Origin of the sequence: Agrobacterium sp. LMR679 (assembly GCF_027157905.1) — a bacterium.
GTDB classification, from domain to species: Bacteria; Pseudomonadota; Alphaproteobacteria; order Rhizobiales; family Rhizobiaceae; genus Agrobacterium; species Agrobacterium leguminum.
The window spans coordinates 1,610,445-1,666,544 of the sequence record NZ_JAPVOJ010000002.1; the positions used below are offsets into that span (position 1 = coordinate 1,610,445).

The 56,100-nt window shown below is 59.3% G+C and carries 60 protein-coding genes, 1 tRNA gene and 1 pseudogene (2 of these 62 running past the window's edge); 34 read left to right on the forward strand and 28 right to left on the reverse strand.

The window, feature by feature from the left end:
* From cheB to O3W47_RS18500, 8 genes are all read left to right on the forward strand, one after another.
* Positions 1–106, forward strand: partial view of a protein-glutamate O-methylesterase CheB gene (gene cheB / locus O3W47_RS18465; protein ID WP_003522763.1) — the final stretch only. It extends 950 nt beyond the left edge of the window; 106 of the gene's 1,056 nt are visible here — the last part of the coding sequence; its start codon lies beyond the left edge, outside the window; the stop codon is at positions 104–106.
* Positions 106–495 (forward strand): chemotaxis response regulator CheY2, encoded by a 390-nt coding sequence (cheY2, locus tag O3W47_RS18470; RefSeq protein ID WP_003503467.1) that lies wholly within the window; start codon positions 106–108, stop codon positions 493–495. The genes cheB and cheY2 overlap by 1 nt, the downstream gene beginning before the upstream one ends.
* Positions 492–1,037, forward strand: coding sequence for a chemoreceptor glutamine deamidase CheD (gene cheD / locus O3W47_RS18475; RefSeq protein ID WP_003522762.1), 546 nt, complete (start codon positions 492–494; stop codon positions 1,035–1,037). The genes cheY2 and cheD overlap by 4 nt, the downstream gene beginning before the upstream one ends.
* Positions 1,038–1,051: 14 nt before the next feature.
* Positions 1,052–1,435, forward strand: a complete 384-nt coding sequence (gene cheT, locus O3W47_RS18480) for a chemotaxis protein CheT (RefSeq protein ID WP_003522761.1) — start codon at positions 1,052–1,054, stop codon at positions 1,433–1,435.
* A 129-nt stretch (positions 1,436–1,564) separates the two neighbouring features.
* The gene (fliF, locus tag O3W47_RS18485; RefSeq protein WP_269314345.1) at positions 1,565–3,247 is read left to right on the forward strand and encodes a flagellar basal-body MS-ring/collar protein FliF; all 1,683 of its coding nucleotides are present in this window, start codon (positions 1,565–1,567) and stop codon (positions 3,245–3,247) included.
* Positions 3,248–3,617: 370 nt separating this feature from the next.
* Positions 3,618–4,349 carry a transcriptional regulator VisN gene (gene visN / locus O3W47_RS18490; protein WP_035262791.1) on the forward strand — a complete coding sequence of 244 codons (732 nt, stop codon included), beginning with the start codon at positions 3,618–3,620 and terminating at the stop codon, positions 4,347–4,349.
* Positions 4,350–4,402: 53 nt separating this feature from the next.
* Positions 4,403–5,104 (forward strand): transcriptional regulator VisR, encoded by a 702-nt coding sequence (gene visR / locus O3W47_RS18495; RefSeq protein ID WP_003522758.1) that lies wholly within the window; start codon positions 4,403–4,405, stop codon positions 5,102–5,104.
* A 143-nt stretch (positions 5,105–5,247) separates the two neighbouring features.
* Positions 5,248–7,095: a methyl-accepting chemotaxis protein gene (locus tag O3W47_RS18500; protein ID WP_269314346.1), complete on the forward strand. Its 1,848-nt coding sequence runs from the start codon at positions 5,248–5,250 to the stop codon at positions 7,093–7,095.
* A gap of 55 nt (positions 7,096–7,150) precedes the next feature.
* Here the strand turns inward: O3W47_RS18500 and O3W47_RS18505 are convergent, their stop codons facing one another.
* Positions 7,151–10,660 (reverse strand): PAS domain-containing hybrid sensor histidine kinase/response regulator, encoded by a 3,510-nt coding sequence (locus tag O3W47_RS18505; RefSeq protein WP_269314347.1) that lies wholly within the window; start codon positions 10,658–10,660, stop codon positions 7,151–7,153.
* Between the two features lie 219 nt (positions 10,661–10,879).
* Here O3W47_RS18505 and mscL point away from each other — a divergent pair, with 219 nt between their 5' ends.
* From mscL to galE, 3 genes are all read left to right on the forward strand, one after another.
* Positions 10,880–11,308, forward strand: a complete 429-nt coding sequence (mscL, locus tag O3W47_RS18510) for a large conductance mechanosensitive channel protein MscL (protein ID WP_003522754.1) — start codon at positions 10,880–10,882, stop codon at positions 11,306–11,308.
* Between the two features lie 154 nt (positions 11,309–11,462).
* Positions 11,463–12,629, forward strand: a complete 1,167-nt coding sequence (locus O3W47_RS18515) for a pyridoxal phosphate-dependent aminotransferase (protein ID WP_269314348.1) — start codon at positions 11,463–11,465, stop codon at positions 12,627–12,629.
* A gap of 327 nt (positions 12,630–12,956) precedes the next feature.
* Complete coding sequence (gene galE / locus O3W47_RS18520) at positions 12,957–13,988, forward strand: UDP-glucose 4-epimerase GalE (protein ID WP_269314349.1); 1,032 nt, start codon at positions 12,957–12,959, stop codon at positions 13,986–13,988.
* A 12-nt stretch (positions 13,989–14,000) separates the two neighbouring features.
* Here the strand turns inward: galE and O3W47_RS18525 are convergent, their stop codons facing one another.
* From O3W47_RS18525 to O3W47_RS18570, 10 genes are all read right to left on the reverse strand, one after another.
* Positions 14,001–14,834: a DUF6030 family protein gene (locus tag O3W47_RS18525; RefSeq protein WP_269314350.1), complete on the reverse strand. Its 834-nt coding sequence runs from the start codon at positions 14,832–14,834 to the stop codon at positions 14,001–14,003.
* A gap of 150 nt (positions 14,835–14,984) precedes the next feature.
* Positions 14,985–15,212, reverse strand: a complete 228-nt coding sequence (gene yacG, locus O3W47_RS18530) for a DNA gyrase inhibitor YacG (protein WP_065654468.1) — start codon at positions 15,210–15,212, stop codon at positions 14,985–14,987.
* A gap of 3 nt (positions 15,213–15,215) precedes the next feature.
* Positions 15,216–15,839, reverse strand: a complete 624-nt coding sequence (locus tag O3W47_RS18535) for a Maf-like protein (RefSeq protein WP_020010410.1) — start codon at positions 15,837–15,839, stop codon at positions 15,216–15,218.
* A gap of 33 nt (positions 15,840–15,872) precedes the next feature.
* On the reverse strand, positions 15,873–16,091 hold the full coding sequence (gene infA, locus O3W47_RS18540) for a translation initiation factor IF-1 (RefSeq protein ID WP_003503453.1): 219 nt from the start codon (positions 16,089–16,091) through the stop codon (positions 15,873–15,875).
* A gap of 143 nt (positions 16,092–16,234) precedes the next feature.
* Positions 16,235–16,723, reverse strand: a complete 489-nt coding sequence (locus tag O3W47_RS18545; protein WP_003503450.1) for an arsenate-mycothiol transferase ArsC — start codon at positions 16,721–16,723, stop codon at positions 16,235–16,237.
* A 2-nt stretch (positions 16,724–16,725) separates the two neighbouring features.
* Entirely contained in the window at positions 16,726–17,199 is a 474-nt protein-coding gene (locus O3W47_RS18550; RefSeq protein WP_080817879.1) for a UPF0262 family protein, read from the reverse strand.
* Between the two features lie 3 nt (positions 17,200–17,202).
* Positions 17,203–18,501, reverse strand: a complete 1,299-nt coding sequence (hisD, locus tag O3W47_RS18555; RefSeq protein WP_269314351.1) for a histidinol dehydrogenase — start codon at positions 18,499–18,501, stop codon at positions 17,203–17,205.
* Between the two features lie 133 nt (positions 18,502–18,634).
* Positions 18,635–19,075 carry a DUF2948 family protein gene (locus O3W47_RS18560; protein ID WP_004432481.1) on the reverse strand — a complete coding sequence of 147 codons (441 nt, stop codon included), beginning with the start codon at positions 19,073–19,075 and terminating at the stop codon, positions 18,635–18,637.
* A gap of 114 nt (positions 19,076–19,189) precedes the next feature.
* A complete protein-coding gene (gene murA, locus O3W47_RS18565; protein WP_269314352.1) occupies positions 19,190–20,482 on the reverse strand; it encodes a UDP-N-acetylglucosamine 1-carboxyvinyltransferase in 1,293 nt (430 codons plus the stop codon).
* Between the two features lie 103 nt (positions 20,483–20,585).
* The gene (locus tag O3W47_RS18570; RefSeq protein WP_004432485.1) at positions 20,586–20,852 is read right to left on the reverse strand and encodes a hypothetical protein; all 267 of its coding nucleotides are present in this window, start codon (positions 20,850–20,852) and stop codon (positions 20,586–20,588) included.
* Positions 20,853–21,007: 155 nt separating this feature from the next.
* Here O3W47_RS18570 and O3W47_RS18575 point away from each other — a divergent pair.
* Positions 21,008–21,082: transfer RNA gene (locus tag O3W47_RS18575), tRNA-Thr, on the forward strand.
* 187 nt (positions 21,083–21,269) lie between these two features.
* On the opposite strand, the gene O3W47_RS18580 is transcribed toward O3W47_RS18575, so the two are convergent.
* The 13 genes and pseudogenes from O3W47_RS18580 to flgB form a co-directional block, all read right to left on the reverse strand.
* A complete protein-coding gene (locus tag O3W47_RS18580; protein ID WP_080817870.1) occupies positions 21,270–22,211 on the reverse strand; it encodes a flagellin N-terminal helical domain-containing protein in 942 nt (313 codons plus the stop codon).
* 240 nt (positions 22,212–22,451) lie between these two features.
* Positions 22,452–23,414, reverse strand: coding sequence for a flagellin N-terminal helical domain-containing protein (locus O3W47_RS18585; protein ID WP_080817867.1), 963 nt, complete (start codon positions 23,412–23,414; stop codon positions 22,452–22,454).
* Positions 23,415–23,820: 406 nt separating this feature from the next.
* A complete protein-coding gene (locus O3W47_RS18590) occupies positions 23,821–24,741 on the reverse strand; it encodes a flagellin N-terminal helical domain-containing protein (RefSeq protein ID WP_127756372.1) in 921 nt (306 codons plus the stop codon).
* Between the two features lie 372 nt (positions 24,742–25,113).
* Complete coding sequence (gene fliP / locus O3W47_RS18595; RefSeq protein WP_059760555.1) at positions 25,114–25,851, reverse strand: flagellar type III secretion system pore protein FliP; 738 nt, start codon at positions 25,849–25,851, stop codon at positions 25,114–25,116.
* A complete protein-coding gene (locus O3W47_RS18600) occupies positions 25,848–26,348 on the reverse strand; it encodes a flagellar basal body-associated FliL family protein (RefSeq protein ID WP_035259607.1) in 501 nt (166 codons plus the stop codon). Before O3W47_RS18600 ends, fliP begins: the two co-directional genes overlap by 4 nt.
* A 28-nt stretch (positions 26,349–26,376) precedes the next feature.
* Positions 26,377–27,096 (reverse strand): flagellar basal body L-ring protein FlgH, encoded by a 720-nt coding sequence (gene flgH / locus O3W47_RS18605; RefSeq protein ID WP_078051262.1) that lies wholly within the window; start codon positions 27,094–27,096, stop codon positions 26,377–26,379.
* Positions 27,093–27,629 (reverse strand): MotE family protein, encoded by a 537-nt coding sequence (locus O3W47_RS18610; RefSeq protein WP_004432496.1) that lies wholly within the window; start codon positions 27,627–27,629, stop codon positions 27,093–27,095. The genes flgH and O3W47_RS18610 overlap by 4 nt, the downstream gene beginning before the upstream one ends.
* Positions 27,626–28,681, reverse strand: a pseudogene (locus tag O3W47_RS18615) (flagellar basal body P-ring protein FlgI); the annotation flags it as partial. The pseudogene O3W47_RS18615 and the gene O3W47_RS18610, both read right to left, overlap by 4 nt.
* Positions 28,682–28,743: 62 nt before the next feature.
* Complete coding sequence (flgA, locus tag O3W47_RS18620) at positions 28,744–29,232, reverse strand: flagellar basal body P-ring formation chaperone FlgA (protein WP_059760559.1); 489 nt, start codon at positions 29,230–29,232, stop codon at positions 28,744–28,746.
* A 20-nt stretch (positions 29,233–29,252) separates the two neighbouring features.
* Positions 29,253–30,041: a flagellar basal-body rod protein FlgG gene (gene flgG, locus O3W47_RS18625; RefSeq protein ID WP_004432499.1), complete on the reverse strand. Its 789-nt coding sequence runs from the start codon at positions 30,039–30,041 to the stop codon at positions 29,253–29,255.
* Between the two features lie 18 nt (positions 30,042–30,059).
* Positions 30,060–30,395: a flagellar hook-basal body complex protein FliE gene (locus O3W47_RS18630; protein WP_080817849.1), complete on the reverse strand. Its 336-nt coding sequence runs from the start codon at positions 30,393–30,395 to the stop codon at positions 30,060–30,062.
* Positions 30,392–30,811, reverse strand: a complete 420-nt coding sequence (gene flgC, locus O3W47_RS18635; RefSeq protein WP_004432501.1) for a flagellar basal body rod protein FlgC — start codon at positions 30,809–30,811, stop codon at positions 30,392–30,394. Before flgC ends, O3W47_RS18630 begins: the two co-directional genes overlap by 4 nt.
* A 3-nt stretch (positions 30,812–30,814) precedes the next feature.
* Complete coding sequence (flgB, locus tag O3W47_RS18640) at positions 30,815–31,207, reverse strand: flagellar basal body rod protein FlgB (RefSeq protein WP_004432502.1); 393 nt, start codon at positions 31,205–31,207, stop codon at positions 30,815–30,817.
* Positions 31,208–31,515: 308 nt separating this feature from the next.
* Here flgB and O3W47_RS18645 point away from each other — a divergent pair, with 308 nt between their 5' ends.
* Complete coding sequence (locus tag O3W47_RS18645) at positions 31,516–32,166, forward strand: LysE family translocator (protein ID WP_127756371.1); 651 nt, start codon at positions 31,516–31,518, stop codon at positions 32,164–32,166.
* A 116-nt stretch (positions 32,167–32,282) separates the two neighbouring features.
* On the opposite strand, the gene O3W47_RS18650 is transcribed toward O3W47_RS18645, so the two are convergent.
* Genes O3W47_RS18650 through O3W47_RS18665 form a run of 4 tightly spaced genes read right to left on the reverse strand, consistent with a single transcriptional unit; the run spans position 32,283 to position 35,783 of the window.
* Entirely contained in the window at positions 32,283–32,807 is a 525-nt protein-coding gene (locus O3W47_RS18650) for a hypothetical protein (RefSeq protein WP_400156017.1), read from the reverse strand.
* A 42-nt stretch (positions 32,808–32,849) separates the two neighbouring features.
* Positions 32,850–34,256: a flagellar protein export ATPase FliI gene (fliI, locus tag O3W47_RS18655; RefSeq protein ID WP_269314354.1), complete on the reverse strand. Its 1,407-nt coding sequence runs from the start codon at positions 34,254–34,256 to the stop codon at positions 32,850–32,852.
* An 11-nt stretch (positions 34,257–34,267) separates the two neighbouring features.
* Entirely contained in the window at positions 34,268–35,002 is a 735-nt protein-coding gene (flgF, locus tag O3W47_RS18660) for a flagellar basal-body rod protein FlgF (protein WP_004432506.1), read from the reverse strand.
* 1 nt (position 35,003) lies between these two features.
* Positions 35,004–35,783, reverse strand: coding sequence for a DUF1217 domain-containing protein (locus tag O3W47_RS18665; protein ID WP_004432508.1), 780 nt, complete (start codon positions 35,781–35,783; stop codon positions 35,004–35,006).
* A 186-nt stretch (positions 35,784–35,969) separates the two neighbouring features.
* Between O3W47_RS18665 and motA the strand changes: the two genes are divergently transcribed.
* From motA to flhA, 21 genes are all read left to right on the forward strand, one after another.
* Positions 35,970–36,842, forward strand: coding sequence for a flagellar motor stator protein MotA (motA, locus tag O3W47_RS18670; protein WP_004432509.1), 873 nt, complete (start codon positions 35,970–35,972; stop codon positions 36,840–36,842).
* Positions 36,839–37,798 (forward strand): FliM/FliN family flagellar motor switch protein, encoded by a 960-nt coding sequence (locus O3W47_RS18675; protein WP_170985773.1) that lies wholly within the window; start codon positions 36,839–36,841, stop codon positions 37,796–37,798. The genes motA and O3W47_RS18675 overlap by 4 nt, the downstream gene beginning before the upstream one ends.
* 64 nt (positions 37,799–37,862) lie before the next feature.
* Entirely contained in the window at positions 37,863–38,402 is a 540-nt protein-coding gene (fliN, locus tag O3W47_RS18680; protein WP_035263929.1) for a flagellar motor switch protein FliN, read from the forward strand.
* 27 nt (positions 38,403–38,429) lie between these two features.
* Complete coding sequence (gene fliG, locus O3W47_RS18685; protein ID WP_020811423.1) at positions 38,430–39,473, forward strand: flagellar motor switch protein FliG; 1,044 nt, start codon at positions 38,430–38,432, stop codon at positions 39,471–39,473.
* A gap of 128 nt (positions 39,474–39,601) precedes the next feature.
* Positions 39,602–40,684 carry a flagellar biosynthesis protein FlhB gene (gene flhB, locus O3W47_RS18690; RefSeq protein ID WP_269314355.1) on the forward strand — a complete coding sequence of 361 codons (1,083 nt, stop codon included), beginning with the start codon at positions 39,602–39,604 and terminating at the stop codon, positions 40,682–40,684.
* Between the two features lie 5 nt (positions 40,685–40,689).
* Positions 40,690–41,127, forward strand: a complete 438-nt coding sequence (locus O3W47_RS18695; protein WP_080817838.1) for a hypothetical protein — start codon at positions 40,690–40,692, stop codon at positions 41,125–41,127.
* A 308-nt stretch (positions 41,128–41,435) separates the two neighbouring features.
* Complete coding sequence (locus O3W47_RS18700) at positions 41,436–42,728, forward strand: flagellin N-terminal helical domain-containing protein (RefSeq protein WP_269314356.1); 1,293 nt, start codon at positions 41,436–41,438, stop codon at positions 42,726–42,728.
* Between the two features lie 313 nt (positions 42,729–43,041).
* Positions 43,042–43,698 carry a hypothetical protein gene (locus O3W47_RS18705; RefSeq protein WP_269314357.1) on the forward strand — a complete coding sequence of 219 codons (657 nt, stop codon included), beginning with the start codon at positions 43,042–43,044 and terminating at the stop codon, positions 43,696–43,698.
* Positions 43,695–45,002, forward strand: a complete 1,308-nt coding sequence (locus tag O3W47_RS18710; protein WP_269314358.1) for a MotB family protein — start codon at positions 43,695–43,697, stop codon at positions 45,000–45,002. The genes O3W47_RS18705 and O3W47_RS18710 overlap by 4 nt, the downstream gene beginning before the upstream one ends.
* The gene (motC, locus tag O3W47_RS18715) at positions 44,999–46,276 is read left to right on the forward strand and encodes a chemotaxis protein MotC (RefSeq protein ID WP_269314359.1); all 1,278 of its coding nucleotides are present in this window, start codon (positions 44,999–45,001) and stop codon (positions 46,274–46,276) included. Before O3W47_RS18710 ends, motC begins: the two co-directional genes overlap by 4 nt.
* On the forward strand, positions 46,273–47,634 hold the full coding sequence (gene fliK, locus O3W47_RS18720) for a flagellar hook-length control protein FliK (RefSeq protein WP_269314360.1): 1,362 nt from the start codon (positions 46,273–46,275) through the stop codon (positions 47,632–47,634). The genes motC and fliK overlap by 4 nt, the downstream gene beginning before the upstream one ends.
* Positions 47,582–48,148, forward strand: a complete 567-nt coding sequence (locus tag O3W47_RS18725) for a lytic transglycosylase domain-containing protein (protein WP_059760571.1) — start codon at positions 47,582–47,584, stop codon at positions 48,146–48,148. The genes fliK and O3W47_RS18725 overlap by 53 nt, the downstream gene beginning before the upstream one ends.
* A gap of 282 nt (positions 48,149–48,430) precedes the next feature.
* Positions 48,431–49,102: a response regulator transcription factor gene (locus tag O3W47_RS18730; RefSeq protein ID WP_004432529.1), complete on the forward strand. Its 672-nt coding sequence runs from the start codon at positions 48,431–48,433 to the stop codon at positions 49,100–49,102.
* A 105-nt stretch (positions 49,103–49,207) separates the two neighbouring features.
* Entirely contained in the window at positions 49,208–50,503 is a 1,296-nt protein-coding gene (locus tag O3W47_RS18735) for a flagellar hook protein FlgE (protein ID WP_127756363.1), read from the forward strand.
* Between the two features lie 22 nt (positions 50,504–50,525).
* A complete protein-coding gene (gene flgK / locus O3W47_RS18740) occupies positions 50,526–52,004 on the forward strand; it encodes a flagellar hook-associated protein FlgK (protein ID WP_065654447.1) in 1,479 nt (492 codons plus the stop codon).
* A gap of 3 nt (positions 52,005–52,007) precedes the next feature.
* On the forward strand, positions 52,008–53,111 hold the full coding sequence (locus O3W47_RS18745; protein ID WP_137002900.1) for a flagellar hook-associated family protein: 1,104 nt from the start codon (positions 52,008–52,010) through the stop codon (positions 53,109–53,111).
* Positions 53,112–53,145: 34 nt separating this feature from the next.
* Entirely contained in the window at positions 53,146–53,490 is a 345-nt protein-coding gene (gene flaF / locus O3W47_RS18750; RefSeq protein WP_004432537.1) for a flagellar biosynthesis regulator FlaF, read from the forward strand.
* Positions 53,487–53,936 carry a flagellar biosynthesis repressor FlbT gene (gene flbT, locus O3W47_RS18755; RefSeq protein WP_004432543.1) on the forward strand — a complete coding sequence of 150 codons (450 nt, stop codon included), beginning with the start codon at positions 53,487–53,489 and terminating at the stop codon, positions 53,934–53,936. Before flaF ends, flbT begins: the two co-directional genes overlap by 4 nt.
* Positions 53,927–54,397: a flagellar hook assembly protein FlgD gene (flgD, locus tag O3W47_RS18760; RefSeq protein WP_269314361.1), complete on the forward strand. Its 471-nt coding sequence runs from the start codon at positions 53,927–53,929 to the stop codon at positions 54,395–54,397. The genes flbT and flgD overlap by 10 nt, the downstream gene beginning before the upstream one ends.
* 48 nt (positions 54,398–54,445) lie before the next feature.
* Positions 54,446–54,712 (forward strand): flagellar biosynthesis protein FliQ, encoded by a 267-nt coding sequence (fliQ, locus tag O3W47_RS18765; RefSeq protein ID WP_003503352.1) that lies wholly within the window; start codon positions 54,446–54,448, stop codon positions 54,710–54,712.
* 157 nt (positions 54,713–54,869) lie between these two features.
* A protein-coding gene (gene flhA, locus O3W47_RS18770; protein ID WP_004432552.1) for a flagellar biosynthesis protein FlhA crosses the window boundary here: on the forward strand, positions 54,870–56,100 show its 5' portion. The gene runs 857 nt beyond the window's last position; only the first 1,231 of its 2,088 coding nucleotides appear in the window; its start codon is at positions 54,870–54,872; its stop codon lies off the right edge, out of view.

Consider the following 56,100-nt stretch of genomic DNA (forward strand, 5'->3'; position numbering starts at 1 on the left):
CCGCGTGGCCTATGAACTTGGCGCCGTGGAACAGCAACTCCCGCTGGCCTCCATCGGCGAAGAAATCCTGAAACTAACCACTGCCCGCAAAGAAGGTGCTGACTAATGTCTCTCGCAGAAAAGATCAAAGTTCTGATCGTCGACGATCAGGTGACCAGCCGGCTGCTCCTCAGCGATGCGCTGACACAGCTCGGCTTCAAGCAGATCACCGCCGCCGGTGACGGCGAGCAGGGAATGAAGATCATGGAGCAGCAGCCCCATCATCTCGTCATTTCCGATTTCAACATGCCGAAGATGGACGGTCTCGGTTTCCTGCACGCCGTCAGGGCCAACCCGACCACCAAGAAGGCCGCCTTCATCATCCTCACCGCGCAGGGCGACCGCGCGCTGGTGCAGAAGGCAGCCCAGCTCGGCGCCAACAACGTGCTGGCCAAGCCCTTCACGATCGACAAAATGCGTGCTGCCATCGAGGCGGTTTTCGGATCGCTGAAATGATTGAAGCTGCGGCCAAGCGCGTACATATCATTCAGGGCGAGTACAAGGTCGTCAGCGATCCCGACGTGGTGCTGACGACGATACTCGGTTCGTGCGTGGCCGCCTGTCTGAGAGACCCCGTTGCCGGCTTAGGAGGCATGAATCACTTCCTGCTGCCGGGAACGGGCAATGTGACCGGCGGAGATGCCACGCGTTACGGCGTGCATCTCATGGAGCTCCTGATCAACGGGCTCCTGAAGCAGGGGGCGCGGCGCGACCGGCTGGAAGCGAAGGTTTTCGGCGGCGCAAAGACGATCGCCAGTTTCTCCAACGTCGGCGAGCAGAATGCCATCTTCGCCATGCAGTTTCTGAAGGATGAAGGTATTCCGGTCTTAAGCTCCTCCACAGGCGGGGACCACGGCCGAAAGATCGAGTTCTGGCCGGTCTCCGGGCGCGCGCGTCAGCACCCGCTCAGCGGCGCGGAAACCCAGAAGACGGTTGCCATGGAAACGCGTCCGGTGCCGGCCCCCAAGCCAGTCGCCAACGACATCGAATTTTTCTAGTCACGGAGTTTCCAATGCAGCTTGCAGAGCACACCGCCGCCACTCCGTTCGAAGAAGCCCTGCCGGACGTTCTGATGCGCGTGGTATCGGAACTGCACGACGTCGCCTATCTCATCGAGCGCATCGAGCCGCAATTGCTTGAAGTGACCAGCGGTCAATTGTCCAGTGAAGGCGTCAAGCTGCTGCAGGGCATCGACCTTGCCGTCCAGAAAACCCGCGGCCTTGCGGAGTTCATCGATACCATCACCGGTTCCATCCCCGGAAACTGGATCGTGGATGTTTCCACCGCGCTTAGCCTTGTCAAGCTGGCCGAAATGCAGAAGGCGCTGGGCGCTGCCTTCCGCCATGGCCATTCCCAGCCGCTGGACAAGGCTTCCGGCGACTTCGACCTGTTCTAGACCATATTCCCGCCGACGTTCCTTTCCCTGCTGAATGCGGAGAAAGGCAACGCTCGCGCAAGCTTCGCACCCTATTGTCACGACGGGGCCAAAAGGTCTCGGACTCTATGAATGACGGTGCGGAACAGAATGAATCTGTTAAATCAAATCCCTCAGGTCTTGAAGAATGTCGCGGCGCTGGGGCAGACGCGGCTGCTGATGCTGGGCGGCGTGGGCGTTGTGTCCATGGCCATCATCCTTGCCGCAGCTCTTTACGTGAACCGTCCCGCTTACGAGACCCTCTATGTGGGGCTTGAAAAAAGCGACCTTAACAAGATCAGCATTGCGCTTGCCGAATCGGGTCTGGACTTTCAGGTGGGGACCGATGGTTCCAGCCTTCAGGTTCCCGTCGGCCTCACCAGCAAGGCAAGGCTGCTTCTGGCCGAGCGCGGCCTGCCTGACAGCGCCAATGCCGGTTATGAGCTTTTCGACAATGTCGGCTCTCTCGGCCTGACCTCCTTCATGCAGGAAGTGACGCGCGTTCGCGCCCTTGAGGGCGAGATCGGCCGCTCCATCCAGCAGATTGACGGCATTGCGGCCGCACGCGTCCATATCGTCATGCCTGACGTCGGCAATTTCCGCCGCGGCGAACAGAAGCCCACCGCATCGGTCATGATTCGCGCCAGTGCTTCGGCCGGCCGCAAGGCGTCCGCCTCCATCCGTCACCTCGTCGCCTCGGCCGTTCCCGGCCTTGAAGTCGACGATGTGACCCTGCTTGATTCAACCGGCCAGCTTCTCGCTTCCGGCGACGATGTCACCAATGCCGCCATGAACCGCTCGCTGACGCTGGCGCAGAACGTGCAGCAGGAAATCGAAACCAATATCGACAAGGCGCTGGCGCCTTTCCTCGGCATGGACAATTTCCGCTCCAGCGTCACGGCGCAGCTCAATACCGACAGCCGCCAGATCCAGGAAACCGTCTACGATCCGGAATCGCGCGTCGAGCGCTCCGTGCGCACGGTAAAGGAAGACCAGAAGTCCCAGGAAACGCAGCCGGATACGGCCGCGACCGTGGAGCAGAACGTACCGCAGGCCGCGCCCCAGGGCGGCGGCGGCGGTCCGCAGTCCTCCGACCAGTCGGCCAAGAAGGAAGAGCAGACCAATTACGAGATCAATTCCAAGACGGTAGCCACGGTCAAGAACGGCTACACCGTCGAGAAGATTTCGGTCGCGGTCGTCGTCAACAAGGGCCGGATCGCCAAAATGGTCGGCGAGCCCGCCGATCAGGCGAAGATCGACGCCTATCTTGCCGAAATGCAGAAGATCGTCACTTCGGCCGCGGGCATTTCCTCCGACCGTGGCGACATCGTCTCGCTGACGGCGATGGACTTCCTCGAAACGCAATTGCTGGATGAGGCCGTAACCGGACCCGGCATCATGGAAGTGCTGAGCCGCAATTCCGCCGGCATCATCAACTCGCTCGCCTTTGTCGCTGTCGCCTTCCTTGTCGTCTGGCTCGGTGTACGCCCTCTGGTTCGCACCGTGACCGGCAACGGTGCCGCCGCAGGCCAGCTCAGCCAGGAGGCCGCCGGTCTCGAACTGCCGGATTTCTCTCCCGGCATGGATGCGGGCGCAGGCGGTCTCATGGAAGGTTTCGGGGCGGATTTCGGCTTCGACAGCACCGACGACCTTCTGGCGGGCGGCGATGGCGAGGGCACATTCAACCGCCGGGTTCGCGAAGGACCCGAGCGCAGGCTCTCCCGCATGGTGGAAATCAGCGAGGAAAGAGCCGCCAAAATCCTGCGCAAATGGGCGGTGGAAAAAGCTGCATAATATCGAAAAGGCCGGTTTTACCCGGCCTTTTTTCCGTTTTTGGGCTTTTTGCTATGCTTGGCGGGCGAGCCGTGGCAATCTCGTTTCAGGACAGTGTTTACAAAAAATTCAGCAACGATACAGTTTGCTGGGAATTGGCTGAGAATGCCGTTTATGGATTGAACAGCTTTTCAGTATGTTTTTTTAGCAATAGACGAACAGCGAAATACGTGGAAAGGCTGGTGTCAGGTAATGGCAAATCCCAGTCCGTTCCATAAAATGAAGTGATTCGGTCTCCGGGGGCTTGCCGTCCCATTTTGGTAAGCTTCTCGAATGGAATGATTCCATCCCGAGGTATAATCTCCCACTGGGAGCAAGAGGGCGTAGGCGATTGAAAGTCGATGTTGATATCCGCAGGCTGTCTGCCAAGCCTATGGAGGGCATGGGTAAGCCCTTGCCGCGCGATCAGCTTGCTAAAAACGTCGCAGCCACGGCTGCTGCCGGTAACGTTGCAGGCGCACTGGATCTGCTCGTAACCTACGCTGGCGCCTCGCATTATCTGCTGGCGCGGGATGATCTTCTCGAAGAAACCGGACTGAAATTCATCGTCACCTCCGACTGGCCTTTCGATCTGGTCCGCAGGCTCGGTATCGAGCTGGCCAACAGCCAGAACAGATCGAGCGAAATGGAGAAATGCCTTTCGCTTCTGCAGCCGCGGCTGCTCTTCCTTCCCGACGATGTTTCGGTTCCCTACGGCATAGACCGGCAATATTCGGCGCTGTCTTTCTGTGTAGGACGCATCCGGCTTTCGCTGCTGCTGCTGTTTCCCGAAGAAGCGGTGCCTTCGCCGGAACGGCTGCGCGAAATCGCCCTGCTGACGGGCTATTGCGTCAGCTTCGGCATTGCCAGCGAAGCAAAGACCGTGCGCGATATCGATCTCACGGAGCGCGAGCTCGAATGCCTGTTCTGGATCGCGGAAGGCAAGACGAGCGATGAAATTGCGATGATCCTTGGCATTTCGCGCAATACGATCAATAATTACATTACAAGCGTGATGCGTAAAACCGCGACGAAAACCCGCTCGGAGGCAATTGCCTACGCCGTGCGCAACAACCTCGTATAATGGTCGGACGGATGGTACAGACGAAAGACAATGAGGGTTCAGGTCAGACGGGCATGTTTTACCGTAGCCCTGTCGTGACGAGCCGGTCGGATCTTTTTCCGAAGCTCGTCGCCATGCAGAAGCTGGTCGGCGCACGCAATTTCGTGGTGACGAAGGCTGCCGCTTCCGGTTTCCCCAACAAGAAGAAGCTGACCTGCGAGCTGGAAAACTGGGGCATGAATGCCGCAGAGCAGAGCGCGCAGTTCATCCGCGCCGTCGGCGACATTCTTCTCGATCATATCGAGACGTCGCTCCTGCCGGTCATCTGGCGCAACAAGAATGCCGGCGGCTTTGCCGACCTTCCCGATGTGCCCGCACTTCTGCGCCGCATCGAGAACGATACCTTGCCCTATGCGGGGCTGGCGCTTCCGGTGCGGCTCGGCACCATCGGCAATGGTTATATCGTTTTCTGCGGCACCAACCTCGTTCTCGACAATGAGGTCGTGATCGAACAGCACATCAAATGCTGCGAGATCATGGTGGACATGCTGGCGCTGGACGAGCGCAAGGCGGCACCTTCCGAGGCGCTGAGCGAGAGGGAGATCGCCTGCCTGCAACTGGCGGGGGACGGCCGTATCAGCGAAGAAATCGCGGTCAAGCTCGGGCTTTCCGTGCACACCGTCAACGCCTATCTCGGTTCGGCGACGATCAAGCTCGATTCCGTCAACCGCATCCAGGCGATCGCCAAGGCCATCCGGCTCGGCTATATCCACTGATGGCGGACGGGTTTTCCCGTCCCTCATAAGCCGGCTGGCGCCGGACCGGCTTATGCCCCGCTAAAAGGCGCTATCGACACTTCGCGTTTTTTTAACAGTTGCCTACTAGAACTTTTATAAGTTTGGCTTTGGGGAACTGTTTCATGCACAACCGGCTCTTTAAGTCCGTTGCTGGCAAGGTCGTCGCGTTGACGATCGGCCTGATCACGCTCAGCGTGGCGGCAGTTGGTTTTTCGACCTACATTCGCTTGAAGGACAACATCATCACCACCGCGCTGCGTGATACGCACAGCGCAATGCGCGGCATGGCCATCCTCTATGAGATGAAGGTCGGCGGCGTTGCCCTCGAAATGGTGGATGGCGAGTTGAAGAGCGTCGGTCGCGCCAGCATCGGAACGATGCGTGACAATGATCTCGTCGATCGCACGGCAGCCGGCAACGGCGGTATCTCTACTGTTTTTGAAGCCAAGGCCGGCGAGTTCATTCGCCTGACCACCAATCTGAAGAACGAAAAGGGTGAGAGAGCGGCAGGCACCAAGCTTGCTACCGATCATCCCGCTTTCCCGAAAGTCTCCAAGGGAGAGGCTTATTTTGGCACGGCCACGCTGTTCGGCACCAGCTACATGACCGGTTATATGCCGGTTACGAACAAGACCGGCGCAACCGTCGGCATCCTGTTCGTGGGCGTTCCCATGGATGTCTACGATGCGCAGATATACAGCCTGCGCGATATGATGCTGATCTGCGGCGCGCTCGCCATGCTTGGCGTCGGATTGCTCGCCTATTTCGTCATCAAGCGCACGCTCCAGCCGCTTGGCAAGCTGACCGATGCGGTTAAGTCCCTTTCGGACGGTGATCTCGACACGCCGATCCCCTACGCCACCAATACCAATGAATTTGGCAACATCGCCCGCGCGCTGGTGATTTTCCGCGAGAATGCGATCGAGAAACTGGCGATCGAGGGCAAAAGCGCCGAGGAACGCTCCGCAGCCGAGTCCGAACGTCACCGCAACGACGCCGAGAAACAGGAGCTCGACGGCCAGATCGAATTTGCGGTCAGCGAGATCGCCTCCGGTCTCGGCAGGCTTTCGCGTGGCGATCTGAGCCGCACGATCGAGACGCCTTTCGCCGGTCGTCTCGACCGCTTGCGCACGGATTTCAACGAATCTCTCCTTAACCTGCGCGATGCGCTGGGGCAGATCCGCGAGCGCACGCTGATCATCCAGCATAGCGGTTTTGAAATCGAGCAATCGTCGGTCGACCTGTCGAAGCGCACCGAAAATCAGGCCGCCTCGCTGGAAGAGACCGCCGCCGCCGTGGACGAAATCACCGTCACGGTCAGATCGTCGGCTGAGCGGGCGCGGGAGGCCAATGAGGCCGTGCGCATCACCAAGCAGAGCGCCGACAGTTCCGGTTCGGTCGTCAGCAACGCCGTCGACGCCATGGGCCGCATCGAAGACGCCTCGCGCAAGATCGAGCAGATCATCGAGGTCATCGACGATATTGCCTTCCAAACCAACCTTCTTGCGCTCAATGCCGGCATCGAGGCGGCGCGTGCAGGCGAGGCGGGTAAGGGTTTTGCCGTGGTGGCGCAGGAAGTGCGCGAGCTCGCCCAGCGCTCCGCCGACGCCGCCCGCGAGATCAAGCAGCTCATCAACCAGTCGACGCATGAGGTCAGCTCCGGTTCGAAGCTGGTGCAGGAGGCGGGCACGGTTCTTTCCGCCATCAGCCAGCAGATCGTTACCGTCAGCCAGCATGTCGAAACCATCGCAACTGCGACGCAGGACCAGTCCTCCGCGCTCCATAACGTCAACAGCTCCGTCAACCAGATGGACCAGATGACGCAGCAGAATGCGGCGCTTGCCGAACAGTCGAGCGCGGCCAGCCGGGTACTGTCAGGCGAGGTGGAAGCGCTGCTCGATCTGGTGCAGCGGTTCCAGATGGAACAGGGTTCGGCGACTGGTAGGGATCGCTACAATCAGGCTGCCTGATAGGTCTGTTTTTTGAAGGTCAAAGAAGCTCCCGAATCGCAAGGTCCGGGAGTTTTTATTCGGCCGCTGCCCGCACCGTGCTGGATATCTGGTTGATATAGGCTCGCAGCGCTGCTGGTTTGACCGGTTTGTGCTGAACCGAAATCCCGTATTTTTCGGCGTCGCTGCGCACTTCCGGGCTGCGATCGGCCGTCACCAGCAGCGCTGGGATCGTCTTTCCGTAAAATGTCCTGATGAGGCGGATGGCGCTGATGCCGTCGCCATCGTCCAGATGGTAATCGGCGACGATGACGTCGGGGGCTGCGGCCAAAGTGAGGAAGGGTTCCTCCAGCGTCGCCACGGAACCTGCGGGTAAAACCTCACAACCCCATCCCGTCAAGAGCAGCGTCATGCCCTCGAGGATTTTCGGCTCGTTGTCGATGCACAGCACCCGGACGCCCTGAAGGCGGTCGCTGGCTGCCGGACTGATTGTCCCGTCATCGGCTTTGGCCGGTACGAGGCGATCCGCCTCGCGCGGCAGGTGGATGCGGAAGGTCGTGCCTTTTCCGGGGGTGGAAATCAGTTGTACCGGATGGTGCAGCATGCGCGACAGCCGGTCGACGATGGAAAGACCGAGGCCGAGGCCGGATGCCGTTCTTGCACCCTCGTCCAATCGGGCGAATTCCTTGAAGACGGTGCGAAACTTGGATGAGGGAATGCCGATACCGGAATCCGTCACCTGAATGACCACTTCGCCGCCCCGGCGGCGCGCACCGACGATCACCTTGCCCTTCAGCGTGTATTTGATGGCGTTGGAAACGAGATTCTGTATCAGACGCCGCAGGAGATTGGGGTCGGAGCGGACCGTGAGCGAGGTCGGCATGACCACGAGGTCGAGGTTCTTCTCCTGCGCCATCGGCGCGAAATCGGTTTCGATGCGTTTCAGCAGCTCATTCAGCGGCACGGATGTCATGCGCGCCTTCATTGAGCCGGTGTCGAGACGGGAAATATCGAGAACCGCGCCGAGAATGGTTTCGACCGATTCCAGCGCCGAATCGATATTGTGGACGAGATCGCTTTCTCCCGATGCGCCAAGCCGTTCGACCAGCGAGGAAGAATAGAGGCGGGCGGCATTCAGCGGCTGGAGAATATCGTGACCGGCGGCGGCGAAAAACCGTGTCTTGCCGATATTCGCCTCGTCGGCGGATGCTCGCGCTTCCGCCAGTTCCCGGTTGACGCGGGTAAGCTCCACCGTTCGCTCCGCCACGCGCTGCTCCAGCGTCTCGTTTGCCTGTTTCAGCGCCTGATCGCTCGCCACACGCTGGGTGATATCGGTGAAGGTGGCGACGATGCCCTTGTCCGGCATGGTGTTGGAGCGCACTTCGATAATGCGCTCGCCGCCCGCCAGCACCAGCGAGAAGGGCAGGTCCATGGTCAGGAAGCTGGTAATCAGCTCATTCGTGTCGCCATCGGGCATGTCGCCGCGTTCCTGCAGCATCGAAACGATATCCGTGAGCGGTACGCCGACCTGGCCGAATTGCTCGGGCAAATCCAGCAGCGTGCGGAAGCGCCGGTTCCAGATGGTGAGTTGCTGCGAACTGTCAAAAACCGCAATGCCCTGGTCCATCTGGGCGAGCGCGGTCTGCAGCATGTCCTGATTATATTGCAGGGCCTCGCTCGCCTGATCGAGCAGCCATGCCGTGTCCGCGCTGGTGTCTTCCGCCTTCTGAAGGATGATCGAAAGCACCAGACGGGCGGAGGAGGAGCCGATGGCGCTGCCCAGCAACTGTTCGGAGAAATGGATCAGCGCCATGTCCGCCGGCTGGTCGTCGTTGAGCTTCCTGCCCGCTGTCTTTTCATAGGTCGCGAGTGACCGCAGCATGCGCTCCTCGCCGAGATAGCGGGCGACCGCGCTTTTGAGGTCGCCGACACTGACACGGGTTTTCCAGCCGCGTGTGGCGAATTGCGATTTCGAGTGGCGCTTGACGAAGATACCGGACTGGATGCGCTCCACCGGCCTCGGATTGCGCGAAAGCGAGCCGAGCACGAAGGCAAGGCTGTTGACGAGCAGGCTGAGAATGACGGCATTCACGAACGGGTCGGCTTCAGGCCCATTGAACACCGTGCTGCCTGAGAACAGGAAGCCGAGAATGTTCGCCGCGACCTCGGAATTATCCGGCCCACCGAAGCTCGGCAGGAACAGCAGATAGGCCCAGACGAAAAAGCCGGAACTTAAGCCGGCGATTGCGCCGCGCGCATTGGCGCGCCGCCAGAACAGCCCGCCGAACAAGGCCGGCGCCATCTGCGCGATGGCGGCGAATGCCAGAAGGCCGATGGAGGCAAGGCCCGTGGCGCTGTCGGCGGCGCGATAATAGCCATAACCCAGAAGCAGCACCGCAAAGATTGCCGTTCTGCGGATGTTGAGCAGCGTCTTGGCGAAGTCGTCCCGGTGCGGAGAACGGTTCAGCAGCTTCTGCCGCAGGAAGATCGGCATGACGATATCGTTGGAAATCATGATCGATAGCGCCACCGAAGCGACGATCACCATCGCGGTCGCCGCCGAAAATCCGCCGATGAAGGTGATCAGCGACACGACCGGCATCTGATGATTGAGCGGCAATTGCAGCACATAGAGATCGGCATCGCCATTGGCGCCGAGCGTCAGAATGCCGGCCAGCGCAATCGGCAGCACGAAGATGTTGATCGCGATAAGGTAGAGCGGCAGCAGGAACCCCGCCATGCGCAGCTCCTGCGGCGTGCGGTTTTCCACCACGGTGACGTGGAACTGGCGCGGCAGCAGGATGATGGCGAAGCCGGAAAGCAGCGTCATCACGATCCAGCGGCTGATGGGCGTGTGATAGGATATGGCCCGCATGGCCTGTTCGTTATCGGAGGCGAGCTGCCATAGGTGCACGGGACCGTCGAAGAGCACGAAGAGCACATAAAAGCCGACGGTGCACATGGCGACCAGCTTGACCAGCGATTCCATCGAGATCGCCAGAATGAGCCCGTCCTGATGTTCGGTGGCATCGGTGTGGCGGGTGCCGAACATGACGGCAAACCCCGCCATGACGATGGTGACGACCAGCGGCAGATCGAGGAAGTAGAGATTGCCGCTGCCAATGCCGTAATCGCCGGGATCGACCATCGTCGCCACCGAGCTGGAAACGGCTTTCAGCTGCAGAGCGATATAGGGAATGGCGCCGACGAGCGCGATGATGGCGACGATCATCGCCACGGTGGAGTTCTTGCCGTAACGGGCGGCAATGAAATCCGCAACGGAAGTCAGCTTTTCCGTTTTCGCCAGTTCGACGATGCGGCGAATGATCGGCATGCCGATGGTGAAGGCAAGAATCGGACCGGTATAGATGCCGAGAAATTCCAGCCCCCTGTCTGCCGCAAGCCCCACGCCGCCGAAATAGGTCCAGGAGGTGCAATAGATCGCCAGGCTGAGCGCATAGACGAACGGACGCCCCTTGTTCGGAGCGTTTCTTTTGCGGCTCTTCCTGTCCCCATAGCTTGCAACCGCAAACAGCAGCAGGACATAAGCGAAGGCCGAACCGAATATGATCCACCCAGGAAGCACGCATCCTCCCCATGCAAGAATTCCCTGATATCAAGCATAGGCGAATTCCGCGCCGTTGAGAATGAGCGCGGTCTGAGCATAAAGTTCAAGGTGAGCGTGCAAAAAAGCTAATAAATGCAATCCCGCGGATTCCAAATGAAGCCCGGACCCTATATGGTTCGACCCGTAGGGACAGTCACATAGCTTCAGCTCGCGAAGCAGGAGAGAGGGACAATCTGAATGCTTAACGAATTTAAAACCTTCATTGCCCGCGGCAATGTCATGGATCTGGCCGTGGGTGTTATTATCGGTGCGGCTTTCAGCAAGATCGTCGACTCCGTCGTCAACGATCTCATCATGCCGATTGTCGGCGCGATCTTCGGCGGGTTCGATTTTTCGAACTACTTCCTGCCGCTGAGCTCCAGCGTCAACGCCACGTCGCTTGCCGCCGCCCGCGATCAGGGCGCCGTCTTCGCCTACGGCAACTTTCTGACGGTTCTCATCAACTTCCTAATCCTGGCCTGGATCATTTTCCTGATGGTCAAGGGCGTCAACAAGCTTCGTGATTCCGTTGAGCGCAAGAAGGTCGAAGAAAAGCCGGAAGCAGCACCGCCGCCGGAAGACGTCAAGCTCCTCACCGAAATCCGCGATCTGCTGAAGACACGTTGATTGTCGCCATCGTCCCCGGCCTGATGTGCCGGCCCATGAGGCCGGCGATCTCCTGCCGGGGATGACCCATAAAGAAAATCCATGATCGCCTCACGGAATATCATGCACATGGCTTGTTCGATGCGATAAGAAGGCGCCAAACGGAGTGTCTTTAATGTCCATTTTGAACAGTCTGAGTGCGCGCTCTCTGGCGGCTCCCGAGAGCGGCATTGTTGAAGTCGTGAATTATGCCCGAGGGCGGGACAATCTCCTGCCGCTCTGGGTTGGCGAAGGCGATCTGCCGAGCCCAGACTTCATCAATCAGGCCGCCATCGACGGGCTGAATAATGGCGAAACCTTCTATACCTGGCAGCGTGGCATTCCCGAACTGCGGCAGGCGCTGAGCCGTTATTACGAGCGCCATTTCGCGGCGTCGCTGCCGCCGGAACATTTTTATGCGACCGGTTCCGGCATGCAGGCCATCGTGCTTGCCGTGCAGGCGCTGACCTCGCCCGGCGACGAAATGGTCTATCTGTCTCCGACATGGCCGAATATCGTCGCCGCCATCGGCGTGGCGGGTGCGAAGGCGGTTCCGGTCGGTATCGATTTCCGCGATGGCCGCTGGGATCTCGATATCAACAGGCTGGAAAGCGCGATCACGGATAAGACGAAGGCGCTTTTCATCAACACGCCCTCCAACCCGACCGGGTGGACGGCGACGCTCGACAATCTCCGCGACGTTCTGATGCTCGCCCGCAAACACGATCTGTGGATCGTCGCCGACGAGATTTATGCGCTCTATCATTATTCCGGCAGCCGTGCGCCGTCCTTCCTCGACGTCATGGAGCCGGACGACAAGATCGTCTTCGCCAATTCCTTCTCAAAGAACTGGTCCATGACCGGCTGGCGCGTCGGCTGGCTTGTCGCCCCGCCGGCCATCGGTCAGGTGATCGAGAATCTCATTCAATATTCCACCTCAGGCGTGGCGCAATTCATGCAGCGCGGCGCGGTCGCCGCCCTCGATCACGGCGATGGTTTCGTCCGTGAGAATTACGAACGCGCTTTGACATCCCGCGACATTCTCTGCGATGCGCTCATCGCGACGAACCGTGTGGAAACCCTGAAGCCGGACGGCGCCCTTTACGCCTTTCTCAAGATTGACGGCGTAACCGACAGCCGGGCGACGGCGCTCGATATCGTCGACAAGACCGGGGTTGGTCTTGCGCCCGGCACGGCCTTCGGTCCGGGAGGGGAACTGTTTCTCCGGGCCTGCTTCCTGCGCAACCCCAGGCAGATAGAAGACGCGGCTGGCCGGCTGGCATCCTATATCCTCGGCAGGTAAGCGTCGGCTTTCCGTGCAATGGTTTCTCCTGCCGCACCGGGATCGCGCTGCGGTAGGGAAATCGACAACAAAATCACAGCGAAGACCTAAAACTGCAACCCCACGGCGCAACCATCGACGTGGGGGATTTTCTGTGATATGCGCTCCTTGTTCCATTTATGAGAACATTTTCACTAATCGATAAAAAGCACTTCATTGCGCTAACCAATCGTAAGCCACCTTTTAAATGGGGCGGTGGATTGGTCGCGTATTCGCTGTGCAAGTAATCAATGATGAAGAATTATTGGCTTTGATGAGCTCAAGAAAAGCAAACAGGGAAGTAGTGTCATGGCTGTTCTGGTCACGGGTGGGGCCGGTTATATAGGAAGCCACATGGTGTGGGCTTTGCTCGATGCCGGGGAAGAGGTCGTTGTTGTCGACCGGCTTTCGACGGGGTCGCGCTGGGCTGTTGCGCCGGCGGCGCGTTTTTATCTGGGCGATGCGGCGGACCGCGCTCTGCTGGACCAGATTTTCGAAGAAAACCAGATCGAGACCATTTTCCACTTCGCGGGCTCTGTCAGCGTTCCTGAATCGATCAGCCAGCCGCTCGAATATTACGAAAACAATACGGGCACGACCCGCGCCCTCGTCGCTGCGGCGGTCGCCCATGGCATCCGCAATTTCATCTTCTCCTCGACAGCCGCCGTCTATGGAAACCAGCCCTTTGATGGCCCGGTTCCTGAAACCGCGATCCTCAGCCCGGAAAACCCCTACGGCCTGTCGAAACTCGCCTCTGAAATCATGCTGCGCGATGTCGTGCAGGCGCATGATTTCAACTATGTGGCGCTGCGTTATTTCAACGTCGCCGGAGCCGACCCGCAGGGCCGCGCCGGGCCTTCCCCCACGGGCGTTGCGAACCTCATCAAAGTGGCCTGCGAAGCCGCAACCGGTCGCCGCGACCAGGTGGAAGTTTACGGAACGGATTACCCGACCGCCGATGGCACCGGTGTCCGCGACTATATTCACGTCAGCGACCTGATCGACGCCCATATGCTGGCCATGGCGCATCTGCGCGCCGGCGGCGGCACCCGCACACTCAATTGCGGTTATGGCGTCGGTTATTCGGTTCTGGATGTCCTGCAGGCCGTGCAGCGGGAATCGGAACGCGATTTCCCGATCATCCATTGTCCGCGCCGGGCGGGCGATATTGCGACCATGGTGGCGGATTCGTCGCGTATCCAGTCGGAACTGGGCTGGCGTCCCCGCTTCAACGATCTGGCGACAATTGTTCGCACAGCACTTCAGTGGGAGGCCAAACGTCAGGCCCAGCAAAGCGACAGGATTCCGCCGGTGCGGCGCAAGCTGGCTGCAATAGGCTGAGCGGCCTTCGCCTCACCGGACACGGTCTTTCTTGACGGACGCATAGAGCGCCGGCCGATCCGGTGGAGCGGCTGGGCTAAGCCAGCGATCCCGGTCAAAGAAGCTGCGTGTCAGCTTCAACCCCGGCGATTGTTCGTTTGCGAGCAAAATCACGTTCAGGCGATGCGGCGCCGTCGGTTCCGGTTTTATGGAAACCGAAATACCGAAATGTTGTGCCTGATAGGGCTGCATCCGGCGTGCCGGCTCAAGCATATCCGCCAAATCGGCCCAGCGTGTCTGTCCGATGATCATGGCGAGCGCTTCATCGAGCTTCGCCAGAACGGCCGCCCCGTCCGGCGTCTTGGGCGCAACCGCCTTCATCCTGATGGAGCGAATTTCTCCGGAGGCTTCCCCCCTGATTTCAAGAAAGAGCGATGCCCGCTCGGCCGGGTCTGATGCGTTTCCTGCCGCAAGATCGGCCATGCATTCGAAGCTGCGGATGTTGACCGGGCTCGCGTGCCAGCCCCGCGGGTTGGAGAAACCCGCGGCGGTAAAGCGCTCGCAAAGCTCCTTGCCGGAAACAACGAAATCGCGGGCGAAAGATGCTCTGTCGCCCACCTGCTCGAACTTCAGCAGATGCGGCGGCAGAGAGACTTTTGGGGTGGCGAGTTTCTGCCGTTTGACGGGCTTCATCTTCGGTGGCGTGGCGGACTGTATGGCGGGCGCCAGATTGAGATAGGCCAGCAGGCTTTTGAGGTGCTTCTTGTCATTGGCCAGCAGCACGGTTGCGCCTATGGCAAGGCAAACGGCCAGCACCGCAAACAGCAGCGCGCCATGGCTCACTCTCTTCTGCAAGCCTGCGTCCATCGCAAGACCTTAAGGGGCTGGCGGAAAAAGGCGTCAGCCGGTTCTGATATGGTTTTTCGGGCTGTCGGCAACCCGGTGAATATGTGGTGCGAGCGGTTGCTCTGAAAATCTTATGCAATTCACCGCCGAAGTTTCCGGCAGTGCAGGTTCTCATTCGGCGTTATTCTTGCCGCCGTCCTGTCCGCCGGCGCTGCTTTCATCGTCCGCGACCGGAATGGCGTAGGAGCCGTTCAGCCAGCGGGCGAGATCGAGCGAGCGGCAGCGATCCGAACAGAAAGGGTAGTCTTCGCGCGTCGATGGCCGCCCGCATTCCGGGCATGGCTGGGATTTGCGAAGCGGGGTGACGTTTCCAGCGCCTTCGGTGGGGGACTTTGCCATGGCCTATCCTTCGAGCCAGCCCGAAGTCACCTCAAATCCTTCTCCGGAAAGAAGCGACATGGTTTCATAAAGCGGCAGGCCGACGACATTGGTATAGGAGCCGGTCAGTTTCTGCACGAAGGCGCCGGCAATGCCCTGAATGCCATAGGCTCCCGCCTTGCCGCGCCACTGGCCCGACGCGATGTAAGCCTCGATCTCCCGCGTGGAGAGGCGCTTGAAACGCACCTTGGTCTCCGCCACCTTCTGCCGGATCTTGCCGCCGGGGGTCACGAGGCAGATGCCGGTATAGACCCAATGGCTGCGTCCCGAGAGAAGATGCAGCGCCGCCGAGGCCTCTTCCGTATATTCGGCCTTGCCGACGATGCGACGACCAACGGCGACCACCGTATCGGATCCCAGAACATAGGCGTCTTTCCACGCCTGTTCGTTCTTCAGCGCCGCCTGCGCGGCTTCCGCCTTCTGCAGTGACAGACGGCGGCAGAGCGTGCGTGGATGCTCGAGCTTGGCCGGCGTCTCGTCGATATCCATCGGCATCAGACGTGCCGGTTCGATACCGATCTGATGCAGCAGCTCCAGACGCCGCGGCGAGCCGGATGCCAGAACGAGCTTTTGTTTTGAATTGGTCATTGCGCTGCCCGGGCGTCCGATGCGGAAGGTGGATTACTTGAAGCGATAGGTGATGCGGCCCTTGGTGAGGTCGTAAGGCGTCATTTCGACCAGCACCTTGTCGCCGGCCAGAACGCGGATACGGTTCTTGCGCATGCGGCCCGCCGTGTGAGCGATGATTTCGTGGTCGTTCTCAAGCTTCACGCGGAATGTTGCGTTCGGCAGCAATTCGGTTACGATGCCCGGGAATTCAAGGACTTCTTCTTTTGTCATGTAAGGGTTTTCTTCCTGTTGATAGTGCCGGACATATCGAGTCCGGGAAAATTGCGCGGAAACTACACAATCCCGGCACATTTGTGAACCTCTAAAGCATCGGCTTGAAAATCGCGATTGATTTTAACAGGCCGAGGCAGTTTTCAGTCTTTTGAAAGCGTATCCGCCACCGGCTGCTGCCGCCCCGGCAGTCGTTCCGAGATCAGCTTTGCCAGATGGTCCCGCACCTCGCGATAGGCGTCGAGAATCTGCTCGCGCGTGCCTGTGATCACCGTTGGGTCCATGGTCGGCCAGTAGACCACGTCCAGTGAATTCGAGCGCGTCAGTTCCAGTGCGGCGTGATGGGCTTCGGGCGTCAATGTAATGATCAGATCGAAAAAATCATCCTCGATCTCATCCAGAGTGCGCGGTTTGTGCTTGCCGAGCGAAAAACCCTGTTCTTCCAGCACCGCATCCACGAAGGGATCGCGCTCGCCGGCCCGCACGCCGGCGGACTGTATATAAATGCCGGGCGCCACCAGCCGTTTGGCGATGACCTCCGCCATGGGGGAACGGATGGAGTTCATGCCGCACATGAAGAGGACCGATTTGGGCGCTCGTCCCTCGTTTGGCGCTGCGGCAGGATCGATCATCTCTAGCCCCGCCAATATAGCACGCAGACAAGGGTGAAGAGACGGCGCGCCGTGTCGAAATCCACCTTTATCTTGCCGGAAAGCCTATCCATCAGCGTCTGCGAGCCGTCATTGTGAATGCCGCGCCGGCCCATGTCGATTGCCTCGATCTGGCTCGGCGTAGAGGAGCGGATCGCCTCGTAATAGCTTTCGCAGATCAGGAAATAATCCTTGATGATGCGGCGGAACGGCGTCAGCGACAGAATATGGGTCGCGACATCCTTCTCGTCTTCGGTGCGGATTGAAAAAACCAGCTTGGCATCGACCAGCGATATATGCAGCCGATAGGGGCCGCCATCGTGGCCAAAGGGTTCGAAGCTGTTTTCTTCGATGAGGTCGAAAATGGCGACGGCGCGTTCATGCTCCACATCGGGCGTGGACCGGCCGATGCTGTCGTCCAGTACCACGTCGCAAAGCCGGAAATCGCCTGAAGCCATCGCTTAACTTTCCGGATTGAGGCGAATGGAGACGGAACGCGCATGCGCGTCCAGCCCCTCGGACCGGGCAAGGGTGATGGCCGCGGGCGCAAGCTGTCGCAACTGCTCCGGTCCAAGCCGCAGGATCGAGGTGCGCTTGACGAAATCCAGCACCGAGAGGCCCGAGGAGAAGCGCGCAGAACGCGCCGTCGGAAGCACGTGGTTGGAGCCGCCGACATAGTCGCCGATCACCTCCGGCGTATGGCGTCCGACGAAGATCGCGCCCGCATTGCGGATATGCGCCATCAGGGCATCCGGGTCATCGACGGCAAGTTCCAGATGCTCGGCGGCGATACGGTTGGCGAGCGGAATGGCGTCGGTGAGCTTTTCGACCAGAATGACTGCGCCGAAATCGGCCCAGCTTGCCGCCGCCGTCTCGGAGCGTGACAGGCGCTTCAACTGCCGCTCGACAGCGGCTTCAACGGCCTTGCCGAGCTCGGCATTGTCGGTGATGAGGATGGATTGCGCACCGCGATCATGCTCCGCCTGCGCCAGAAGATCGGCGGCAAGCCAATCCGGATCATTGTCCCTGTCGGCAATGACCAGCACTTCGGAGGGACCGGCAATCATATCGATTCCGACGATGCCGAAGACCTGGCGCTTTGCGGCCGCCACATAGGCATTGCCGGGACCGACGATCTTGGCGACCGGCGCGATGGTTTCCGTGCCATAGGCAAGTGCGGCGACGGCCTGTGCGCCGCCGATGCGATAGATCTCCTCGACGCCCGCAATACGCGCTGCAGCCAGCACCGCCGGATTGACCGCGCCGCCATTGGCCGGCACGACCATGACGATGCGCTCCACACCGGCGACCCTGGCAGGAACGGCGTTCATCAGCACCGAGCTTGGATAGCTCGCCGTGCCGCCGGGCACATAAAGGCCAACGGCCTCGATGGCGGTCCAGCGCGAGCCGAGGCCCACGCCGATATCGTCCTCGTAAATATCGTCCTTCGGCATCTGCCGCGCATGGTGTTTTTCGATACGCCGGGCAGCAAGTTCAAGTGCCTCGATGACGCTCTTGTCGACGGCGGCAAAGGCCGCGTCGATCTCGTCCGCCGTGACACGCATCGAGACCTTGGTGAAATCGATACCGTCGAATTTCTGGGAATAATGGGCAAGGGCCGCATCGCCGCGATGTCGGACATCGTTGATGATGTCGCGAACGGTTGCGTTGACGTCTTCGGAAACTTCTCTCTTGGTTGTCAGGAAGGCCGCGAATTTCCGTTCGAAATCCGCCGACGCCTGCTCCAGCCAGATTGCCACGCCATTACCCTTTCATTGTCCCCGCGGGCGATCCCGCGAGGTGCACGAACTTACCGCAGAAAAATTGCGGCTCTGGTATGTGGCATAAATCGAAACGGTGACGAAAGGCAACCGTTGCAATGGCGCGGTGTGCTTATTCGCTGTCTGGATGATGCGGTTTGGCAGCCGTTTCCCAGGCGCCGCTCACATCGGTCAATTGCGCCTCGATGCATTCCACATCGAGCGCAATGGCACCGCCGCCCGAAAGCGTCAATTCCACGGCTCCATCAGGTCCTTCGCCGTTCTGTACGAAGCGGATGGCAAGAAGCGACAGCACCTGTTCCCTGTCGGCGCGGTTGATGCCGTGCGAGCGGACGGCCGAGACGCGTTTCAGGAAAACGACGCTGCGGCAGCGTTCCGGCGGCAGGTTCTTTTTGTCAGTGCTTTCCCAGACGAAACGGTTGGCGGAAAGCGTGAACTGGCCGTGCTTCGGCTCGAAGGCAACATCCTTCAGCTTGAAGACACTATCCTGCATATGCGTCGAGATGACGGAGAGATCTTCAGTATCCAGCGCGAGCAATTTCAGGCCGCTCATCTTTTTCTTCCTTCTTCTGCGGTGCGGACCGCTATTTCCATGACTTACATTGGAAATAGGCAGTCCGGGCCCACTCTGCAACGGGTAGAAAACGGATGAGCGGCGAAGACAGGATCAATCGCTGACGCGTTCGACCAGTGCGCCGCAGCGGGTGAGCTTTTCCTCGAGGCGTTCGAAACCGCGATCGAGGTGGTAGACGCGCGAAACAATGGTCTCGCCTTCCGCCACGAGGCCGGCAATGACCAGCGACACGGAAGCGCGCAGGTCAGTCGCCATGACAGGCGCGCCCTTCAGGCGGGAGACGCCCTCGATGCGGGCCATCTGGCCCGAAAGCGAAATCTTCGCACCGAGACGGGCGAGTTCCTGCACATGCATGAAGCGGTTTTCAAAGATGGTTTCGGTGATATGCGAAACACCCTGCGAACGGGTCATCAGCGCCATGAACTGCGCCTGCAGGTCGGTGGGGAAGCCGGGGAAGGGCTCGGTGACGATATCGACCGGCTGGATGCCGTTGCCGTTGCGCACGACGCGAAGGCCGGTCTCCGTCTCACTGATCGTGGCGCCTGCAAGCCTGAGCGTGTCGAGCGCGTTGTCGAGCAGCGCTGCGCGCGTGCCTTCCAGCACCACGTCACCGCCGGTCATTGCCACTGCCATGGCATAGGTGCCGGTTTCGATACGATCCGGCAGAACGCGGTGGCGCGCGCCAGAGAGCGAGGTGACGCCTTCGATGGTGATGGTGGAGGTGCCGGCGCCTTCGATCTTCGCACCCATGGCGATCAGGCATTGCGCCAGGTCCACCACTTCCGGCTCGCGGGCGGCATTGTGGATGACGGTAGTGCCGCGGGCAAGGCTTGCGGCCATCAGCATCACATGCGTCGCGCCGACGGAGACTTTCGGGAAGGTGTAAACCGCACCGATCAGGCCGCCCTTGGGTGCCGTGGCGTTGATGTAGCCGCCGTCGATCTCCATCGTTGCGCCGAGCGCCTCAAGGCCCTCGATGAACAGGTCGACCGGGCGCGTGCCGATGGCGCAGCCGCCGGGCAGGGAAACGCGGGCGCGGCCCTCGCGCGCCAGAAGCGGGCCGATGACCCAGAAGCTCGCGCGCATCTTGGAGACCAGCTCGTAAGGTGCGGTGGTATCGACAATGGTGCGGCAGGTGAAGTGCACGGTGCGGGAATAGGCCTCGCCCTGGCTTTCGCGGCGACCGTTGACGGAAATATCGACGCCGTGATTGCCGAGAATGCGGATGAGCTGCTCCACGTCCGCCAGATGCGGCACATTTTCGAGCGTCAGCGTGTCGCTGGTCAGAAGCGATGCGATCATCAGCGGCAAGGCGGCGTTTTTGGCGCCGGAGATGGGAATGATGCCGTTTAGCTTGTTGCCACCCGTAATTCTGATGCGATCCATGCGTCCCTACGGGCCTGTGCCCGCCTTTCTTTATCGTGCCTTGCGGAAAGGCGCGTCCTTAGACGAATTTCCGCAGCGTTTCAATTTATGCTTGGTGAATTCTCTATGAGGATGATTCGTCCGTTTTTGCGGCAGGCAGGCCAATCGTCTCGTCCTCTTCGCCGGCACGGCGCGCGCGCACCTGCTGTTTGCGCTTCAAAAGATTTTCACGAAGCTTCTTGGCCGCCCGCGCCTTGCGCTCCGCCTCGCGCTGCCGCGCCTTTTCGCCGGGACCCGCCTGCGGCTTGCCATCGGCCACCGGGGCGGATGCTTCCGCGGAAGCGCCGGCGGAAACCGCTGCCTTTGCCTGTTTGTCATGATGTTCGTTCATAGATTCAGCAATATCTGAAAAATGTATTTTTCAACAGGGGGCACGCTTTTTTGCTCCGCTTGATGAAGAATATCGTTTTGCGACTTGCGCTCGTCAAAAACCTATGGCAATAGGCCGCCACGCTTGATGCTGAAGCAAACGCTTCGGCACCGGATGCTGCTATAGCTCAGGGGTAGAGCACTCCCTTGGTAAGGGAGAGGCCGAGAGTTCAAATCTCTCTAGCAGCACCATTTCTCTCTAAAATTTCAAATGTTTACGTGGTTTTTGAACAGATCGCCTGCGGCGGTTGATGCATGCGCGCGCCGCGCAGTTTGGGGCAAATGGAAAACCGCGCCCCTTGCGAAGCGCGGTTTCCATATCCGAATATTCTGTTGCTGCCAGAGCGGGACGAAACCGCCCGTAGCCATCGGGCGCCGCTTACTGACGGAATAGCGACAGGATATTTTCGGAGCTGGTATTGGCGATGGAAAGCGACTGGATGCCCAGCTGCTGCTGTGTCTGCAATGCCTTGAGGCGTGTTGATTCTTCGTTCATGTCCGCATCCACCAGGCGGCCGATGCCGCTGTCGATGGAGTCGGTGAGCTTGGAGATGAAATCTTCCTGCAGGCCGATGCGCATCTTGATGGAGCCGAGGGCGGAAGACGCGCTGCTGAGCGACTGAAACGCGGTTTCGACATCGGTGAGAAGATTGCCGATCGTGTAGGTCGGGGGCGTTGCGCTATCGAAAAGCTTGAGATCGATGTCCCATACGGAAATGCCCGAGGCCGTCCCGACCTGTCCGATGATGCCCTTCGTCGTATCGACCGTAGCGGGTGTGCCGGTCAGGCCGAAAATCACGTTGGCTGTTTCCGTCGCGGTCGTCGTGTCGACAAGGGTATAATCGGTTTTCGTCACGCTGACCGAACCGCTGCCGTCACGGACGAAGCCGGAAACCACGGTCTTGTCGCCGGTGCCCAGCAACCAGTTTTCGCCGCTGAAAGATGCGCCCTGCGCAATCGATTCCAGCTGCTTTTTCAGCTGGTCGATTTCTTCCTGAATCTTCGTCTTGTCGACACCCTCTTCGGTTGCCGCAACGATTTTCGATTTGATTTCTTTCACGACTTCGACGGCGCTTTCCATTGCGGAATAAGCGACATCGATCTTCGCCGCACCCAGTCCCAGTGCATCCTGAACCGCGGAAAGGGCCATGTTGTCCGAACGCATGGTGGTCGCGATCGACCAGTAAGCAGCGTTGTCGGAAGCCGTTTTAACGCGCAGCCCGGAAGAAACTCTGGATTGTGTGTCTTCGAGCTGGCCGCTGATTGCACGCAGTGTCTGAAGCGCCGACATGGCGGCGGTGTTTGTCAGAATACTTGTCATAATTGCCCCTCTGAGCTGGCTAAATGGGAAGGGACATTCCGGGATCGCCGGAAACGACAACGCGGCGTGATGCCTGTTAACCTCTTTTTCGTCTTGGTTAACGAGTCGTTTCGATGGCTTGATTTAGCGGTGATTTGGTTAATGAAGTCTTAATCAGGAAATTTATGAATTTTGCAGTCAAACGCACAAACAAAAACCGCGCCTTTCGGCGCGGTTGATTTTTTCGCTTTCGGTCTTCGATTAACGGAAGAGCGACAGGATGCTTTCGGAGTTGCTGTTGGCGATCGAGAGAGCCTGAACGCCGAGCTGCTGCTGGGTCTGCAGGGCCTTGAGGCGGGTGGACTCTTCGTTCATATCGGCGTCCACGAGGCGGCCGATGCCCTGTTCGACGGAGTCGGACAGCTTGGAAGCGAAGTCTTCCTGCAGGCCGATGCGCATGGAGAGCGAGCCGAGCTTGGCTGCGGCGCTCGTCATCGCCTTCAGGGAGTTTTCAACCAGCGTCAGGGCTTCGGCCATGTTGGTGGCGCGGTCTGCGGCTGCATACTGGGTGATGTCCAGCGTAAAGACGGACTGGGCGGCGACGGTCGTGAACGTTCCGGTCGTGCCGAGGATGCCGGAGGTGTCGGGAACGCCTGCAGCGTCGACGGAGCCGAAAAGAACGTTGCCGGTCGCCGTGTTGTCGAGGGCGTATTTCGTGGTCGTGACGCTAACGGCACCGCCGGTGGAGCGAACGAAGCCAGCGACGACCGACTTGTCCGGGTCCGTGCCGGGCGTTGTTGCGCCGAGGGTCGAAGGTCCTACGAGCCAGTTTTCGCCGTAGAAGGATGCGCCCTGTGCGATCGATACGAGCTGGTTCTGCAGCTGATCGATTTCTTCCTGAACCTTGGTGCGGTCGACGCCTTCTTCAGTTGCCGTGACCAGCTTTGCCTTGATTTCCTTAACGACTTCGATTGCCGATTCCATGCCGGCAGAAGCGGTGTCTACCTTGGCGGCGCCGAGGCCGAGAGCGTCGGAAACCGAGGAAAGCGCCATGTTGTCGGAGCGCATGGTGGTTGCGATCGACCAGTAGGCAGCATTGTCAGCAGCTTCGCCAACGCGGAGGCCGGAGGAAACGCGTGCCTGGGTGGATTCCATGTTCTGGCCGATGGTGCGCAGAGTCTGGAGTGCAGACATTGCTGCGACATTGGTAATAATGCTCGTCATAGTAGTGTGCCCCTTGAATGGCTGATTAAAGAAGGGACATTCCGGTTTCACCGGGAACGGCGCACAGCATCATGCCTGCTAACTGGCTGATTTTTAACGTTAGCTCGCCGTTTCGATGAGCTTAGGTAACGCCAGTTTGGTTAATGAATTGATAAGCGGGAAAAGAAAATCAACATTATGAAAATTCAAAACTACAACTCTCGCGCGCGCGCGCGTATCCCGAAATATTTAAAAAAAAGATAAGGCCGCATCCTTATTCGGGATGCGGCCTGTCTGGTGCATGCGGTTCGATTCAGCCTATCGAACCTTTATGCCTTCTACCCGGATATGCATTTGGTCAGCCCCCGAATGCATGTGGGAAGAAAATGGGTCCCCCAGCCCCGAAGGGCTATGAGAAGTTCAGCTCTTAGCGGAAGAGCGACAGGATGTTCTGCGAGTCGCTGTTGGCGATCGACAGAGCCTGGATTGCCAGCTGCTGCTGCGTCTGCAGAGCCTTCAGCTTGGTGGACTCTTCGTTCATGTCGGCGTCGACGAGGCGGCCAACACCCTTTTCGATGGAGTCGGACAGCTTGTCGGCGAAGTCGGTCTGCAGGTCGATGCGTGCAGACAGCGAACCGAGCTTGGCGCCGGCGCTGGTCATCTTCGTCAGGGCCGTTTCAACGGAGTAAAGAGCGTTGTCCAGGTCATCGGTGCCGACGTTGAGGTCGAGAACGGAAATCTGGGTGTAGGTCTTGGCGCCGACGGTGGTGGTTGCACCGGTAGCGTTCAGGATACCGGAGTTGGCATCGATCGTGCCCGGCGTCGCTTCGGTGTAGAGCATGGACGTGGCATCCAGCGCGTAGTCCGTCGTCTTGACGCTGACATTGCCGTTGTCGTCACGAACGAAGCCGGATACGACCGTCTTGGTGGCGTTGGCGGTGGAAACGAGCCAGTTTTCACCGTTGAACGAAGCGCCGGTGCCGATCGACTTCAGCTGATCGAGAAGCTGGGTAACTTCTTCCTGAATCTTGGTCTTGTCGACGCCTTCTTCCTTTGCGGCAACGACCTTGGCCTTGATCTGGGTGACAACATCGATAGCGGCTTCCATACCGGCAGATGCGGTGTCAACCTTGGCGGCGCCCATGCCCAGTGCGTCAGATACTGCACCGAGAGCCTTGTTGTCGGAACGCATGGTGGTCGCGATCGACCAGTAAGCAGCGTTGTCCGAAGCCGAACCAACCTTCAGGCCGGAAGAAATGCGGTCCTGCGTGGTCGACAGGTCGGAAGCGATGGAACGCAGGGTCGAGAGAGCGGCCATTGCGTTGGTGTTGGTGAGAATGCTTGCCATAATAAATGTGTCCCTTGTTTTTACGAGATACTGGAGTGGGGACATACCGGGTTTGGTATTACCGGTCGCAACGTTTCGGCTTCATGCCACTCGGTTCGGAAATGCTTAGTTTCAGAAACCAAACCCGCTGCGTGTAGAAAGAAATTCGCAGCGAAAAATTGCCCAATTATTAATTTGAGGGCCAAGAAATATTGGAAAATACTTATGGTTACTTTTTGATTTAGTTAAATGGTAATTTTTTTATTTAAAAAGATAGTTACCAAGTCGCCAGAAAAACTGGTAACCAAAGCGTAAAAACGCGCAAAACCCGCGTAGCTGGACACGCGGGGTTAAAAAACAGGGTTAACGGGTGTCAATCAGGCACAGAGGCCGTCAGTTGAACGATCTGACGAGACTGCCGACCAGCAGGTTCCAGCCGTCGATCAGCACGAAGAACAGGATCTTGAACGGCAGCGAAATCGAGGTCGGCGGCAGCATCATCATGCCCATCGCCATGGTGATGGTGGCGACGATCAGATCGATGACCAGAAACGGCAGGATGATGAGAAAACCGATCTCGAAACCGCGCCGGATTTCCGAGAGCATGAAGGCCGGAACGAGCACGCGGTAATCGACGACATTGTCGGTCATCACTTCCTGGCCGCGCTCGCGGGCGATGTCGACGAAAAGCTTCAGATCCTTGTCACGCGTATTGGCGTTCATGAAGGTGCGGAAGGGTTCCGCGATGCGCTGCACGGCCTGCTGTTCGTTGATCTGGTTCTGCAGAAGCGGTTGCACGCCGTCGGTCCAGGCTTTGTCGAAGGTGGGCGACATGACATAGAAGGTCATGAACATCGCCATCGACAGCAGGATCATGTTGGACGGTGTCGAAGCCAGTCCCATGCCGGATCTGAGGATCGAAAAGGCGATCACGAAGCGCGGAAAGCTCGTGACCATGATCAGGATGCCCGGCGCGACCGAGAGAACCGTCAGCAGGCCGAAGGTGCGGATGATCCATGCCGCAACGGAGCCGTCTATCTGCGTGTTGAACAGATCGGACGGAAATTGCTGGGCACTGGCAAGACCCGGCAAGGCAAGGAGGACGGCGATGGTTACAAGAAATCGAATCATTCGATGACAAAGGTCCGGAACATGACCTTGGATACGCGCCCTTGAGAGCGCAGGTCAACTCGTTCCTGAATGTCATCCTTAAGATATTGAAAGCCGCGCGGCCCTTCCAGCTGCTGAAGGGAAACGGTGCGGACATAGGCCATGATGTCCTGGTGAATATCTTCCGCCAGACCCACCTCGACCGGCCCCTTGAACATCAGCGCCACTTCCAGCCGCACCCAGTTCGTCGAGGGATAGGCGAGGTTGGTGGTGATGGGATCGAGCTGGACGATGCCGTTCGCCTCGGCCGAGATTTTCTCGATGCCCTCTTCCTTTTTCTCACCGTGTCCGCCAGCGGCGGCCGGGGCATGCGCCTCCGCGCCGGCGATCTTCGGCGCGATCATGCCGCCCACCAGCCAGCCGCCGCCCGCGCCGAGCAGGGTGAGGATCGCAACGCCTGCGATGGTCATGACCAGAGGGGAGGATTTTTTCTTGCCCTCAGCCTGTTCGTTTTCCATGGGTCAGTCCCGTTCCCGTGTGCCGAGGTCAGAGCGGCGAGAACAGGTCGACGACCTGTTGCCCGACCGGGGGCTGCTGCACTTCCGTCAGACGTCCGCGACCGCCATAGGAGATGCGCGCTTCGGCGATGCGCTCGTAGGAGATCATGTTCTGTGCATCCACATCCTGCGGCCTGACGATACCGCCGACATTGAGGATGCGGATTTCGTGGTTCACGCGCACTTCCTGCGAACCGCTGATGATGAGGTTGCCGTTTTCCAGAATGCCGGTCACCACGGCGGCCACCAGCAGCGTCAGTTTTTCAGAACGCTTGGTCTTGCCCTTTGCCTGGGTATCGGTGTCGGAACCGTAATTGATGCTGGAATCCGCATCCGGCGTCCATCCCAGAATCTGAGCTTTCGCCTTCCAGTTCAGCCCACTGGAATTGGTGCGGTTGCGCTCGGTCTCGTTGTCGAAGTCGGCCTTGTCGTTGATCTGGATGTTGACGGTCAGGATGTCGCCGATGTTGAGCGCGCGCAAATCCTTGAACAGGGCGCCCTGGCTGTCGCTCCACAGCGAATAGCCGCTGGCCATGTGCTTCGGCTGCTTTGGATACATGCCCATTTGCGGCGTCTGGCTGAATTGCAGGCCGCTGCCGATCGGGCTCATCGCGGGTGCGTTGCCGATTTCCTTCAGGGTCTGGTTGTTCTGGCAGCCGGCAAGCAAGGCGAGCGGCAGGAGGAGGGCCGGAAGACGACGCGTGCTCATGAAGGATCCTTCGAAGTGTTTTTATCGGTTGCCTGCGACATGATGCCGGCGACGACAGCGGCTTTCTGCGCATCCATCTCGCTGAGGATGAGGCCCGACTGGCGGGGCGGCAGCTGCATGATGATGGCGGCCGCTATTTCCACATGCATCTTTTCGAGTTGGGGTGCGGCGGCATCGGCCTTCATCGTCTTGTAGATATCGACGAGATTGCTTTTCGCCTGATTGAGGAAGTGTTCGCGGCGGGCCAGCCAGTCCTCATATTCCGCCTTGCGGTCTTCCAGCACGGCAATGCGTTCATTGACGTCGGACTGCAGCTTTTCCAGCTCCTGCTTTTGCAGCAGATAGCGCTGGTCGCGGGCCGCATCGGCGATGTTGGTGCAGAATTTCTGGATTTCATCCTGCGTGCTGAGTTCCGAAACCACATTCTGCTGGCTTTCGGCGCCAGCAGCGGGAAGCAGGAAAAGCAGCGAGGCGACGGCGGCGAAGCGGACAAGGCCATTCGGGAAAGCGTTGTTCTTCCGAGTTTCCATCATTGCAGCACAAGCTCCGCCTGAAGGGCGCCGGCGGATTTGATGCCTTGCAGAATGGCGATGATACCGTCCGCCTTGAGCCCGATGCTGTTGAGACCGGCAACCAGCGTGCGAAGGTCAGGCCCTTCGACGATGGCGACCTTGCTGCCTTCCTGCAATGCCATGATATCCGTCTGCGGCTGCACGGCCGTCTGGCCGCGCGAGAATGGCGCCGGCTGGATGACCTGCGGCGTTTCCGTTACCTGCACGGTCAGCGTTCCGTAGCTGACGGCGACGCGGGAAATGCGCACATCCGCGCCGATGACGATCGTGCCGGTGCGCTCGTTGATGACGACCTTGGCCGGCGTATCCGTTTCCACGGTCAGGTTTTCGATTTCCGCCATCAGCCGGGTGAGATCCGCGACACGGGGCTTCTGCACCGCGATTTCCTGCGAATCGCGCGGTTCGGCGATGGGATCGCCATAACGGGCGCGGGCAAAGGCGTTGACGACATCGGCGACGCGCACCGCCGTCGAAAAATCGGGATTGCGCAGCTGAAGGACCAGATTGACCGAATCCTTGAATTTGGACGGCAATTCACGTTCGATGATCGCGCCGTTAGGCACGCGGGCGGAGGTGGTGACGCCCTGCGTCAGCGTCGCGGCATCGCCCTGCGCCGAAAAGCCGTTGACGATCAACGCGCCCTGGGCGACCGCGTAAATCTGGCCGTCCGCGCCGGAAAGCGAGGTCATGATGAGCGTGCCGCCGCGCAGCGACGAGGCGTCGCCCAGCGAGCTGACCGTCACGTCGACACGGCTGCCGGGGCTGGCGAAGGGCGGCAGATTGGTCGTCACCATCACGGCGGCGATGTTCTTGGCGTTCGACTGGCCGCCCTGCGTGGTGATGCCGAGATTTTGCAGCATCGCGCGCATGGATTGCTCGGTAAACGGCGAGGAGCGGAGGCTGTCGCCCGTGCCCTGCAGGCCGACCACGAGACCGTAACCGATCAGCTGGTTGTCACGCCCCGCCTGCAGCGATGCGATATCCTTGATGCGGGATGTATCCGCGTGCGCTGCCGGAACGGGAAGGAAGGGCTGGGCCGAAAACAGAATGGCCGCGGCCAGGATACGAAGCACTCTCATTTCGCCATCACCTGAATGGTTCCGTCCTTCATGACCGTGCCGTTGACGATGACGCCGGAATCGATGTTGCGCACCCGCACGATTTCGCCGAGCGAGCCGTCGGTCATCGGCGTTCCCGAAGCCATCAGCGTCATGTTGCCGATGGTGAAGACGAGTTTGACGCTGGTGCCGCGCACCACCAGCGAGGGTTCGCGCAGGGCGGCAACGGGGATCGTGCGTCCGGGAAGCAGGGTCTGCTTGGAGATCATGCCTTCCACTTCGCTGATATCGCTCGCATAACCCGAGGAAATATTGGGATTGGTCACTTCCACCGGCTTCACCTGTTCGGGCGTGATCGTCTCGCCTGGATAGATCGTGCGGGTGGGAACCAGCGCCATCGGCGCCTGGGCAAGAGCGGGCGTCAGGGCGCCCAGTGAAAAGGCAGACGCAAGGCATATACGGACGAGCGCCGTTCTGCTGCTGCTATGTTTCCGGCCAAACCTCATGTTCGCCTGCCTTTCCGTTCTTACTTCAGGTTCTTGCTGACAATCGAAGCCATTTCGTCAGCGGTGGTGATGACCTTGGAATTCATCTCGTAGGCGCGCTGCGCCGTGATTAGGTCGGTGATTTCCTTGACGGCGTCGACGTTCGAGCCTTCGAGATAGGACTGCTTGATGTAGCCGTAGCTCGGATCGTCAGGCACGCCGATCACCGCGTCGCCGGAGGCCGGCGTCTGGGCAAAGAGGTTGTCACCGAGCGGCTTCAGGCCGGCTTCGTTCGCGAAGTTGGCGATGGTGAGCTGGCCGAGTTCGGTGAATTCCGTGGCATTGCCGATACGGGCCGTCACCTGGCCCGTGCGGGTAACGGTGATGTCCTGTGCATCGGTCGGGATATTGATGTTTGGAATGACGTTATAGCCATCGATCGTCACCAGATTGCCGTCGGCATTCTTGTTGAAGGCGCCGGCGCGGCTGTAGAGCGTCGAACCGTCCGCCGCCTCGATCTGGAACCAGCCCTGGCCGATGATCGCGACGTCCAGCTTGTTGCCGGTCTCGATCAGGTTGCCCTGGGTGTGGATGTTGCGCACGGCCGAGGTCTGCACGCCGAGGCCGATATTGGCGCCTTCGGGCACGATCGCCTGGTTGGCCCGGTTCGGTACGCCCTGCATGCGCTCGGTCTGGTAAAGAAGATCGGTGAACTCCGCACGCGCGCGCTTGTAACCGGTGGTGTTGATATTGGCGATGTTGTTGGCGATGACTTCCAGATTGGTCTGCTGGGCGTCCATACCGGTGGCAGCGATGGCAAGAGCTCTCATGTCAATATTCCTGCTGGGCTAGATCTGCATCTTGGTAATGTCGAGATAGGCCGACACGATCTTGTCTCGGAGCGCGATGGCGGTCTGCAGCGACTGTTCGGCCGAAAGCATGGCATCGACCACTTCACGCGTATTCGCCTTGCCCTGAATGCCTTCGAAGGAAGCGACTTCCGCCTTCTTCAGATTGTTCATCGCATCCACCGACACGTTGCCGAGAACGCTGGCGAAGCTTGCGCCCGTCTGCTGGGCGGGCGTCGTCTGCTCGCTGCCGAAAACGCTTTCCGTCAGCGAGGATATGCCGCTTGCGCCGCGGGTGAGCGAAAGGGAACTGACTTGCTTGATACCGTCGATCATTGCGATGCCTTCAGAAGGTCGATTGTGGAGGCGACGAGGTCGCGTGTCTGGCGGATGACCTGAAGATTGGCGTCGTAGCTGCGGTTTGCTTCGCGCATGTCCGCCATTTCGATCAGGATGTTGACGTTCGGCATCTTCACCATGCCGTTGCTGTCGGCGGCCGGATTGCCGGGATCGTATTCGTTGACGAAATCGCCACGGTCGACGCCGAGCTTCTTCACCGTTACGCGCTCCACGCCGCTGACGCGGTCGAGCTCGGAACCGAAAGTGATGGTCTTGCGGCGATAGGGGTCGGCGCCGGGGGTGTCGCCGGTCGATCTGGCGTTGGCGATGTTTTCGGAGACGATGCGCAGTCGCGTGGACTGCACTTCCAGGCCGCTGCCGGCAATCTTGCTCGCCGCACTCAAGGGATCCATGGCTTACCTCTTAACCGTCATCAGCATCATGCGATGGAAGGATTTGACGAGATTGGCGTTCAGCTCGTACTGCCGCTTGATCTCGCCGGTCTTGGTCATTTCTTCCGCAAGCGCGACCGAATTGCCCGATTCCTGCATGCCGATCTCGTTATTGACCGGGTTGTCGCGCACCGCGATATTGTCGCTGAGGGTGCTCTCGCCGAAGTGGGCAGGGTTGGTCCTCGCCATGCCGACCTGCTGGCTGGTGGCCTGCATGACCGCTTCGAAAGGGCTGACATCCTTGGCGCGGAACTTGGGTGTGTTGGCGTTGGCGATGTTGGTCGCCACGACTTCCTGCCGCACGCTCAGCCATTCCGCTTGGCGGGATGCCAGATCGAACAGTTGAATCGGTTGCATAGACTTCTCCATCTCGTATGGCCCGAACCTACGGGGCTAATCTTGCGTCAGACTTGCGGGGAGGGGAGAAGGCGATGGCAAGGGCAGGAAGGGGAGGAAAAATGGCCTGCCGGAAACCCAGAAAGGGAAGCCTCAATCGACACCGCACCCGAAGCCCCTGCGGTGAATGTTTAAATTCCGAGGTCATGCCGGCCCAGGGTGGAAACTCACAGGCATGGGGCGAGGTGCTTGCTGAAGCAGCTTTATATCTCGCCTTGGAGATAGTCCGGTGCTATCGCTACGGTAGAGGGAAATGGAGGAGAGCAATCATGGATTTGGTAATTCCCAGCGCAGCCAATCTCGGCCTGTTCGTCAGCGCCACGCTGGTGCTGCTTCTTGTGCCGGGCCCGGCAGTCCTTTACATCTTTGCGCGCTCGGTCGAGCAGGGCCGTTCTGCCGGCCTCGTTTCAATCCTTGGTATTCATACCGCCACACTTGTTCACGTCGTCGCCGCCGCCGTTGGGCTCTCGGCGCTTTTGGCATCCTCCGCGCTTGCCTTCAGCGTGGTGAAATATGCGGGCGCGGCCTACCTGATCTGGCTTGGCCTCAAGAAGCTCCTCGGGTCGTCGGACATTCCCGACGTAGAGGGCGGTTTGCCGAAGCGAAGCAGCATGCGCATCTTTCGTGAGGGCTTCATCGTCAATCTCCTCAATCCGAAGACCGCATTGTTCTTTCTGGCTTTCCTGCCGCAGTTCGTTGAGGTCGATCGTGGCCATATGGCAATGCAGATCGCCTTTCTCGGAATTCTCTACACGGTGATTGGTGTTCTGACGGATTGCACCTACGCACTTGCTGCCGGCACGGCCGGCAACTGGCTGAAGCGCAGTCCCGCCTATCTGAAGGCTGAACGCTGGGTTAGCGGCTTCGTTTACATCGGCCTTGGTCTGACGGCCGCTTTTGCGGGCAATCAGAAGAAGTAGATCGCCTGACGTCGTTTGAGACGTTTGCGGCCCCCGGATCCGGCCCTTGGGGGCACTTTCGTATGCCGAGTTTTCAGCGAAATTCGATGATGACCTCAGGCCCGAGGTCGATCTGACTACTTTTCCGGATAGTAGGTCTTGCCGGAAGAGGTCTCGATCAGCCATTCGCCATTGCGCTGTTCGATCTTCGTCAGCAACGCATTGTCCGGCAGGGTCGAACCGACCCTCACCATATACATGCCCGAACCGTCCTCGATCAGGGCGCGGCCGTTGGAAACATGCAGCAGACGGAAGGAGGTCTGGCCGGGGAAGGGCTGATCCTCGATCCCGGCTGCCAGATTGTTCTGTTTTTCCTTGCCGCCAGCGTTCACGGTCGCCGTCGTCAGCATGTCGGGCAGATCCGCCGGCGGCGGGGTGTCTTCCTTGTTGCGGTTGGTCATGGCCATCGGCGAGACGCTGAAGACTTCCCGCGGGCCGGTATGGGGCAGATCGCGGGTGCGGTCGCCGCCCGCCACCTTCATGCCGAATTTTTCCTCGTTGAAGAACACGTACCACGGAAAAAATGCTGCTGCAGCGGCAAGCGTGATGCCTGTCCATGCCAGAATACGGTCGGGCGTGAAGAAAATCGGCCTGGGCAGCACGTCTTCATCGTGGCTATCGTTGTTCCGCTTTTTCTTCACGGGTCAGCCTCTCGCTCTTGGGGTTACCTGCGGCTGACCGTTCTGCGCTCCGTTCCGTAAGGCGGTCGCAAGATCAGCATAGGCATCCTGTGCCGCCGGTTCGTCCGGCAGCTGCTTCAATGTCTCGTAGATGATTGGAACCTGCTTCACCGCCATGTCGAGATCGGGGTCGGTTCCAGGCCGATAACCGCCGATGAGGCGAAGATCGCGCGTTTCCTCGAAGCGATGCACCAGCGCCTTGAGGTGCGACACCAGCTTTTCCTGATCCGGCGTCCAGGCCTTCTTGGCGAGACGCGAGATCGAGGCGAGCGGGTTGATCGGCGGGTAACGGCCTTCTTCGGCAAGGCTGCGGTCGAGCACGATATGGCCATCGAGAATACCGCGGGTCGAATCCGCAATCGGGTCGTTGTGATTGTCGCCATCCACCAGAATGGAGACGATGGCGGTGATGGTGCCGGTGCCTTCCGCGCCCGGTCCCGCCCGCTCCAGAAGGCGCGGCAGTTCGGTGAAGACCGAGGCCGGGTAGCCGCGCGCCACCGGCGGCTCGCCCGAAGCGACCGCCACTTCGCGGATGGCATGGGCAAAGCGCGTCACGCTGTCGATGATGAGAAGGACATTGTCGCCCTGATCGCGAAAATGTTCGGCGATGGTGACGGCGGAAAGCGGCGCCATCTTGCGCAGCATCGGGCTCTCATCGCTTGTCGCAACGACGGCGATGGACTTGCTCATATTCTCGCCCATCGTGTCTTCGATGAATTCGCGCACTTCACGGCCGCGTTCGCCGACAAGCGCAATCACCACCTTGTCGAAGGCGTCTGCCTTGGCGAGCATCGACAGCAGCGTGGATTTGCCCACACCGGAACCGGCGAAAATGCCGAGGCGCTGGCCGAGGCAAAGCGGCGAGAAGATATCGATTGCCCGTACACCGGTCTTGAAAGGCGTTTCCACCCTTTTGCGCGTCATCGAGGGTGGCGCATTGTTTGAAATCGAACGGCGCTCGATGCCGGAGGCCAGCGGACCCTGGCCGTCGATAGGTTCGCCGAGCGCATTGATGGTGCGTCCGCACCAGCTGTCGTCGGGCGAGACGCGGAAGGCGCCCTTGCGGATGACGGTGTCGTGAATGCCGATCGGCTCGCCGGGCTCGATGGGGCAGACATAGCAGATATCCGGTTCCACGCGCACCACTTCACCGAGATGAATACCGGTCGCGCTGCGATGGGCGACGAATTCTCCGAGTCGCACATGCCGTGACAGGCCGGACACCGTATAGTGCCCGGCAGCGATGGTGCGGACATGGCCGCCATGCGCCACCGAAAACTCCGGATCGGCATAATGCCCGGCAAGGCTGGCGAGCTGTGCAAGCTTCGGTGAAATGGCGTCAGCCGAGAGCATGGATTCCGGCATTGTCATTACTCAGTTCCTCAACGCGCGCCGCCAAGCGTCTTGATGCCTTCGCCGAAGGTCGATTCGGTATCGCGCATCAGCGAGGAGATGCTTTCAAAGGCGCGGTTGACCTGGATGAGCTGCGTCATCTGGGAAATGCCGTTGACGTTAGACTGTTCGAGATAACCCTGAACGACGCCGACTTCATGATTGTTGACCACCGGAACCGGCTGGGCCACCGGCTTCACGCCGCTATTGGGATGACGCAGGAACCCTTGCGAGAAATCCGCCTGGAAGATGCCGAGGGTAGCGACGATGTTTTCGTTCTGCCGGATGGCTCCGTCGAGACCGACGGTGATCGGGCCGCCATTCGGATTGAGCTGGATCGGACCGCCGCCGGCATCGAGAACGGGATAACCGTTCGAGGAGATGAGCGCGCCGTCCGGACGCATGGTGAAACGGCCGTCGCGGGTCAGAATCTGGCCGTCGGGCGTATCCAGCGAGAACCAGGCATCGCCCTTGATGGCGAAATCGAAGGAATTGCCGGTCTGTTCGAAAGCGCCCTGACGGGTGGAAAGGTAGTCGTTGCCCTGCGAAACGAAGGCCACCCGGGCATTCATGTCATTGTGGTTCTTGGCGACCATTTCGTCGAATTTCACTTCGGAGCCGCGGAAGCCGACCGTGTTCACATTCGCCATATTGTCGGAAATGGTGGTGAGACGGCGCTCCAGCGCGATCTGCGAGGACAGGGCGACGTATAGTCCGGATTGCATATCATTTGCCTCCGAGTTTCAGGGAGTTGATGGAGATCAGCAGGTCGGGGGAAATGCCGTAGCCGCTGGAGGAGCCGAAAACGGCGAGAGGGTCATAGGTCGTCGAGGGGTTTTGCATTTCCCACATGATGGTGAAACGCTCGAGCAGCTTGCCGACCTTTTCGGGATCCTGCAGATCCTTGATATCGATGGTTTTTTCGATGAGCGCCGCCTGTTTGTCGACATCGGCGGCGGCAAACTCGTCGGGAAGGTTGTAGGCCGTGCGAAACACCTGCGCGAGCGCATCGTCCGCCAGAAAGTCGAGGCCGGATGTGATGGTTGACGCCTTGCGTTCGAAATAAAGGGCGAGCCGGACGCCGTTATTGTCGTCGCCCGCTTCCTGTTCCAGCGTCTGGCGGGTGTATTTGCCGATGACGCCCGATTTGGCGGCGTCGGTGGAGGTTGCCGCAGCCCCCAGGCCGGCAAAATCCAGCGACTTCGCAAAATCCGCGTAACGGCTGTCGGAAAGCTTGTTGGCGAAGGCGTCCTTGTCCGAGGTGCCTTCCGTCAGCACCTTGCGGATGAAGGCCTTCGCATAGGCCATGTCCTCGAGCCCGTGGGCCTTCAGCGCGTAATTGTAAAGGCGCGTATCGGCCATGAAGTCGTCGATGGATTTCACATCGCCGATCTTCGCGCGATAATATTCGGTCTCGCGCGCCACGTCGGGCTGCTCCGACACCCGCTCAAGCGATTTGCCGATATCCTGACTGATCAGTCTGTAGCTGGTGTAGGTGGAAGTCACTGAACCGCCGCTCTCGTTTGATCCCGATCTCAAGGCGCACGTCCGCCTTTGCCGGCATAGTGCCGTGGCTTGCTTGTGCGAAACTGGCTGGAGGCAGCAGGGCGGGAGAGGCTTTGCGGACAGGTTCACGCAAGCCACATTTTCTAGACATGGCGGCATGGAACACTGTTCGGGCGTGGTCGATCAATGAATATTGTAATTGGACTTATAATCACCTTCGGCTGCATCATCGGCGGCTATATGGCGATGGGCGGTCATCTGGACGTGCTGATTCAGCCGTTCGAATTGATGATCATCGGCGGCGCCGGTCTCGGCGGCTTCATCATGGCGAACCCCATGAAGGTCGTGAAGGACTCGGGCAAGGCGCTCGGCGAGGCCTTCAAGCATTCGGTCCCGAAGGAGCGAAACTATCTCGACGTACTCGGCGTACTTTATTCGCTGATGCGCGATCTGCGCACGAAATCGCGCAACGAGATCGAGGCCCATATCGACAATCCGGAAGAATCCTCGATCTTCCAGAGCGCGCCCTCGGTTCTGAAAAACAAGGAACTGACCTCGTTCATCTGTGACTATGTCCGCCTCATCATCATCGGCAACGCCCGCAGCCACGAAATCGAGGCGCTGATGGATGAGGAAATCGAGACCATCCTGAACGACAAGCTGAAACCCTATCACGCGATCACCACCATGGGCGATTCCTTCCCCGCCATCGGTATCGTCGCGGCGGTTCTCGGCGTCATCAAGGCCATGGGCAAGATCAACGAATCGCCGGAAGTGCTGGGCGGCCTGATCGGCGCCGCACTCGTCGGCACCATGCTCGGCATCATCCTGTCCTATTCGATCTGCAATCCGCTCGCGTCGCAGGTCAAGATCGTCCGCACCAAGCAGCACCGCCTCTACATCATCGTCAAGCAGACGCTGATCGCCTACATGAACGGCTCGGTGCCGCAGGTCGCGCTCGAATACGGCCGCAAGACCATCTCCAACTACGAGCGGCCGTCGATTGACGCCGTCGAACAGGAGATGATGAACCCCGGCGGCGAAAACAAGGCGGCATGACGATGGCAAAAGCTGCAGCGCAACAAGCACCCGCCATCGACACCGCCCTGCTCGCAAAATTGACGGGAGGGTTGTCCGACCGCAAGACGATCGCCAGGATCGGCTCCGATATCGGCCATCTCTACAGCGAATTCCTGCCCGATATCTTCCACAGCGAGACCGGCATCGCGATCGACGTCGAATATGTCGGTTCCGAATCGGGACTGATGACCGATCTCATCGCCAATGTCGGGAAGAATGTCGCGGTTGCCGATTGTTCCCTGCGCAACTGGTGCCCCAATTTCATGATGACGGTCGGCAACGGCTTTGTCATCGCGCTCATGGAGCGCATGCTGGGCGCGTCGCCGGACATGATCGGCGAACCGGACGAGCGCAGCCTGTCCCATATCGAGCTCGACCTCGCGGCCATGGTTCTTGGCCGCATCGCCGGGGTTTTGCGCTCCGGTGTCAACGCGCCGGGCGGTTTTGAGGCGGCCATCGATCCGCCCTTCAATTCCAACGGCAAAAGCGCCTTCGACGAGATGATCGCCGGCCTTTACGGTGTGACCATCCGCCTGAAGATCGATATCGGCAAGGTATCGTCGGAATTCTCGCTGATCGTGCCGCAACGACCCCTGCTCAAGACCTCCATCGTTGCCCCCAAGGCTTCAGCCCAGGCGCTGAAGAAGCAGGAGGAATGGATGGAGATGATTTCGGAACAGGTGAAGCGATCGCAGGTCACGCTCGAGGCGCGCATCAAGCTCGAAACGCTGACGCTCAGGACAATTTCCAGGCTGGTGGCCGGCGACGTCATTCCGTTCCAGGCTCTGAAGCAGGACGACATCGGCGTCGAGGTCAGCGCCAACGGTTCCAAGCTCTATAATTGCGAATTCGGCAAGTCCGGCGACCGCTACATGGTTCGGGTGAAGAACAATGTCAGCACGGACGACGAGATCTTACGACATTTGATGGGTTAAAATCCTGCCCGGCCTTCGGGGATTTGGGCAGGCTGACGCAAGTTTCAAAGGGAATAATCAGCGCATGGCTACGAAGAAAACACCTGTGACCGATGATGCGGCGCTGCCGTCGTTTGAAGACGGCGGCGACCTCGACCAGGCTATCGGCGATCTGCGTGGCGTCCTCAAGACGGATGCGGAAGGTTCGCTCTCCGATTTCGGCGACTTCGGCGATTTCGGAAGCACGGACGAGGTTTCGACGGATACCGACCTTTCCGCTTTCGGTGGCGGAACGGCCGATTTCGGGATGGATGATTTTGCCGCCGCCCCGCAAGTTGCGGGCGTGAAGGCGCCGCTTGGCAGCGGATTGTCCGAAAACATGGAAATGATCATGGACATCCCGATCGATGTCCAGATCGTTCTCGGCACCAGCAGAATGCTCGTTTCGGGGCTGATGAGCCTTGAAGAAGGAGCGACGATCGCACTCGACCGCAAGATCGGCGAGCCGGTCGAAATCATGGTGAATGGCCGCCGTATTGCGCGCGGTGAAATAACGGTTCTGGAAGACGACGATACGCGCTTCGGCGTAAAATTGATTGAAGTACTGAGTACGCGAAAAGCCTGATCCCTGTGGGGACGGAGAGGAAAGACCATGATGGACTTCGAGGATTTCGGTAACCCCCTGGCAGGGAAACCGTTGTCTCAGGCCGACAAGGCGGCCGCGGTGCTTCTTGCCATGGGCAAGGGCGTCGCCGGCAAGCTGCTGAAGTTTTTCACGCAGCACGAATTGCAGATGATCATTTCCTCGGCCCAGACCCTGCGCGTCATTCCTCCCGATGAGCTTGCCCAGATCGTAGCCGAGTTCGAAGACCTGTTCACCGAAGGAACGGGTCTGATGGACAATGCCAAGGCAATCGAAAGCATTCTCGAAGAGGGCCTGACCCCTGAAGAGGTGGACAGCCTTCTCGGGCGCCGCGCGGCCTTCCAGGCCTATGAAGCATCCATCTGGGACCGCCTGCAGGAAGCCGAGCCGGAATTCGTCGGCAAGTTCCTGTTGCGCGAACATCCGCAGACCATCGCTTATATTCTCTCCATGCTGCCCTCGTCCTTCGGTGCCAAGGTTCTCCTGACCATTCCGGAAGAGCAGCGCGCCGATATCATGAACCGCACCGTCAACATGAAGGAAGTCAGCCCCACGGCTGCCCAGATCATCGAGAAGCGTGTGGTCAACCTCATCAACGAAATCGAAGCCGAGCGTAATGCCGGCGGTTCCACGAAGGTTGCCGATCTGATGAACGAACTGGACAAGCCGCAGGTCGATACGCTGCTCAGCTCGCTCGAGACGCTCAGCAAGGAAGCCGCAAACAAGGTCAAGCCGAAGATCTTCCTCTTCGACGACCTCATGTTCATGCCGCAGCGCAGCCGCGTCCTGCTGCTCAACGATGTTTCGGCGGATGTTCTGACGATGGCGCTGCGCGGCGCTACGATGGAAATCAAGGAATGCGTGCTCTCCAGCATCAGCCCGCGCCAGCGCCGCATGATCGAATCGGACCTTGCGGTGCCGCAGGCCTCGATCAACACCCGCGAAGTGGCGATCGCACGCCGCGCCGTCGCGCAGGAAGCGATCCGGCTCGCCAATTCCGGCCAGATCCAGCTGAAGGAAGCCTCCGCGGAGGAACAACCGGCCGCCGCTTGAGCGGAAGCCGGTTGATAACCCGCCCTTACGGCGGAAGCGGCCATTGCGATGGCCGGTCACGGACGCTAGTTTCGGGAATGACGGCCTGCCGGGATCGGCGGGCCTTTTTTTGATCCCGGGGACGTGCCTTGGCAGACGATCAGGACAAGGACAGTAAAACAGAAGCCCCGACGGAGAAAAAACTCCGCGATGCGGCGGAAAAGGGCAATCTTCCCTTTTCCCGCGAAGTGCCGATCTTTGCCTCGTCGCTTGCCTTTTATTGTTACCTGGTCTTCTTCCTGCCCGATGGCGCCGGTCGGCTTGGCGTCACATTGAAGGACCTGTTCGGCCAGCCCGAACAGTGGGACCTCAGCACCCGGCCGGATGCCCTGTCGCTGTTGTATTTTCTCGGCACCTCGATGGCCTATCTGCTCATGCCGGCGATGATCATGTTCATCGTCTTCGGGCTCGCCTCGTCGTTTTTTCAGAACCTGCCGTCGCCGGTGCTTGAGCGGGTGCGTCCGCAATGGTCGCGCGTCTCGCCGGCGAAGGGCTTCACGCGCATCTACAGCAAGCAGGGTTTCGTGGAATTCGGCAAATCGGTATTCAAGATCATGATCGTTTCGGTCATCATGTTCTTTGCCCTGCGTGGCGATTTTTACAGTCTCATCGATCTGATGTTCTCCGATCCGCAGGTGATTTTCGTCCGGGTGGTCGAGATCGTCAAAAAGATGATGGTCGTGATTCTGCTTTCGACCGCGCTGCTCGCCGCCGTCGACGTTTTGTGGACGCGCCACCACTGGTTCAGCCAGCTGAAAATGACGAAGCATGAGGTGAAGGAAGAATACAAGCAGTCGCAGGGCGACCCCGTGGTCAAATCCCGGCAGCGCTCCATCGCCCGCGACCGTGCCCGCCGCCGCATGATCAACAATGTGCCGCGCGCCACACTTGTCATCGCCAACCCGACACACTTTGCGGTGGCGCTGCGTTATGTTCGCGAAGAAGGCGACGCACCTGTTGTCGTCGCCAAGGGTCAGGACCTTATCGCATTGAAAATCCGCGAGATTGCGGAAGAAAACGATATCCCCGTTTTTGAAGACCCGCCGCTTGCACGCTCCATGTTTGCGCAAGTCTCGGTAGATAGTGTGATTCCACCAGTCTTTTACAAGGCTGTGGCTGAGCTCGTTCACCGGGTTTACGCCATGAAGTCATCGAAAATACGGGTTCAATAAAACCAATGAAAAAATCCGCCTATTCCGAACAGCGGGAAATGATCGTCGCAGAGGCGATCAACCCGATCGCCACCGAACTTCGATTGTTAGACCCGGCCGACCTGATTTCGCTGCTCCGATTCGAGTGCTACGGCAGTATCGCCGATCTCGTTTCCTCGGCTGCGGAGCTTTATTATCATCCCGGTACGATCAATTTCGGCGCCGGCGGCGAATACAAGCTCGAATGGGAAGGCGCGCCGGAGATCGTCCTCGATCTCGAACTGAAGCCGAAGGGCGCCACGGTCTATGCGCGATTGACGCTCGCCAACGAACATGCGGCGATCGAGATCAATCACGTCTCGTTTCAGAACCCTTCCGAAAATCCGGACGAAAACACCGAGTTTCTTCGGAAAAGCCTGTCGGCTGCCCGATTCGTGCCCACCCGTCAGGGCGAAGCGGCTTAACCGGATCACCCGCTGCCTATTTCCGTCATGTCCGTTGCGCGCGCCGAAATCGCGGGCGCAACGGCCTCGTTCCGGTGCGTTTTAACCCGAGCTTGCCTGAAGCCTGCCGGTTTATGCGAAACCCGGCTGCGAAAGCGAGGAACGCCTTGCAAATCAGTCCCGTTGTTTGTTACCTATCGCATTAACGATTTGTTAACGAACGGCAGGTCGCGGTGGTCGGTTCAGGCCATTGCCGATGCGCATGATGCCCCTGCTCGTTGTCGGCACAGCGCCGGATTTTTTCTTAAATTTTGAGTTGGGTGGACCCCATGACCAGCATTTTGACCAATGCGGCGGCGATGGCCGCGCTGCAAACCCTGCGGATGATCGACAAGAATCTGGAAACGACGCAGGCGCGCGTGTCCTCCGGCTATCGTGTCGAGACTGCGGCGGACAATGCGGCCTACTGGTCCATTGCGACGACGATGCGCTCCGACAATAATGCGCTTTCGGCCGTGCAGGATGCTTTGGGTCTGGGCGCCGCCAAAGTCGATACCGCCTATGACGCGCTTGAAAGCACGATCGAGGTCGTCAAACAGATCAAGGCCAAGCTCGTCGCCGCCTATGGCGTGGGCGCTGACCGCAGCAAGATTCAGGATGAAATCAAGCAGCTTCAGGAACAGCTGAAGAGCATCTCCGAATCGGCCTCCTTCTCGGGTGAAAACTGGCTGCAGGCCAGTATCAGCAACGGTGGCACGCCGCCGGTTGAAGAATCGATCACCAAAAAGGTTGTTGCATCCTTCACCCGCACAGGCTCGGGCAATGTCGGGGTCACGACCGTTGATTACACGCTCGACAGCAGCACCGTCCTTTTCGACCTCAGTGGCGGAAAGCTCGGTATTCTCGACAAAAACGCCGTTTTCGTCAGCAAGACGGAATATGAAGTCACCCAGACCTCGACGACCGCCGGCACAGCGACGGAGACGGGTTACGTCGTACCGAAGCTCACCGACGCAGAAATCGGCGCGCTGAATGCCGCGACGACGGATACGAATACGGATCCGAATGTCTATAGCGACGGCACCGATAACTATCTCCGCCTTGCCGAAAATGTGTGGGTCAAGGTGACGGGGACGAATCCGTCGAGCGGCGGCACCACCGTTTCTCCCGCCTATCGCGACACCAGCAGTAACGACTGGTTTTACGATACCGGCAGCGGAACGGCTTCCGCCGATCGTTCCCTCGGTTTTTCCGTATCCACCCTCGATCTCGGCAATCTCGATGTCGTTGCCGCGGCCATGGGCGGTTTTGCCGGCGGCGGCACGACCTATACCGACGCAGACGCCATCGACATGATGATGTCCTTCGTCGACGGGCAGCTTGAGGCAATGACCAGCACGGCTTCCAGCCTGGGTTCGCTGCAGAGCCGCATCAGCATGCAGGATAACTTCGTTTCCAGCCTGATGGATGTGATCGACAAGGGCATCGGCCGTCTCGTCGATGCCGACATGAACGAGGAATCGACCAGGCTGAAAGCGTTGCAGACGCAGCAGCAGCTCGGCATCCAGGCGCTCTCCATCGCCAACGCCAATGCGGAAAATATCCTCCAGCTCTTCAAGTAACGGGTCTGGCCGGCGTGGGCGCGCGGGGATGAATGGGCGCAGGCTTCCTGATCGAGCCCGCCTTCATCCTCGCACAAGTTTGAACACCTAACGTCGGGTCAATATGGGGCGGATCGCATGGCGTGATCCGGCCGGGAAACGTGGAAGAGACGGGCAGGGTAGCAAGGATGACGGTGGTGCCGCCAAACGGCTTAGAGCATTTCCAGGAAAAGTGGACCCCGGTTTTCCGTCCGGAAATGCGGCGAGGCTTTTGCGATTCGCGCGGGCAACGAAACATGTCTGGCTCCTTTCTCCTGTTTTGCCGGGGGCAGGCATGAGCGCGTCCATTGCACGGTTTCTCAAGGACTTCGGTGAAGCGCAACCGCAACCGGCGGCGCAGGCCTTCGGCGACCCGTTGGCCGATACGGATTTCCTGTCCGGTTTTTCCGATGGCGCTTCCGGTTTCGACGAATTTGCTCCGGTCGATGTGGAGAGCGAGAAACAGGCGGCCTATGACCGCGGCCGCGAAGATGCCACCCGCGAGATCACCGAGAAGATGCAGGCGGAGCGGGAAGAGCTGATCGCGGCCCATGCGGCCGAGCTGGAGGCCCTGCGTTCGGGGCATCTCGAAGAAATCGCGGCTTCCCTGTCCCATGGTCTGCGCCAGGGTATCGACGCGATTGCGGCCAATCTCAGCGAACAGACCGCCAATATCCTTGCTCCGGTCCTGACGGAAAAGCTGTCGCTCAAGGCGGTCTCGGCGCTGGCGGATGTGGTGCGTAGCGCCATGCCGGATGGAGAAGGGGTCACGCTTGTCGTGAAAGGCCCGAAAGATTTGTTCGAGCGGCTGAAGATACAGCCCGGCTTTGAAGAAGAAACGATGAAATTTACCGAGACCACCGATATCGATCTTTCCGTCGAGTTGGGTGAAAGCGTGTTCGTGACGCGCATGTCCGCCTGGGCGTCCAGTCTTCGCAAGGTGATGAAATGAGTGAAGGCGAAAATCACCACCACGGTAAAAACGAGATCATCATCGTCAAGCGCCACAAGGGCGGGCATGACGGCGCCCATGGCGGCGCGTGGAAAATCGCCTATGCCGACTTCATGACGGCGATGATGGCGTTCTTCCTCGTCATGTGGCTGGTCAATGCCGCCAACGAGGAAACAAAGGCCTCGGTCGCCAGCTATTTCAACCCGATCAAGCTGTCCGATGAGAAACCCTCGTCCAAGGGGCTGGAAAAGCCGGTGGACAAGGAAGAGGGCGTCCAGAAGAAGGACCAGTCCAACATCCAGGCGGAAAAAGTCACCAAAGGCTCGGCCGCCGCGACGGGCGAAGACCTGACCTCGCAGACCGGTGAACAGTCGAACTTCTCCGAAGCGGACTTTTTCGAAAATCCCTATTCCGTGCTGGCGGAAATCGCCCAGCAGGTGGGCCAGCAGGCCAATGTCAGCGCCAAGGGCGAGGGCGGCGCCGCCGATTCCGGCCCGGCGACGGGCGCTAGCGGCGGTGAAGCCTATCGCGATCCGTTCGATCCCGATTTCTGGACCCAGCAGGTGAAAATCACCCGCGCCGATCAGCCGCAGAAACCGGTTGAACAGCAGCAAGTCGTCGAGAACAAGCAGGAGGATGCGGCCGAAAACGCCCAGGCGGTCGCACTAAAGGCGTCCGAGACACCGGCCGACAAGGCGGAAGACGGCAAACCGATGGAAGTCGCCGCCGTTGTGCCGCAGCAGCGTCCGGATGCCGCCGAGCAGGCAGCGCTTGCGCAGCCAAAGCCGGATGAGCCGCGCCAGGCGAGCGATGCAGAGCAAAAGGCCAGCGATGCCGAGTGGGAAAAGGCCGACACGCTGCGCGAGGAGATCGAGAAGCAGATATCGGGCATTACCGGCAAGCTTTCCGAAGGTCTGGTGGTGACGCCGGCCGAAGGCGGATTGCTGCTCACCATTTCCGACCAGACGGAAACGCCGATGTTCAATATCGGATCGGCCGTTCCCCGGCGTGAAATGGTTCTGGCCATGGAAAAAATCGGCAAACTGCTTCAGGAGCGCGGTGGCAGCGTGGTGATACGCGGCCATACCGACGGACGGCAGTTCAAGGGCGAGGCCAATGACAACTGGCGGCTTTCCATGGATCGCGCCCATAGCGCCTATTACATGCTGGTGCGCGGCGGCCTGTCGGAAGAGCGGGTAAAGCAGGTCTCGGGTTTTGCGGACCGCAGATTGCAGGTGCCGGCGGACCCTCTGGCGGACGCTAACCGCCGCATCGAAATTCTGCTTGAGGCCGATCGGGGGTGAGTGTGACGAAAACCTCGAAACGCTGGCTTCTTCTTGCGGCGACGCTTTGCGGTCTCGGCTCCGAGCCGGGCAGGGCGTTTTCGCAGTCGCAAGATAATCTCATGCCTTATGCCATGCTGCGCTCACTGCAATTCGTGCAGGATTCGGTCGCCATGGGCGACCATTCCGCTTCGGAAATGCAGCGGTTTCTACTCCAGACCATCGATGAGCGGCTGAAGAGCGCGCCTTCGGCGATCTTCAAGGATCCGCGCAATGTCGATGCGGCGCTCATCTATGCGATGAGCGGCGGCAATCCGGCCACGCTGGAACTGCTGGTCGCGCGCGATGTCGATGGCAATTTCGATAGCCGCGTTGCCGATATCCTGCGCAAATACCTCTCCGGCAAGGGAACGCTTGTCGCGCAGAGCATTGCGGCCATGGTGCCGGAATATCGCGGCAAGCGGATTGGCGCTTATCTGGCGCTGATCGGCGGCAATGTGACGATCCCGCGCGATCCGCTGGCGGCGCTTGGTTTTTACGATATCGCCCGGCTCGAAGCGCCGGGTACCATCGTCGAGGAGGCCGCATTGCGCCGTTCGCTCGCCATCGCGGTCGAGGACGGCGATGCGGCACGCGGCGTCGAATATGCGCAGCGTTATGCGCGGCGGTTCCTGCATTCGCCCTATGCCAGCCAGTTTGCGGACCTTCTGGTCTCGCTGGTGGTCAAGCGCGCCGATTCCATCGGGAAGGAGGCGATACAGGAAACCTTCGCCATGATGGATACAGAGAGGCAGAAGGAAGCCTATCTACGGCTTTCCCGCCTCGCGGCGATCAGCGGCAAGGATTCGCTGGCGCGCATGGCGGCTTTGAAGGCAAAGGCGCTGTCTCCTGCGCTGCCGGGTGAGCCGGAAGTACAGGCAAATCTCTATGAAAGCCTTTCCAACATCGGCACGCCCGATGTGGTGAGCGCAATCGAGACAATAGGGCAGATTCCCGAAGCGCAGCTTTCGGATCGGGACAGGGCCTTGCGGGAGGCGGCAAGGGCGATTGCCGAGCAGGTGGTTCGTCCTCCTTCCCCGCAGTCCGGCATCGAGGCTGACACTGCGGCCACGAAGGAGACCGGGCGGAATGCGCCCGAAAACGAAGCGAACGCTGCCGATGCAAGAAGCATATGGCGGGTCGAAACCCAGAAGGCTGACGATGAGGGCGACAACGTGCGGCAACTCGTGACGAGCGGTCGCAGCAAGCTCGATGAAATCGACAGCCTGTTGAAGAAAGGCGAGGGGGCCCCATGATCGACGCAGCCATCAATGCGATAATGAATGCGCCGCCATCCGATCCGCGCGCCGGCACCGCCAGCGTCAGGGACGACGCCAAGGGCGGCAGTTTCGGCGATGCCCTTTCCACGGTTCGGGACGAGCGCCCGCCGCAGGCGCTGCATTCGCGGCATCAGCAGGACGAGAACCCGGCTGAAGAGCAGCAGGCGCAGCCCGATGGCGAGGCGGAAAAGATGGATGTCCCGGTCAAGCGGCCCGCAACATTTCTCAATGTGATCGTCAACGAGCATGCCGGCGAAGGTCGTGCCCAGGAGACGGTGGCCGAGTTTCAAAACGCCGTGAAAACGGCCCGCACGACGCCGGAAAACGGCAAGACCGGCAAGAAGCTCAAGGACGACGCCGACAAGGACGCCGAGGTGACGGACGATACGATCGATCCGAAGCTGGCGGAACTGCAGCTGGTGAGCGCCAATGCCGCCGATATGGCGACGGCCAAGACACCGCTTGAGGAAATTGCACAGGCGATTGCCGGCAAGGCCGACGCGGTGAAATCAGACCGCGCTGAACCTGTCCGGGGCAAGGTCGAGCATTCGGTCAAGGACATGCCGACAGGGATCGCACCAGCCGGTAATGAGGCGGGTTCTGCTTCGGAAAACGAGGGGGATGCCTCGGCATTCCGTTTTTCGTCTCCGCGATCAGGCGCGGCGCGGGCTCTGGATATGAGCACCGTTCAGCGTGACGGCCGTGTCGAGTTCGATGCACGCGAAAGCACCGGCAAGGCGGCCGACACCATAACGGTTCTCGATTCGCGGCGGTTCATCGGCCTGGCGCCCTCGACCAACGCGTCGGCCCTGACCGGCCTGATCGTCAACGATCCGGAATGGGTGAGCGCCATGCAGCCCGGTTCGTCGCTCTCCAATGCGGCGGCTCAGAGCAGCACCGGCAAGGTCGTCCATACGCTGAAGCTGCATATGACGCCGATCGAGCTTGGATCGGTGACAATGTCGCTGCGGCTTGCCGGTGACGAGCTTGCCGTTCACATGACGGTGGAGAGTGTTGCGGCCTATAAAAAGCTCCAGGAAGACAGCAAGAGCATCCTCGATGGTCTCAAGGCGCAGGGTCTGACGGTCGATAACATCACCATCAGCATCGCTTCTTCCGACAAGAGTGACCAAACGGGCACACAAGGCAACAATCAGCAAAATCAGCAGGCGCAGCAGCAGGGTCAGCAGGCCGCCGCCGGGCGCAACCGTGACGAGTCCGGAGCACGGGGCGAGCGGCAAGGCAATGGCGATAATTTGGGGGTGCATAATGAAGGCATGGATGGCGTTTCTGGCTCTGCCCGCTCTTCTGCTGACAATGGCGTCTACCTCTGAGAACGCGTCCGCTTCGGCAACGTCAGGTGTCTGTGAAAGAGAGATCCAGTCGGCGGCACGCAAATATGGCGTGCCGGAGGGAATTCTCTATTCGGTGGGGCTGACCGAAACGGGCCGCAAGGGGCGTCTCGACCCCAACGCCATGAATATCGAGGGAAAACCGGTATTTGCCTCCTCCACCGAGGAGGCTTTGACCACTTTTGAGGCGGCGAAGCGCAACGGCGCCAAGCTGATCGACCTCGGATGCATGCAGATAAATCATTACTTCCATGGCGAAAACTTCGCATCCGCACGGGAAATGTTCGATCCTCGCCGCAATGTGGAATATGCCGCCATGTTTCTGCGCAACCTCCACAACAGGCATGAAACCTGGACCATGGCAGTCGCCCGTTATCATGCCGGCCCCAACAATGACCCGGCGCAGAAGAAATATGTCTGCCGTGTCATCGCCAATCTGGTGGCGACGGGCTACGGAAAATGGACCGCCAACGCGAAAAATTTCTGCGACGGTTAACAACCTGAAATTGCTTTAAGGCGCCGCGGGACTCGTATTTTGAAATGTGGCGATAGATTGATCGAAAAAAGGCACTTCAAGCGGTTTTTTCGGAATTTTGAAATTTCTACACAAAAATTTTGTGCCATATATGGTTAATACCCACTATATATAGATCAAATCGGCACAAAATGGTTAATCAATTATTAATATCTATCGATGATTTCCTACAGTTGTCCCTGAATCGCCCGATTCGTACCAATGCCTCATTGGAAAACACCACACTGATTCGGAGGCGGACGAATGATCGTAGTGGTTGATGAGCGCGAGCTCGTTAAAGACGGCTATACATCTCTATTTGGGCGTGAGGGCATTCCCTCGACCGGGTTCGATCCGGTCGAATTCGGGGAGTGGGTCTCGACGGCGGCGGAAAGCGATCTTGCGGCTGTGGAAGCCTTCCTGATCGGCCAGGGCGACCGGAGCTTTTCTTTGCCGAAGGCGATCAGGGATCGCACGACGGCCCCGGTGATCGCGGTCAGCGACCAGCCCTCGCTGGAATCGACGCTGGCGCTTTTCGACAGCGGCGTCGACGATGTCGTGCGCAAGCCGGTGCACCCCCGTGAAATCCTTGCACGTGCGGCGGCGATCCGTCGCCGATTGCAGGTCATCTCGAACTTCACCGATGCCGGGCCGATCCGGGTTTTCTCCGACGGCCGCGACCCGGAAGTGGGTGGTGAAGTGTTCCCCTTGCCGCGCCGTGAGCGCCGCATCCTCGAATATTTGATCGCCAATCGCGGACGCCGCGTTTCCAAGGCGCAGATTTTCAACGCCATCTACGGCATCTTCGATGACGACGTCGAAGAAAACGTCGTCGAAAGCCACATCAGCAAGCTGCGCAAGAAGCTGCGCAAGAAGCTTGGCTACGATCCGGTCGATTCCAAACGTTTCCTCGGCTACAGCATTGATTGGCAATGATTTTCATTGACCCGCGTGGTCTTTTTCAAACGCGGTATTTCCGACAGCTTCACGCAAGCCAAACGCTTTACCTTCTCCCTGAAAGATGACCACGAGGGTTTTTGAATGAGTATTTTCGGCACTATGCGAACCGGTGTGTCCGGCATGAATGCGCAGGCGAACAAGCTGGGCACCGTGGGCGACAACATCGCCAACGCAAGCACCACCGGCTACAAGCGCGCTTCGACGTCGTTCTCCTCGCTCGTTCTGCCCTCCTCGTCGGGCAGCTATGCGTCCGGCGGCGTGCAGTCCAACGTTCGCTACAGCATTTCGGAGCAGGGCAACCTCTCCTACACCACCTCGAGCACCGACCTTGCCATTCAGGGCAACGGCTTCTTCGTGGTTCAGGACGGTGCAGGCACGCCTTACCTCACCCGCGCCGGTTCCTTTGTGAAGAACGCGGAAGGATATCTGGAGAATGCGGCGGGCTTCCAGCTGATGGGTTACCCTTACGGCGCCAACCCGCCGGCCGCGGTCGTCAACGGATTTACGGGTCTCGAGGCAATTAACGTCAACAACTTCGGACTGACGGCATCGCCTTCCACGCAGGGCAGCTTCCCGGCCAACCTTAATCGTGATGAGGCAATCGTTGCTGCGGGATCGCGTCCAAGTGACAACGTCGCGACGTCGACGGTGGGCAGCAAGACGTCGCTGACGGCGTTCGACAGCGGCGGTGCCAAGGTTCTTTACGACTTCTATTACACGCGCATTGACAACGATGCGTCTGGCAATCCGCAGTGGGAAGTGTCGGTTTATCGTCAGGATCAGTCAACGGATGGCGGCTTCCCCTATACGGCAACCGCACCGGCTACGCTCGTCAAGGAAACGGTCACCCTGACCTTCGATCCTGCGACCAACAAGCTCACCAGCGGATCGGATAGCTCGATCACGATTAACGACAGTAACAGCGGCGTGGCGCAGGCGATCGAGATCGACCTGTCGCAGATGACCCAGTTCTCCTCGAAGTTCACGCCTGGCACCGCTGTTCTGAACGGTAACGGCCCAAGCCAGATCAAGGACGTCGAAATTGGTAAGGACGGCCTGGTAACGGCGGTCTATCAGGATGGCGGTCGCCGCAATATCTACCAGCTGGCGCTGGCCACGGTGCCGAGCGTCGACAATCTCAGCCCGCAGAACGGTAACGTCTATCTGCCGAGCAACGAGTCGGGTGTCGTCACCATCGGCTTCGCGCAGACGGGTAGCTTCGGCTACATCCAGAAGGGCGCGCTGGAAGGCTCGAACGTCGATATCGCCAGCGAACTCACCGACATGATTGAATCCCAGCGTATCTACACAGCGAATTCGAAAGTCTTCCAGACTGGATCGGATTTGATGGACGTCCTGATCAATCTGAAGAGATAATACTTCTCACGAGGACAGATGAATGTCGCTCACGTCAGCAATGAATACTGCGCAGTCGATTTTCAATAATACAGGTAAGCAGACGGACGTTACCTCCAAGAACATTGCCAATGTCGGCAATGCTAACTACGTCAAGCGAACCGCCATTCTCGGCACGACCATGGCTGGAGCGAGTATCGTCTCCAACGGCCGTGCCCAGAATGAAAGTCTTCTCAGGCAGACGATTTCCAGCTCTTCTCTTGCTTCCGGCCAGAGCACGGTTCTGACCGGTCTTGAGGAAATGAAGAGCATTTTCGGCGGCAACGATTATGAGAGTTCGCCGGCCACCTACATGAAGGAACTGCTGAAGAGCCTGGACGCTTACGCCGCCAAGCCGAGCGATGCCGCTCTGGCCGCAACGGCCGTTACCTCGGCCACCGATGTCGCCAGTTCCCTGAACAAGGCCTCGAACGAATTGCAGGCGATGCGTCTGCGCGCCGACAAGGAAATCGCCCTTCAGGTCGACAAGCTGAACGGGCTGCTTGCGAAGTTCGAGGAAGCCAATAACGAGGTCAAGGCGCAGACGGCGATCGGCGGCGATCCAAGCGACGCTCTCGATCAGCGCGAGACGCTTCTGAAGGATATTTCCTCCATCATCGGCATCAATGTCGTCAATCGTCCCAACAACGATGTGGCGCTTTATACGACGGATGGTGCGACGCTGTTCGAAATCGTACCTCGCAGCGTCACCTTCAAGACGCAGCCGGGCTATGATGCGACGACCACGGGCAACGCAATCTATGTCGATGGCGTAGCGCTGAAGGCAGGAAGCGGCAGCAACACGACGTCTGAGGGGTCGCTTCAGGGCCTGATGCAGGTTCGTGACGATCTGGCGCCGACGATGCAGAGCCAACTCGACGAAATCGCCCGCGGCCTCATCACCATGTTTGCGGAAAAGCCGGCCGACGCGACCAGCGGCCTGCCGGATATGCCGGGTCTCTTCACCTACGGCTCGCCGGCGGCGACGACCATTCCGGCAGACGGGATTGTCTCTCCCGGGCTCGCGGCCAGCATTACCGTCAACCCGGCGTTAATTATTTCCAAAGGTGGCAATCCGGAATTGTTGCGCGACGGCGGTATCAACGGTACCGATTACGTGATCAATACCGCAGCGTCGGGGGGAACCGGTTTCTCCGAGCTGATCCGCAGCTATGTTACTGCTTTCGACGCGCCCATGAATTTTGCCGCGTCGACACGTATCGATACGAATACCAGCATCCTGAAATACGGCACCAACTCGATGGGGTGGCTCGAACAGGAACGTTCCGGCGCGACTTCTGCGAACGAAGCGAAAAGCGCGCTTTATGAGCGCTCCGCCACGTCCTATTCGAACAATACGGCGGTCAGCCTGGACGAGGAACTGTCGCTGCTCATGGATATCGAGCAATCCTACAAGGCCGCGACCAAACTGGTGACGACCGTTGACGAAATGCTCAAGTCCCTGATGGACATGGTGAGGTAAACGATGAAAACGTCATTCATTTCATCGCTGGCGATGCAGAACAGCATGCGCAGCACCATCCTCAAGGCTCAGCTCGAGATGACCAATCTCAATACCGAGCTGACGACGGGCAAGCATGCCGATCTCGGCGTGACGCTGGGCGCCAACACCGCCCGCAGCCTCGATCTCAATCGCGATATCGACCGCATCTCTTCGCTGGTCAGCGTCAATTCGATTGCAACGCAGCGCCTCAAATCCTCGCAGACGGCGCTGGACGGCATGGCGCAGGCCGCGCAGGAAATTCAGAAGGTTCTTGTCCCCAACACCAGCAGCGAAGCGCCGACACTGACGACGGTTGCCAAAACCATTTCGAATGCCTTCAACAATTTCACCAGCTTCGCCAACACGGCGGTCAATGGCGAGTTTCTGTTTTCCGGCATCAATACGGATGTGAAGCCCGTCGATGACTATTTCGCTGAAGGGTCTACCCTGAAGGAAGCCTATGAGACCGAGCTGAACGCATTCATGGCGGCGCAGACGCCGGCGGTTGGCGATATCACCGGTCTGTCCAAGACCCAGGCCGAAGCCTTCATGACCCATATCGAAGGTGTGTTCAACGGCACCACGACGGTAACGAACCCGCCCCACAGCAGCCTGACGGCCGGCCAGAACTACGATTTCTGGACGACTTTCGGCTCCAAGGCGAGCGACACCAACATGACGAGCCGCATCAGCCAGAACGAGGTCGTGGAAACCTCCAGCAACAGCAATTCGCAGGGCATGCGTTATTTTGCACTGACGGCGATGACGTCGATGACCTTCCTCGACGAAAAGGTGGATAGCGGCGTTCGCGAAATGGTGGCGACCAAATCGGTGACCAATATCGGCACCGCCATCAGCGGCCTGAACCAGCAGCAAAGCCAGCTCGGCCTTTCCGAAAGCCGCGTTTCGAAGGCCAATGATTCGCTGGCAGCCCAGAAGAAGATCATCGAAACGCATCTGCTGGATATTGAGGGGATCGATACCTATGAGGCGAAGACCCGCCTCGATCTGCTGCAGCAGCAGATTGAAATCGCATACAGCCTCACGTCGCGTCTGCAAAAAATGAGTCTGGTGAACTACCTCTGATGAACAGGGGTGGCGGCAGATAAAGGATACATGAATGTACCAGTTTTCCTACGCCGAAATCATGGAGGATGGTGTCGCCAACGCGAAGGATCGCGAGCGGCAGGCGTTGACAAAATCGATCGACCTTCTGGTGGAGGCAAGGGATTCCTCTTCGCAGCGCCACACGATCGAAGCGCTTTTTTACACTCGAAGGGTCTGGATCCGCTTCATTGAGGATCTCAAGCAACCCGACAACCAGCTTGCCATGGAGCTCAGGGCCAATCTGATTTCCATCGCGATCTGGATATTGAAAGAGTGCGAACTGATCCGGAAACGTCAGTCGACGAATTTCCAGGGCATAATTGACGTGACAACCATCATCAGGGATGGACTGAAATGAAAAGTACACTTCGGATTTCGCTGAAATCGGGCGAAAAGATTTTTATCAACGGCGCGGTTCTGCGTGTGGATCGCAAGGTGGCGCTCGAATTCCTGAACGATGTCACGTTCCTGCTTGAAAACCACGTTCTGCAGCCCGATCAGGCGACGACGCCTCTCAGGCAGCTTTATTTCATCGCGCAGATGATCCTTATCAACCCGGAAGGGCGCGAACAGTCCACCAACATGTTCCGCAAGTCGGTCAGCATGCTGCTGAACTGCTTCCAGCATGACGAGGTTCTGGCGGAACTCAAGCGGATCGACGGACTGGTTGCCTCGGGCAAGGCTTTCGAAGCGCTGAAGGCCATTCGCGGTCTCTACCCGATCGAGGAAAAAATCCTCAACAATCAGGAAATGACCCCCGCAACGATCGAACAGATTCGCAAGGAGATCGCACCATGGCGGTAGATGCAGTCACGTCGGCAGCGTCAAATCCCTGGGCCAATGCCGGGGCGAGCAGCTCCGACAGCAGCGCGGCGTCGCTGAACTACGACAGCTTCCTGAAGCTCCTCATCGCCCAGATGAAGAACCAGGATCCGACCAGCCCGATGGATGCCGGCGAGCAGATGTCGCAGCTCGCAAGCTTCTCGCAGGTCGAGCAGACCATCAAGACCAACACCCATCTGAAAAGCATGCTGCAGGCGGAAGCCCTGACGCGCGCCTCCGATCTGGTCGGCAAGACGGTCAAGAGCGCCGACGACACCGTCACCGGCGTGGTGAAGGAAGTCGAGGTCTATGCGGACGGCGTTGTCGCCATCACCGAAGCTGGTGACAAGGTGCTGCTGCAGGCCGGCGTGACCTTCTCCAACGGCCCGATTACGAGTACATCTGATAGCGGAACCGATTCGGATAGCGCGACCGGTTCCTGACATTGAAGAGGCGGCATGACGCCGCCTTTCCGGATTGAGGATGCGACGATGAACGAGGCCGATGCGCTTGACATCATGCAGGCGGCTGTCTGGACGGTTCTCGTCGCGGCCGGTCCCGCGGTTCTCGCCGCCATGATCGTCGGTGTCGTCATCGCCTTCATTCAGGCCCTGACCCAGGTTCAGGAAATGACGCTGACCTTCGTTCCCAAGATCGTCACGATCATGCTCGTGCTCGGCGTTGCCGCCCCCTTCGTGGGCGCGCAGATATCGCTCTTTTCCAATCTCGTCTTTTCCCGCATCCAGTCCGGCTTCTGACGCCGTCCGCTGTAGATGCCACTTTCGCGCAAGCTTCAGCCGCTAGGGATAGGCGTGAAGCATCGGGCCGAATTGCGTGCGCTTTTCGAAAACCGTTGCTACGGAACCGTGCGACGGCTTTTCCGTCGCCCTTCTCATGAAGAGACAGGACGAATTTATGGCGCAACCACCAGTCATCTCCCTGCCCAAGGTCAGTCCGAGCACGCGTGACATCGGTTTCGCACTGGGCATCGTGGCGATCCTCTGCGTTCTCTTCCTGCCCATTCCGGTCATGCTGGTGGATATCGGTCTGGCCTTTTCGATCGCGCTTTCGGTCCTCATCCTCATGGTGGCGCTCTGGATTCAGCGGCCGCTGGATTTCTCGTCCTTCCCGACCGTGCTGCTGATCGCGACGATGATCCGCCTGTCGCTGAACATCGCGACGACGCGCGTTATCCTCTCCCACGGCAATGAAGGGCCGACGGCGGCCGGCGGCGTGATTGCGGGCTTCTCCAGCCTCGTCATGTCCGGCGATTTCGTGATCGGTCTGATCGTCTTCCTGATCCTGATCACCGTCAACTTCATCGTCATCACCAAGGGTGCGACGCGTATCGCCGAAGTCGGCGCCCGTTTCACCCTGGATGCCATTCCCGGCAAGCAGATGTCGATCGATGCGGATCTGTCCGCCGGCATCATCGACGAGAAGGAAGCGCAGCGCCGCCGCCGCGAGCTGGAAGAGGAAAGCTCCTTCTTCGGTTCGATGGACGGCGCCTCGAAATTCGTGCGTGGCGACGCCATTGCCGGCCTCATCATCACCGCGATCAATATTTTCGGCGGCATCATCATCGGTTATTTCCGCCATGGCATGCCCATTGGCGAAGCGGCCGACGTTTTCGTCAAGCTTTCGGTCGGTGACGGCATCGTCTCGCAGATTCCGGCCCTGATCGTATCGCTGGCCGCCGGCCTCCTGGTCTCGCGCGGCGGTACTGCCGGCTCGACGGACCAGGCGGTCGTCAACCAGCTCAGCGGTTACCCGCGCGCGCTGATGGTTTCGGCCATGCTGATGGGACTGCTCGCCATCATTCCGGGCCTTCCCTTCCTGCCTTTCATCTTCCTCGGTGGCATCATGGCCTTCGGCAGCTGGTATATTCCGCGCCAGGCGGAGGCAGAAAGCGCGCTGCGGCGTCAGGAAGAGGAGAACAAGGTTCTCCAGACCACCGAGGCGGAAAAGGATTCGGTCAAGCAGGTGCTGAAGACGGCCGAGATCGAACTGGCGCTCGGCAAGCAGGTTTCCACCCGCCTTCTCGGCGCGCATCAGGAACTGGCCTTCCGCGTCGGCAAGATGCGCAAGAAATTCGCGACCCAATACGGTTTCGTCGTGCCGGAGATCAAGGTCTCCGACGACATCA

Bases quoted from the DNA above. Each gene is read 5' to 3' on its own strand.
- flgG (WP_004432499.1), bottom strand. From the start codon at position 30,041: ATGAGAGCTCTTGCCATCGCTGCCACCGGTATGGACGCCCAGCAGACC.
- infA (WP_003503453.1), bottom strand. From the start codon at position 16,091: ATGACAAAAGAAGAAGTCCTTGAATTCCCGGGCATCGTAACCGAATTG.
- O3W47_RS18705 (WP_269314357.1), top strand. From the start codon at position 43,042: ATGAGCGCGTCCATTGCACGGTTTCTCAAGGACTTCGGTGAAGCGCAA.
- flgF (WP_004432506.1), bottom strand. From the start codon at position 35,002: ATGCAATCCGGACTATACGTCGCCCTGTCCTCGCAGATCGCGCTGGAG.
- murA (WP_269314352.1), bottom strand. From the start codon at position 20,482: ATGGATCGCATCAGAATTACGGGTGGCAACAAGCTAAACGGCATCATT.
- O3W47_RS18545 (WP_003503450.1), bottom strand. From the start codon at position 16,723: ATGATCGATCCTGCCGCAGCGCCAAACGAGGGACGAGCGCCCAAATCG.
- motA (WP_004432509.1), top strand. From the start codon at position 35,970: ATGAATATTGTAATTGGACTTATAATCACCTTCGGCTGCATCATCGGC.
- O3W47_RS18600 (WP_035259607.1), bottom strand. From the start codon at position 26,348: ATGGAAAACGAACAGGCTGAGGGCAAGAAAAAATCCTCCCCTCTGGTC.
- O3W47_RS18515 (WP_269314348.1), top strand. From the start codon at position 11,463: ATGTCCATTTTGAACAGTCTGAGTGCGCGCTCTCTGGCGGCTCCCGAG.
- mscL (WP_003522754.1), top strand. From the start codon at position 10,880: ATGCTTAACGAATTTAAAACCTTCATTGCCCGCGGCAATGTCATGGAT.
- O3W47_RS18590 (WP_127756372.1), bottom strand. From the start codon at position 24,741: ATGGCAAGCATTCTCACCAACACCAACGCAATGGCCGCTCTCTCGACC.
- O3W47_RS18700 (WP_269314356.1), top strand. From the start codon at position 41,436: ATGACCAGCATTTTGACCAATGCGGCGGCGATGGCCGCGCTGCAAACC.
- O3W47_RS18710 (WP_269314358.1), top strand. From the start codon at position 43,695: ATGAGTGAAGGCGAAAATCACCACCACGGTAAAAACGAGATCATCATC.
- O3W47_RS18535 (WP_020010410.1), bottom strand. From the start codon at position 15,839: ATGACCAATTCAAAACAAAAGCTCGTTCTGGCATCCGGCTCGCCGCGG.
- fliN (WP_035263929.1), top strand. From the start codon at position 37,863: ATGGCTACGAAGAAAACACCTGTGACCGATGATGCGGCGCTGCCGTCG.
- O3W47_RS18500 (WP_269314346.1), top strand. From the start codon at position 5,248: ATGCACAACCGGCTCTTTAAGTCCGTTGCTGGCAAGGTCGTCGCGTTG.
- flgH (WP_078051262.1), bottom strand. From the start codon at position 27,096: ATGAGCACGCGTCGTCTTCCGGCCCTCCTCCTGCCGCTCGCCTTGCTT.
- visR (WP_003522758.1), top strand. From the start codon at position 4,403: ATGTTTTACCGTAGCCCTGTCGTGACGAGCCGGTCGGATCTTTTTCCG.
- fliQ (WP_003503352.1), top strand. From the start codon at position 54,446: ATGAACGAGGCCGATGCGCTTGACATCATGCAGGCGGCTGTCTGGACG.
- cheT (WP_003522761.1), top strand. From the start codon at position 1,052: ATGCAGCTTGCAGAGCACACCGCCGCCACTCCGTTCGAAGAAGCCCTG.
- O3W47_RS18645 (WP_127756371.1), top strand. From the start codon at position 31,516: ATGGATTTGGTAATTCCCAGCGCAGCCAATCTCGGCCTGTTCGTCAGC.
- O3W47_RS18675 (WP_170985773.1), top strand. From the start codon at position 36,839: ATGACGATGGCAAAAGCTGCAGCGCAACAAGCACCCGCCATCGACACC.
- O3W47_RS18730 (WP_004432529.1), top strand. From the start codon at position 48,431: ATGATCGTAGTGGTTGATGAGCGCGAGCTCGTTAAAGACGGCTATACA.
- flgD (WP_269314361.1), top strand. From the start codon at position 53,927: ATGGCGGTAGATGCAGTCACGTCGGCAGCGTCAAATCCCTGGGCCAAT.
- cheD (WP_003522762.1), top strand. From the start codon at position 492: ATGATTGAAGCTGCGGCCAAGCGCGTACATATCATTCAGGGCGAGTAC.
- O3W47_RS18610 (WP_004432496.1), bottom strand. From the start codon at position 27,629: ATGATGGAAACTCGGAAGAACAACGCTTTCCCGAATGGCCTTGTCCGC.
- fliF (WP_269314345.1), top strand. From the start codon at position 1,565: ATGAATCTGTTAAATCAAATCCCTCAGGTCTTGAAGAATGTCGCGGCG.
- flgC (WP_004432501.1), bottom strand. From the start codon at position 30,811: ATGGATCCCTTGAGTGCGGCGAGCAAGATTGCCGGCAGCGGCCTGGAA.
- galE (WP_269314349.1), top strand. From the start codon at position 12,957: ATGGCTGTTCTGGTCACGGGTGGGGCCGGTTATATAGGAAGCCACATG.
- yacG (WP_065654468.1), bottom strand. From the start codon at position 15,212: ATGGCAAAGTCCCCCACCGAAGGCGCTGGAAACGTCACCCCGCTTCGC.
- fliG (WP_020811423.1), top strand. From the start codon at position 38,430: ATGATGGACTTCGAGGATTTCGGTAACCCCCTGGCAGGGAAACCGTTG.
- O3W47_RS18570 (WP_004432485.1), bottom strand. From the start codon at position 20,852: ATGAACGAACATCATGACAAACAGGCAAAGGCAGCGGTTTCCGCCGGC.
- fliK (WP_269314360.1), top strand. From the start codon at position 46,273: ATGATCGACGCAGCCATCAATGCGATAATGAATGCGCCGCCATCCGAT.
- flgK (WP_065654447.1), top strand. From the start codon at position 50,526: ATGTCGCTCACGTCAGCAATGAATACTGCGCAGTCGATTTTCAATAAT.
- flgA (WP_059760559.1), bottom strand. From the start codon at position 29,232: ATGAGGTTTGGCCGGAAACATAGCAGCAGCAGAACGGCGCTCGTCCGT.
- O3W47_RS18745 (WP_137002900.1), top strand. From the start codon at position 52,008: ATGAAAACGTCATTCATTTCATCGCTGGCGATGCAGAACAGCATGCGC.
- O3W47_RS18550 (WP_080817879.1), bottom strand. From the start codon at position 17,199: ATGGCTTCAGGCGATTTCCGGCTTTGCGACGTGGTACTGGACGACAGC.
- O3W47_RS18630 (WP_080817849.1), bottom strand. From the start codon at position 30,395: ATGATCGACGGTATCAAGCAAGTCAGTTCCCTTTCGCTCACCCGCGGC.
- cheY2 (WP_003503467.1), top strand. From the start codon at position 106: ATGTCTCTCGCAGAAAAGATCAAAGTTCTGATCGTCGACGATCAGGTG.
- O3W47_RS18725 (WP_059760571.1), top strand. From the start codon at position 47,582: ATGGCGTTTCTGGCTCTGCCCGCTCTTCTGCTGACAATGGCGTCTACC.
- O3W47_RS18585 (WP_080817867.1), bottom strand. From the start codon at position 23,414: ATGACGAGCATTATTACCAATGTCGCAGCAATGTCTGCACTCCAGACT.
- flaF (WP_004432537.1), top strand. From the start codon at position 53,146: ATGTACCAGTTTTCCTACGCCGAAATCATGGAGGATGGTGTCGCCAAC.
- O3W47_RS18560 (WP_004432481.1), bottom strand. From the start codon at position 19,075: ATGAGCGGCCTGAAATTGCTCGCGCTGGATACTGAAGATCTCTCCGTC.
- flgB (WP_004432502.1), bottom strand. From the start codon at position 31,207: ATGCAACCGATTCAACTGTTCGATCTGGCATCCCGCCAAGCGGAATGG.
- O3W47_RS18695 (WP_080817838.1), top strand. From the start codon at position 40,690: ATGAAAAAATCCGCCTATTCCGAACAGCGGGAAATGATCGTCGCAGAG.
- fliP (WP_059760555.1), bottom strand. From the start codon at position 25,851: ATGATTCGATTTCTTGTAACCATCGCCGTCCTCCTTGCCTTGCCGGGT.
- O3W47_RS18525 (WP_269314350.1), bottom strand. From the start codon at position 14,834: ATGGACGCAGGCTTGCAGAAGAGAGTGAGCCATGGCGCGCTGCTGTTT.
- fliI (WP_269314354.1), bottom strand. From the start codon at position 34,256: ATGACAATGCCGGAATCCATGCTCTCGGCTGACGCCATTTCACCGAAG.
- O3W47_RS18735 (WP_127756363.1), top strand. From the start codon at position 49,208: ATGAGTATTTTCGGCACTATGCGAACCGGTGTGTCCGGCATGAATGCG.
- O3W47_RS18580 (WP_080817870.1), bottom strand. From the start codon at position 22,211: ATGACAAGTATTCTGACAAACACCGCCGCCATGTCGGCGCTTCAGACA.
- flbT (WP_004432543.1), top strand. From the start codon at position 53,487: ATGAAAAGTACACTTCGGATTTCGCTGAAATCGGGCGAAAAGATTTTT.